A 57,671-nucleotide genomic window follows, 5' to 3' on the forward strand; every position below is an offset into this window, starting at 1 on the left:
TGTGCGAGCCCCCGGCGCTCGACAGCCTCAAGCGCTATCCGCTGGAGCTGCGTGGCGACGAGGTTTGGGTCGATGATCAGCCGTTGCCCGACCCGCATACGCCGCCGGCGGACGATTCGCGCACTTTCGTGATTGTCGGTGCCGGCGCGGCAGGTACAGCGTGCGCGGCGGCGTTGCGGGAAAAGGGTTTCGGTGGCCGGATTGTGATGATTGATCACGAGCCGGGGGCGGGGTACGACCGTACGGTGCTGAGCAAATTTGTCCTTGCCGGGGAGATGCCACCGCAAGAAATACCGCCGCTGCGTGAAGATGACTTCTATAAAGACCAGCGCATTGAACGCCAACAAGGCGAAATCAGCGCAATCGACGCACTGAACAAAATCCTTCACCTCAACAATGGCCAGACGCAGCGCTATGACGCGGCGGTGCTCGCCACTGGCGGCGAGCCCAATCCGCTGGATTTACCCGGCGCAGATCTTCCGCAGGTATTCGTGCTGCGCTCAAAAGCTCAGGCAGAACGGATCATGCACGCTGCCAGAGGGGAGCAACGTGCGGTGATCATCGGCGACAGCTTCATCGCCCTCGAATGCGCGTCGGCCCTGCGCCAGTATGGTCTCGATGTCACGGTGCTGGCTCGCCACGCGATTCCCTTCGCTGCGCAATTCGGTGAAGCCGTGGGCAAAGCGATTCGCGCGCTGCACGAACAGAACGGGGTGAAGTTCATCACCGAACACGCAGCCACCGAGATCATCGGCGAAGGCAAAGTCGAGGCCGTATTGCTGGACAATGGTCTGCGTCTTTCGGCAGATCTGGTGCTGGCCGGTGTCGGCGTGCACCCGGCTACCGAAGCCTTTGCGTCACTGCCGAGGGAAAAAGATCAGTCACTGCGCGTCGATGACGGCATGCGCGTTACGGACGGCCTGTGGGCGATCGGCGACATCGCCACCTTCCCGCTGAACGGCCAGTTGCAGCGTATCGAACACTGGCGCCTGGCCCAGCAACACGCACGCATCGCCGCGGCCAATATGCTCGGTGGCGAAGAACATTATCTCGATGTGCCGTTTTTCTGGACCTGGCACTTCGGCAAGAATTACGACTACCTCGGCCACGCCGAACACTGGGATGAAGTGGAGTTTCTCGGCGAACCCGAAAATCCGCCCTTTATCGGTCTGTTCGGCAGAAACGGTGTGCTGGTCGCTGCAGTCGCCTGCGAAAAAGAACGTGCAATGGCGCTGTTGGCCGAACGGATGAAGCAACCGCTGGCAATGGAAGAGGCCTGGACATTGATCCGCGATTACGCTTGATCGTTCCCACGCTCTGCGTGGGAATGCAGCCCGTGACGCTCCGCGTCACTGGACGCAGAGCGTCCCTAGAGGCATTTCCACGCGGAGCGTGGGAACGATTAATTAACGGGGAAGGGGTTCGCGATTATCGTCATCTTCAGCATGCAGAAAGATCACCCGCGGATGCTCCAGTGGTGCCAGCGGCGGTGGCAATTCCTGCGGATGAACCGGCCAGAAATGTGTCACCACATGGCTGATGTCACCCTCCTGATCGTTATGAATGGTCATCACCCCAGGCGTGCGCAGTTTCTGAAAGCGCTCATCGCAGAGTTTGAAACTCTTGCTCAGCCCTTCATCGTCAATCACCGGCGATGGCAAGCGGCGCTGGGCGAAGCTGCGGCTTTTGCGCTGCTGATAGCGCGCCCAGGAAATCAGAATCACCGCGTTGACCAAGGCAATCCACAGATAAATCTGCAAGGTGCCCAGCGCGTCGAACGCCGATTTATCAAGCAGCGGCCCGCCCGCGTGAGTTTCAATAAGCGGCCACAAGCCACGGATCAGCAGAAACAGCAGGCCAACCCAGGCAATGACCGTAAGGATCACGTCGATCACGACCAGAAAGGGCCGCTGGCGGGTCCGGATGATTTTCATTTGATGACCTCCTCTTCGTCGTCGCCGATCGGTTTGATGCCCCGATCAGGACTGACCCAACGCGCACGTTTCTGATGTTGACCGAACAGCACTTTGGGGAAGCTGACCAACGTGGTCAGCAGGCTGATAAGCCAGAACACCAACGGATACCAGACCACCCAGAACATCGTGCGGCCCAATCCCGGCTCATAGCGCCGATCGATGACGATGCTTACCGCGAACTGCACCAGACAGACGAACGCCAGCAACAAACCGGTAAATGCCGGTGGCATCAGGTGATCCACTGCGATCGCCTCGGGCATGACCACAAACTTGCCGACGCCCCAGAAGATTACCGACAACAAGAAGGTGAACGCCCAACCGGTCGACAGGCAGTATTCGAACAGCAGCGGCCACAGGTAACGGTGACGGTACTGCCAGATACCACGAATGTTTTTGAACAGCACTTCGGCACCGCCCTGCGCCCAGCGCAGTCGTTGCTTCCACAGACCGCCGAGGGTTTCCGGCATGAGGATCCAGCACAGCGCGCGCGGCTCGTAGAAGATGCTCCAGTGGTCGAGTTGCAGCTTCCAGCTGATATCGATGTCTTCGGTGATCATGTCCGGGCTCCAGTAACCGACGCGGTTCAACGCGGTACGGCGGAACGCGACGATCACCCCGGAGACGGTAAAAATCCGCCCGAATACCCGTTGCGTGCGCTTGATCAAGCCGATGATGGATGAGAACTCACCGACCTGCACCCGCCCGACCAGCGTCGAGCGCGTTCGGATCCGCGGGTTACCGGTCACCGCGCCAAGGCGTGCGTTATCCAGCATCGGTGCGACCAGATAGGCTGCGGTGTTCGGCGCCAGCAGCGCATCACCGTCGATGCATACCAGATACTCACTGCGCGCTGCGATAGCGCCCATGCGCAAGGCGACGGCTTTGCCCTGGTTTTCCGCCAGGTGCAGCACGCGCAGGCGCGGATCTTCCTTGGCCAGCGCATCCAGCACTTGCGCGGTGTTGTCCTTCGAGCCGTCGTTGATCGCGATAACTTCGATGTTCGGATAATGCTGGGCCAGCGCCGCGTGGATCGTATCGGCGGCATTGTCGCCTTCGTTGTAGCAAGGGATCAGGATCGAGATCAGCGGCTCGCCTTCCAGTGGCGGTGGCAGGGTGTCGTCCTGCCACGGCCAGTGGCGTTCCCAGTGCAGCCAGAAGTACAGGCCGCCGGCAATCCACAACCCGGACATGAACAGCGGGTAGAAGAACACGAAGTCCATCAGGAACTGCCCGGTGACCAGGAAGATCAGCCCCAGCGGCACGCCGAGGACGAGCGCCAGAACAAGCAGGGCTAACAGTCTATCCAGCATGTTATGGATTCCATTTGTTGGAGAGTGCAGGCCTTACGGTTTTCAGGTCCGGCAGGTTGTCGAGGAAGTTGTCCGGGTAGTAACCGAAACTGGTCGCGCCCTGACGCTTGAGACGGCCCATCCAGTCCGCCAGATGTGCGCCGTCGATGTCGGCCTGATCCTTTTTCGTCCAGTCGCGGGCCTGCAATTCGAACACCGTGCGGTTCAGGGCTCCGGGGCGCTCGCTGACGGTTTGCACCAGGGTTTCCAGCCACGGGCCGGACTCGGCCTGGGTCTGTTTTTCCATGAGCGGCATGGCCATCGGCGCGGTCCAGTCATAGGTCTGCAGGAAATCGTCGAGGTTCTGTGCGTACCAGGCTTCGCTGCCGGGATTGAGCATCGGCTCGGCGAAAATATTGCGTGCGGTCAGCACCTGCGGGCCCCGAATGGCGCGGACTTTAGCGGTCAGCTCGTTGGTGAAGTCGATCAGGTAGCGGCTCTTGAACCGCGTCCATCGCTGCAGGGCCGCCGGATCATCGCGCAGGGCGGCAATTGAACCTGGCAAACCGTGGGCGACGTAGGCTTTCAACGCTTCGGGGCCGGCGTCCTCGAAGTCCGACAGAATCGCATCGTCGTGATAGAGGATGCCGTCGACCGAGGTCAGCCGCGCCACGTCCTCGTAGATTTCGCCGATGATCCGCCGCACCTCCGGATCGAACGGCGACAGGCGTTGGTACTGATCCGGATCGATTGCGGTGGTGCCGGTTTTCGGATCCCAGCGCGTGACACGCGGCAGCTTCGCATCAAGGCCGAAACTCAGCACCGGCATCCACGCAAACACCTTCACATTGGCGCGAGTACGCAGTTGCCAGGCCACGCGGTCGAAAATATCCGCACGTACCGGCAAGTGACGGTTGGGAAAGTACAGCGAGTGCACCAGACCATCGCCCTGCGGATCGGCAAAGGCTTGCAGGAACACCGTGTTGGCGCCCATGTCGGCCATGCGCTGCACCAGTTTGCCGAGGTTGATGTCCTGTTGTGCCGGATCCGGGTCGTAGACGTTGTCCAGATCAACGTGCACCACACGCATGACGAAATCCGACTGCACGTCGACGATGCTATTGGAGAAAACCTCGCCGTCGGGATCGGAGGAAACCAGGAAGCGCGGACTACTCATCAGGTTGTCGAGGGCGTCGAGACCGTCGTCCAGCGTCAGGGCCATTTCGTAGCCCTCCTCACCGACCACGGTCAGCGACGTGCCATCCGCCGCACCATACGGCCAGACCCAGACGCGTGGTTTCTTGCCGGTGACCTTGCGGATTTTTTCCGAGATGTTGTTCACGTCGATGCGAATCCGTGCCTGGAAATCGGCCTCGGACTCATAACGTTTGGTCACCGGGTCATAGCGCCGGGTCGCAGCAGCAGGCTGCAGGTTGCCCTGCGGGTTGGCCAGGATCCCTTTGTGGTTGGCGTCGGTGTGCGCGGCAATTTCCACCAGGCCGGATTGCGAGATTTCGCGCACCTGTTCCCAGGTCAGGAAGTCGGAACGCGCACGCGGCGCACCGGCAAAATCCACCGGTTGATTGAGCGGCGTGTCGATCCAGACGCCGACCGGGGCCAGCAAGGCGTGCCAGTTGTAGGCACGCAGCACCGGCAGCACGCGGGTGTAGAAACTCGCATAACCGTCGTCGAAACTGAGCAGGATCGCTTTCGCCGGCAGCTCCGGGCCGCCCTTGCGCGCGGCCATGATCTGGTCGACCGTCACCGGTTTGTAGCCGTTCTCGCGCAGCCACGCGAGCTGCTCGATCATGCGCTCGGTGCGCACCGCCACCACAGCCTGATCGGGATCGCGGTCTTCAACATCGTGATAGGCAATGCCGAGCACGTGATTTTTCGGCCACGGTTTTTCGCTGGCCGCCAACGGACGCTCGGACGGCGGCGCAAAGGCCGGAGCTTGCTGGGCGCAGGCGCTGACCAGCAGCGCTCCCAGCAGAAGGATGAAACGCGAAATCAAAGGCATCTTCAAACTCTTCTAGAAGCGGAAAGTGAGGTCGACGAGCAGACGCAGATCGGTCTCCCGATCACCGTCGTAAGGCCGGTTGATCACACTGAACAAACCGCCCACCTCGAACACGTCGTTCCAGGCATAACGCTGGCCGTAACCGAGCAAGGCCATGCCGCCGGTGCCGTGCTCACGCTGGCTGTACGTGCCCGCGCCGGCCTGGAACTGCTGGCTCCAGGAGGTTTCGTAGCGGTGGTAGAGAACGTGATTGACGTTGACCAGCGGCATCACGCTGAAGTCGCTTTTGGGGTTGAAGTACGGCACGTCATCGGACTTGGAGTTATGGCTGGTGCCAACTTCCAGCCCCGCATCGACCTGCACGTTCGGCGCGCTGTAGACGCCCTCGCGGCCGGTGAGCAAGGCTTCAACGCGGTTGTTGCCGTCGCTGAAGTGCGACGGGCTTACCGACAGGCGCCACTCGCGGCTTTCGTTGGCGCGCCAGCGGATGAAACCGCTGCCGCCATTGGCCTTGATGTCACTGTTGAGCGCGCGCAATGGCGTCTCGGCCGACAGGTATTCGAGGCTGCCGCCGTACTGCCAGTGGTCATTGAAGTCGCGGGCGATCGCCAGACGCGCGCCCTGTTTGTCGCCGAAACCGTAATCGTGATTGGACACCTCGGCTTCAAGGGTCATGTCACGAGTGCGGCGCTCCAGGCCGACACGCTGAAAGCGGTGGTGCCCGGTGCCTTCGGCGAAGTCGCCGGTGGCATACCCGGCCCCGGCGAACACGCGCCAGTCTTCATCGATCGGCGGGCTGTACAGGGTGGTCTGGATACCAAAATCGCGGCTGCCACTGACGGCTCCGGCATCGCCACTGCCGCCGCCATTGGCCTTGCCGCCGTAGGCTTCAACGCGCAGTTCGGACATGTCATGCACTTCGCGCTCGCGCGCTGCACGCTGGACCTGACGGTTATCAGGGAAACGCGCGACCACGTCATCGGTCAGCGCATCCATCTGCCGCCATTCCTGCAGCGTCATCGCCGTGCGCGCCTGCGCGACTTCCAGGCCCATGCCGCGCGGCACCATGCTCTCGGTTTCCTTGAGCTGGATTTCCGCACGGCGCGGCCATTGCCGCGCCAGATACAGGTCAGCCTGGGCCAGACGCAGGCCGACATTGCCGGGGGCCTGATCGACCAGCGTCTGCAAGCGTTCTTCGCTGTGGGGCAAGTCGGAACCATAGGTCCCGGCCTGCGCGGCCAACTGCTGGGCGTCCATCCATTCATGGTTGGGATTGCCGATGGGCAAACCTTTGAGTTCGACACGCGGACGCTGGGACTTGGCAGCGTCCTCGGCGACTTTGCGCGCTTCATCGGCACGGTCGCTTTCCAGCAATGCGTAATACAGCGCGGTGGTGTCTTCGAGGCGATCACCGACATCAGCGTCCGGCGCCGACAGCACCTGGCGATACAAGTCCGCGGCGATTTCCGGTTCACGTTGATCCAGATACGACGCCGCTACCCAGCGCAAGGCGTAAGTCGGAATCTTCACACCTTCGGCTTGCAGCTTCTGGTACTCAGTGATGACGTCGGCCGTGCGTACCCTGGCCTTGAGTGCGCCCATGCGGTCGATGCGCCAGCGAATGACGTCGTCGTGAGCTGTGGCGTCAGGTGTCCAGGTGGCGAGCAGTTTGTCGTAATCGACCAGCGCACGGTCGGCGATGACGTAGCGTTCTTTTTCGCTGCGGGTGGCGAGTTCGGCGAGACGCACGCGCTCGGCGGCCAGATCACCTTCGAGGCGACGCAACGTGACCGGATCGATCAACCCCGGACGCTGATTGGCCAGACGCAGCGCCGGTTCCGGCAAACGCGCCTTTTGCAGAGCAACCACGTATTCGCGAGCGACTTCCGGCTTGCTGCCGGCGCGCTTGAAGGCCTGATCGTATTCGAACAGGGCATCGTAAGGTTTGTTGTCACGGGTCAGGGCATAGCCCAAGGCGAGACGGCGCGACGGATCATCGGGCTTGGCCGCCACCAGCGCTTTGGCGCGGGTCACCGCTTCGTCGGGTTTACCGGCGTCAGCCTGGGTCAGGGCCAGGCCCAGTTGCAGATCGGCGTTATCCGGCTCCAGCGCCAGGGCCTTGTTGTAGACCTGAGTCGCCTGGTCCCAGCGCTTGAGGTTGCGATAGGCACGGGCGGTGGCGGTCAGCGCCTGAACCGGCAGGACGCGGTCGCGGCCCTGGGTTTCATAAACCTGCACCACCTCGGCATCGAGGCCGGCCCAACTGGCGATTTGCAGGTGATCGCTGATCTGCCCGGTCGTCGACTGACCGGGTGGCACCTGACGCAAAACCGTCAGCGTCGGCGTGTACTGCCCGGCGCGAGCGTCGCGCACCATCTGATCGTAGGGTGTGTCGGCAAACGCCAGCGCCGGCCAGAGCAACTGGCTGCACAGCGCGACTCGGAACAAAGGGCGTAAACCACGATGTAATACAGGAACATCAATACGCGGCATTCGTCAGCATCCTTACATGGCCAGCCGGGTCGCAATGCCCTCCTTGCCCATTCGTAACGGTGGCCGCCAATGCACATGCAACGGCCAAGCTTAGTCAGGCAGTTTTGCACGCAAGCGTAGAGCAACATCCAGAACACAATAATTGTTCAGAATCGTGCTGGCGGTTCAGCCGAAACCCGAACGCCAGACAGCAAAACGCCCGGCGTCTGTGCGATACAGAGGCCGGGCGCTGCTATTAAGAACGCAGAATTACTGCACTTGCGTGACGCCTGCGAACTTGCTCATCAGGAAGCCGACGAACTGCTCAACGGTCATCTTCTGGCCGTTGAATTCGACCTGATTGGCGGCGTAGTGCAGCTTGGTCACGACGTTGGTGCCGTCGACGACGGCCAACTGCGAACCGACCGCCATGCCGGCGAACATGTCAGCCGCTTCCTTGGACTGATCAACGATGGCTTTGGCATCGGTCTGACCATCCAGTTGCGCCTGTACGCTAAGCAGATCGACCAGCATCGGCTTGGACACCTGGATATTCAGATCAAGCAACGCAATCAGTTGTTTGCCCAGTTGATCCGGCGGCAAATCCATCGATTGCGGCTTGGTCAGGTCGATCACCAGATTGGCCTTGCTCTCGCCGTTGGCGGTGTTGAACGAGAGGTTTTCCAGCGCAATCTGTGGGCCGGCGGCCAGCAATTTCTGCAGGTCGGCTTTGACCTGGGCGTTTTCAGCTTCGGTGAGGTTCAGCTCCGGCGCTGGCAAGCCCTGGGCTGCAGCCTCGGCCGCGGCTTTTTCATACGGCTGCAATTTGGTCTGGTAGATCTGCATCAGCGACATGGTCGACGGGATGTCGAGGTTTTTCAGGCTCATGGCCATGTTCGCCGAACCGACTTTCTTGTCGTTGATGCTGACTTCGCCAATCTTGTAATCAGCACGACCCGAGGCATTGCTGCCGTTTTCTTCGGTGAGGTTCTTCATTTCGAAGTTCTTCACACCGAGCACCGATTGCTTGGTGCCGAAGGTGGTTTTGCTGTTGGTCAGCTCCAGGGTGTTTTCCCCGGTGTAGTAGCCGTAGCTGCTTTTGGCGAGGTTGCTGGCCAGGGTCAGACCGTTGAGTTCGACCTGCACCGGCGCCTGATCTTCAGCCACGGTGACCAGCTTCAGGTTGTCCATGTAACCGTCTGCCTTGACCTTCTGCGCTTTGGCGTTAGCGGAGATGTTCATGGTCAGGCCGGAAAATTTCAGACTCGATTGCTCATCCAGCGCAGTTTCGAACGGCAGCAGGTCGAGAGTGCTGGTGGTGGACTCGTCGTAGCCGATGCTGGTTACGCCTTTGAGCGGCGCGGCGCCCTTGGTGGCGGCGAACCATTTCTCGGTGGCCGGATTCTTTTCCAGTTCGTAGTTGCTGGTGGCCATGACCGGCAGCCATTTCAGCGAAACCAGACGCGAGAACGGCAGCGGACCGTGTTCGATGTGGTCGACAAACAACAGTTCGACCGGCTTGTCGCCAAACATCTCGCCTTCACCCTTGAGGCGATAGTGCGCGGTACTGGTGAAAGTGTGGCGTTCCAGCGACACCAGCTCCAGCGATGCGGTGCCGTTGGAGCCGGCCATCGCGGTTTGCAGCTCTTTGTTGGCATTGCTGACGGCGTTGTTCAACACGCCTTCGATCTTGGTCCCGGTGTACCAGGCCCCGCCCGCGCTGATCGCGCCGATGGCAACAACAATTCCGAGAAGCACGCCTGCTGATTTATTCATGAATGACCTGATCGATTTCCGTGGCTGTGAGTGTGGTCGTCTTCCCTGAACCCGTGACCGGGTCGCGGCTCGACTGCGCTGAATTCAGCGGTGGAGATTAGCACCGGGCGCGCAAGACGGCCCAATGTTTAAAGGTTAAAGAGTGTCTTTGGGGAGAGTGGACAGTGGGCGGGCAGTGAGAGTTTCGCTGTTTTTCAGTCCGCCTTCGCGAGCAAGCTCGCTCCCACAGTGGATCTGTGCTCAACACAAATCCACTGTGGGAGCGAGCTTGCTCGCGAAGGGGCCAGATGATTCAGCAGAGAATCAGGAATACTGAACCTCAATCTCATCCAGTTGATGATCAAAGCTTTTCAGCCGCGCGGTCCACGTATACACCAGCACTTCGAAGTCCCGATCGATCACCGCCCCACCCGGCCCGTCGGCGCGCGGATCACAGAAATCCAGTTGATAGCGCTCGCGGGCCATGGCCGTGGCGACATCGGACAATTCGCGGGCGTTGTTCAACCAATGCCAGCCCTCGTCATCGATCTGCTTGTCTAGTTCAAGACACTGCTTTTTCAGCGCTTCGAGGCTCTTTTCCAACGGCGTGCCGGTGAGTTCGCCCATGACTTCGGCGAATGTCCGCCCCGGTTGCCAGTAACTGCCCCAGAAATACCGGTCGAACACGGTTTCGACCCGGCGCAGGGCGACTTTGGTGTCCCAGATCAGCACCAGGGTCTTGCCCTGTTCAAGCTGCCGCTTCTTCACGCGCTGCACCTGAACCGACGCCCAGGCGACCACGACGATGGCCATGACCGCAATCAGCGCGACGGCGCTGTCGAGGAAAACCATGGCCTTGTCGATCTGATGGGCCAGCATGATGCCGTAGAAATAGGTCGCCGAGAGCAGCACCAGCGCTGCGAGGGCGCACCAGAAGCCGAGAGCGTAAGGGTTTTTCATTATTGGTTTCCCCTAGACCAGCGCTAGCAATGTGCGCTGAAAGGGCGCCTTGCTCGGGGCGCCCTTCCAACACTTCAAAGCATAGCAACGGCCTCAGGGTTTGCTGGCGTCTGGAGCGTGCGTTCGTCCGCTTTCCCAACCGCCGCCCAAGGCGAGGAACAAATCGATCTGGCTCATCGCAACCTGGGTGTTGGCGGCGGCCAGTTGCGCGGTGACATCCGTGTAGGTACGGGTCGCTTGCAGGTCGGCGAGAAACGACTCACGGCCGGCCTGGAAGAAGCGGTGGGTCTGGTCGGCGGCCAGTTTCGCTGACTGCTCGGCATCGGCCAGCGCATCGCGGCGTTGCAGCAAGGCGCTGTACTGAGCCAGACCGGTCTGGGTTTCGCGAATGGCGTTGAGCACCACGCCGTCGAAGTGCGCCAGTGCGCCTTGGGTCGCCGCTTCTGCCTCGCGGATTCGCGCACGAGCGCCGTTGGTCGGCACTTTCCAGCTCAGCGACGGGCCGAAACCCCAGCGGTTGGTCGACGGATCACCCAAGTCATCGATGAGACCAACAGTGCCGATGGTCGCGCCGATACTGATGTCCGGATACAACTCGCCCGTGGCGACGCCGATGCCGGCGGTCGAAGCGGCCAGACGACGTTCGGCCTGACGTATGTCTGGGCGACGTTTGAGCAGCGCAGCGCCATCGCCAACCGGCACCAGTTGGGCGATTTTCGGCAGTTCGGCGCAGGTGGCGGTGCCGGCCGGCAATTGATCGACCGGTTTGGCCAGCAGCATCGACAGACGGTACAACCCAGCTTGACGGGCCGCTTCATAGCGCGGCAGTTCGGCGCGCAGGGATTTGAATTGGGTTTGCGAGCGAGTCACCTGAGTTTCGTCGCCACGGCCGGCATCGCGCAGACGTTGAATCAGCGTGGTGCCTTGCGATTGCAGGTCGAGGGAGTGCTGGGCAATTTCCCGTTCTTCGTTGGCCGCGCAGACTTGGGTGTAAGCACGCACGACGTCTGCCACCAAGGTGATCCGCGCCGTGTCTGCCGCTGCCTGGGTCGCGTCGGCATTGGCCTTTGCGCCTTCGATGCCGCGTTGCAAAGTGCCCCACAGATCGAACTGATAAGAAGCGCTGATGCCGATGTCGCCGACGTTATCGACCGGGACTTTTTCCGGCAGCAAGAATGCCTGACCAGACTCTTGCAAACGCTGCGCACCCATCTTCACACCTGCGCTCCAGCCGCCCGCTGCTTCGGCCTCATCGACCTGAGCGCGAGCCCGCTGCAGGTTCGCCGCCGCTACGCGCAGATCGGTATTGGAAGCCATGGCCTGCTGCACCAGTTGATCCAGCCGCGCATCCTTATAAAGACGCCACCAATCCGCCGGCACCGGCGCCGAAACTACCGGTTTGCCGGCCACCGCCAGTTCGCCCTGAAAATCCTTGCGCTGCACCGCTGCATCCTCAGGCACGTGATAATCCGGCCCGACCATCTGACAGGCCGAGAGCATCACGCCCAACCCGGCGATCATCAGCGCCCTGCTCATTGCGCAGGCTCCTGTTTCCGCTCGTCGCGTGGCTGATCGTCGATGATCGAAACGGTGGCAGTGCGTCCGGCGATCATGCGGAAATCTGCCGGCACGTCATCAAAGGCAATCCGCACCGGAATCCGCTGCGCCAGCCGCACCCAGCTGAACGCCGGGTTGACGTTCGGCAACAGATTGCTGCCGCTGGTACGGTCGCGGTCTTCGATACCGGCGACGATGCTTTCAACATGCCCGCGCAGTTTGGCGCGGTCGCCGATCACACGAATATCCACCGACTGGCCAACATGAATGCCGTCGAGTTTGGTCTCTTCGAAATAGCCGTCGATGTGAAACGAATTGCTGTCGACCACCGACAACACCGGACGCCCGGCGGTAACGAATTCCTGCGGACGCGGCGCACGGTCGTTGACGTAGCCGTCCACCGGGCTGCGGATCACTGAGCGGTCGAGGTTGAGCTGAGCGCTGTCCACGGTGACCATGGCTTCGGCCAGTGCCGATTGCGCGCGGGCGACCTTCGACTGGCTTTCTTCCAGTTGCTCGGCCGGCACCAGGTTACCGAGGCCACGGTTACGCTTGGCCTCGCGCTGGGCTTGAGCGAGGGTTTCTTCGCGATCAGCGACGGCCGCCTTGGCCTGACGCAGGGCCAGTTTGAAGCGATCCTGGTCGATGCTGAACAGCACCTGGCCACGCTTGATCAACTGGTTGTCTTTCACTTCAACCTGCTGGATCAACCCGGAAACGTCCGGGGCGATCTGGATGATGTCGGCGCGAATGTGGCCGTCACGGGTCCACGGCGCGAACATGTAATACATCACCATGCGCCAGACGAGGACAACGGCAAAAGTCACGATCAGCAGGGTCAGTACCACGCGACCGATGGTCAAAAACGGTTTTTTCATGTCATCAGGTATCGACTGAGTGAGTCCACGCCGTACAGCAGTACCGCGTAGAGAGCCACGTTGAACAATGCCCGGTGCCAGACCAGACGGTAAAAGTGCACGCGCTGAAGTACGCCATGCACCAACAAAAACAGCACATAAGTAATGCCCATCAACACCAGCAGGGTCGGCAGGAAAATGCCGCTGATGTCCAGATCACCGATCATAGGGGCGCTCCATCGGGCAGCGGTTCTTCGGAGTCGGCACTGGCGACGAATTCGACGCCGGGCAACAGCGCCAGACGCAAACCGCTCAAGGCGTGCAACAGGTTTAGCCGGGTTTCATCGTCGCCCTGGCCATTGAGTGCGCGACGAGTGCGATCGAGGGTCATCAACAACGGCGCTGGCGCCGGCAAGCGTTCGCCAGCCTTGAGACAAGCGCGGAAATACTCACCGACTTCACTGACCACTTGCTGCAACAGCGCGTTCGGCGCGCCCGTCACCCGTGGGGTATAGGCGAGTAAATCGAGCAGGTTCAGGCCGACGCGGACTTCGCGCATGGCGATGCCGGTGTCTTGGCCGGTGAGGGCCAGACGCGGCAGGTGCTGCATCAGTCGATCGAGCAACTGCACGCCCAATTTGCGGTGTTCGGCAAGGTTGGCCGGCTCGGTCATGTGGACGATGTCTTTCCAGCTGAAACGGGTCAGGCGTTTGGCTGCCAGTTCGGCGCCGAACGGGCGTGCGACCAGCGTCCAGATGAAAGCGAAAAGCAGGCCGATCGGTCCAGCGAGGTTGGAGTTCACGAAGGCGAAAAAATCCGCATCGTAAGCGCCCTGAATGCTGATGAACGACGAGGTGTTAACCAGCGTCAGCAGCATGCCGAGGAAGAACCGCGGCTGTACCGTCAACGTGCCGACGCAGATGAACGGGATGGAAAACGCCAGCACCAGCATCGGGAAGTCATGCAGGTTGGGCAGAATCAGAAACAGATAAAGGCTGGCGAACAGCACCGACATGCCGGTCCAGAAAAAGAACCGGTAAATCTGCGGTGCCGGGTCGTCCATCGAGGCGAAAAAGCTACAGGCCACCGCGGCGAGAATCACCGCGCTGCCGCCGTCCGGCCAGCCGAGCAGAATCCACAGCACCGAGGCGGTGATGATCGCCAGAACGGTCGAGGCCACCGAGTAGAGCATCAGTCCACGATCAATAAACGGTGTCAGTCGACCCAGTCGCCAGTGGCGATACACCGCGCGCCAGCTGTCCTGGCGTTCGCAAAGAATCGCGTCCTGCAGACTGCGGCAGTCTTGCCACAGATCGATGAATTCGCCGAGACGATAAATCGAATTTGAGAACAGCAATTGCCTACGATCCTCAAGCGCCTCGACGCTCGGCTGCAGGGCTTCGAGCTGATCTTTCAGCGTTTGCCAACGGTCGAGATCGGCGTCCGGGTGACCAAGCCATTCACGGGTCGCGGTAAGCAGCGGTGCGAATTTTTCCACCAGTTCCGGCGTGCGCCGTTCGAGGGCGTAGAGCGAATCTTCCAGCGCATCGATCACCGGTAATAGATGAATCATCCGCCCGCGCAATTCTTTGGTGTTGCGCACGGTTTGCGGTCGCGCACCTTCGTGAGGCAACTGGCCAATCATTAATTCGAGGCTGTTGAAGTTGGCAACCATGGCCATGCGCAGCGCAGTGACTTCTTCGGGCTGCACGTCGCGGCTGAGGAATTTCAGGCTGTAGGTCGTTGCGTCGGCGAACCACTTGCTCACGGCATCGTTGAACACCGGCGCCAGACGACGCGGCCAGAACATCGCGCCGACCACGGCGGCAACGGCGATGCCGAGGAAAATCTCTTCGGTGCGCGCCTCTGCTACGTCCCACACCGCCAGCGGGTTATCCACCACCGGCAAGGCAATCAGCGGCAGGGTGTAACCGGCGAGCATCAATGCATAGTTGTTGGCCGTGCGCAGTTGCAGGGACAGGAACAGCAAAATACCCGTCCACAGCGCGATGACCACCACCAGCACAAACGGACTCTGCACGAACATCGGCACGAAAAAAACCGCCGCCGCGGCACCGAGAAAAGTCCCGATGGCACGGTACAAGGCCTTGGAACTGGTCGGCCCGAGAAACGGGCTGGAGACGATATACACCGTGGCCATCGCCCAATACGGACGCGGCATTTGCATGAGCAAGGCGATGTACAGCGCGATCATCGACGCTGCAAACGTACGGACCCCGTAGAACCAGTCACGGGCCGGCGGAATGCCGGAGAAAAAACCGTTCAAGAATTGACCACCAAAGGCGGACTGGCCGCCTCAAAAGCTCTGAGTACCCGAAGCGTAGCTTCCAGATCGCTTTGCTCGATGCCTTCGAGCACCTCGTGACGCAAGCGCACCAGTTCGATCTCCACCGCTTGCACCAGTTCACGACCGGTGTCGGTCAGGCTCAGGCATTTGGCCCGGCGATCCTGGGCATCTTCGGTGCGGCAGACGTAGCCGGAATGGCACAACTGATCGAGCAGACGCACCAGCGACGGACTCTCCATCCCGGCGGCCTGCGCCACCCGCACCTGGCGCACGCCCTCGCCCAAGCGGCCGATCATCAACAGCGGCACGGCGCAGGCTTCGGAGATTCCGTAGTTGACCAGCGTGGTCTGGCAGATCTTCCGCCAATGCCTGGCGGCCACCACCATGGCACTGCTGATGTTCATCTGAAGAGCGTCGAGTTCGTTCGGCACGAGGAAATGCACACTGTTAGTTTGCTAACTATCAATATCGCATTGGAGGGGAATTTCAGTCAAGTTTTGAAACAAATTGCCTGTTCAGGGTTAGCCTACCGAATCGAAATCACCCGCTATCTGCTCAATGAAATCGAAAACCTCCTCCGGCACGCTGAACTGGAACTGCTTACGTCGATGCTTTGAAACTTTGTTACCGTTATCCAGACACATCATTACCAGTTTCGAGAGGTCGCTCCCCCGTACGTCAAAACGCCCATTCACCTCTTTGATGACGTAGTCGTATTTTTCAAGAAACTCGGTCTCCTCGCGCAGCTCCACTTCCAATGCTCGCAAGGCCATCTGCAAGGTAAATTCTGCACATTGAGTCCCGTCCCAGAATCGATAGATTGAGTCGTGCCCAATAAAATCGAAAGCCATCTGATCAGCGTCCAGCCAAGTGACATTCCAGAACTCTCTTGCTGGTTTCGAGAACTCCTTTAACGCTTCGAGATAGCCAGACTCTTCGTGTTTCATCGCTACGGAAACCGGTAACAACAAACCATTTTTTAGAGCGTCAGAGTGGCAAAGCGTCTGGTGAATCAGGAAACGTGAAAGTCGACCATTGCCATCCATGAACGGGTGAAGAAAGACAAACCCGAAAGCCACAACCGCTGCAGCTATCAACGGATCAACCTGCTTGGCTGAGTGATTGGCAAAACTCATCAACTCGTCCATCAACTCCCTGCACAATTGCGGCGGAGGCGGGACATAGCTGACGCCAGCTGCGCCTCTCAAGCCGTTGTGTAAATGGTTCTGTTCATGACGGAAAAGCACAGCTTTATCGAAAGGATTGGAAACCGTACTGTTCTGCAACTCGACCAAATAGTCTTCGCTCAACTCTGTTCGCTCATGGGCTTGGCGCAGAAGCCGAACAAAACGGCGCGACTTTTCTTCGTTGGGCTCTTCTTTCTCAATGGCGAAAGAATCGCGGGTCTCATGCAGATAGGCCCAATTGATTGCCCGATCCATCATTTCCGGCGGCAACGTCGCCATAAAAGCCTGGGCTCGACCAAGGATGTCCAGATCAAGCAGCGCCTGCAGCTCCGTCGTACGCTCGACTGTGGCGCAGTAACGCATTGACCCCAACCCGTTAAAATCTACCCGCCAACGACTATTTCGAATTGCAGGCCCGGTGACATAACGCTTGGGATCAAACAAAGCGACAACGTTGCCCCGAACCGGTACGGAATATTCCAGCTGTTTGCCCGTGAAACTTTCCCAAAGAAAACAGGCCTTGCGGATAAATACCCCGTTAGGTGATCGGCTCAACTCACCTAGCAACTCGTCCGCTTCAACGGTTTCAAGCGCCTGAGCAAGAATGCACAGGTTTATTCCCTCATGCTTCAGAGCAAACAAGATGTGCTCAAGTGTCGAACCCTGTGCCGGCGCGACACCGTTTGGAACCGCTAGACACTCACCGATCAAGGTAATCCGGGTAACCGGTTTGATCATCGCAATGCGCTTGGGGGCAAATGCATTAAGCTTCAGCGCATCACGCAGGTGGGCATATCCAACAGTTGGCATCGTCATCGTCCACGTAAAAAATTCACTGCGACGATTAAAGCCCAGTTTTTTTTACATCGCGCATGTTTTTTTTACATTTCAGCCTTTTCCTACAATTTTTTTTACACACTCCTGCCCTTACGCAACAACACATCCAACTGATCCACCACCTCCGCCCAGTCGGCGTCATCCAGAATCTCGTCCCGTAAAAACTGCGACTGACTCTTCGACCAGAAAAACGCGTCAGCCAAATGCAGCTCGGGTTTGAGCGGGGAATGGGTAGCAATGAATTGGTCAATGCTGGTCGGATCGTTGTCCAGGCCGAGTTGTTTGAACAGGGATGGGAGAGTGTGGGTTGGTTGCTCCATTGCTGAGTTCCTTCAAAAACGGGGTGTGTGGAAGATTATTCGCGAGCAGGCTCGCTCCCACAGGGGAATGCGATCAACCTGTGGGAGCGAGCCTGCTCGCGAAGGCGTCAGTGCCGGCGCCACAAATCCTAATCACTCAACTCCCGCACCTCGGCATGCGGTACCATTTTCAGAAATTCGGGCATGCTCATGTGCAGCAGGTAGTTGTGGTTGCCCGCCTCCAGATAAATATCCTTCTGCCGCGTCAGCAACGGGTCGATGACCATGTCCAGGCCATAGGAGTCACCCAGCGGCGGCACTGCCCCGCGTTCGCAGTCGTCGAAAATATGCGCCAGATTGCTTTCGCGGGTCAGTTGCCATTCGCCGCTGGTGCGTACCTTGCTCAGGTCCAGGTGACGACTGGCCGGCAATACGGCCATCAGGTAATGCCCGTGGTGGTCGTCAAGGATGATCGATTTGGCCACGCGCTCGGCGGGTACCCCGGCGACCCGTGCGGTTTCCAGGCTGCTGGACGAGTGTCGATGGGCGACGATGTCGTATTCGCAGTGCGCCCGGTTCAGGCTGCTCTGCACCTTTCTTGCCATACGCATGATGCACCTCGGTGTTGCGCTGAACGGTGATTGCCGTGTCTTTGAGTCTAGTTCGGCGGGTGTCTGGCGCAGGGAAATCCGCTCACCGGACATATCTGCACATTGATCAAAATTCATACAGGACAACCCTCAACTAGACTGTAAGAACCAGACATGACGCTCGCGGAGGGTCACGTGAACAGCCGATGTTGTGCATTTGCCTTGCTCCTGCTGATCAGCGGTTCAGCCCTGGCTGCCGACAGCCAGTTACCGGCCATGAGTCCGGCCGGTTTGTGGCTGATTACCTTGGGCATCGTGTTTCTGATCGCCGAAGCGGCGCTGCCCAATTACGGGGTGATCGGCTTGGCCGGAATCATCATGTTCGTCATCGGCGCGCTGATTCTGAGCAACGCCGAATTGCCGGCGCCGATGATGATCGGCCTCGGTCTGATCAGCGCGCTGCTGTTGCTCGCGCTGCTGATTCGCGCCCTGAAAACCCGCCCGCGCCATGCCGTCAGTGGCGACGCCGGCCTGCTCGGCAGTGTGACCGAGATCACCACGGTGCAACCGGGCGATGCCCGCAACGGCTGGGTGCAACTGCAAGGTGAACGCTGGCAAGTGCTCAGCGCCACACCACTGCACACCGGGCAACCGGTGCGCGTGGTGGCGCGCAAGGGATTGTTGCTGCAAGTGGCCGCGACTGACGCGGCACCGCTCGGAGAGTGATCATGGGTCTGCAAATCGGTTTTGTTGCGCTGCTGTTACTGGTCATTGCCCTGGCCGGCTCGACGTTTCGCATCCTGCGCGAATACGAACGCGGCGTGGTGTTTCAGCTCGGCCGTTTTTGGCAGGTCAAAGGCCCCGGTTTGATCCTGCTGATCCCGGTGGTCCAGCAAATGGTCAGGGTCGACCTGCGCACGGTCGTCCTCGACGTGCCGCCGCAGGACGTGATCACCCGCGACAACGTCTCGGTCAAGGTCAACGCCGTGCTGTATTTCCGCGTGCTCGATCCGCAGAAGGCGATTATTCAGGTTGAGGATTATCTTTCTGCCACCAGCCAACTGGCGCAAACCACCCTGCGCGCGGTGCTTGGCAAGCATGAACTGGATGAGCTGCTGGCCGAGCGCGAGCAGTTGAACATCGACATTCAGCAGGTGCTCGATGCGCAGACCGATGCCTGGGGGATCAAGGTCGCCAACGTCGAGATCAAGCATGTCGATCTCAACGAATCGATGGTCCGCGCCATCGCCAAACAGGCAGAAGCCGAACGCGAGCGGCGCGCGAAAGTGATTCACGCCGAAGGCCAATTGCAGGCCTCGGAAAAACTCATGCAAGCGGCGGAAATGCTCGGACGCCAGCCCGGGGCGATGCAGTTGCGCTATATGCAGACCTTGAGTTCGATTGCCGGAGACAAGAGTTCGACGATTGTCTTTCCGTTGCCGATCGAATTGCTCAAGGGCATGGCGGATTTGTCCGGCAAGTCCTGAAGAGCAAAAGATCGCAGCCTGCGGCATCTACAGGGGATCACATTTCAATGCAGGAGCTGCCGAAGGCTGCGATCTTTTGAATGCCGCGCAATTCTTCCAGGGCTTCAAATGGTGCTAGCGCAAAAGTGCGCACACGTTCCTGCAACAGCGCCGAAGCCTCGCGGCGCTTGTCTTCACCATCGGCAACAAACACTTGCGAAGGCTGTTTCGCATGCTGCGCGGCAGCGGCAAACACCTGCTGACGCTGCACATCATTCAATCGAAAGAACCGCGCCAAACGCCCTGCCATCGCATCAGGCAACTCACTGTAATTCACCGCCAAACCGCCGGAATCACGGCAATGCAGCCACCCGGCTTCAAGCAAGCGCCCCAAACGCCGCGCGATAAAATCTTCACGTCCTTCAAACGGCAAACCATCCTCCAATACGCAATCACCGAGCATCCCCGGCACCATGTGCATCCCCGGCCGGCGCAGATGAGAAACGGCAATTTCCAAAGGATCGCGATAGAGAAACAGCCACGGCGTATCTGCGAAACAGTCCTGCAGCAGCGGCCATTCACCGATGTTCCAAGCGTCGAGTTTGATCACTAAACGCTGTTCAATACCGCGCCGGCGCTGACCATAAGCCGAGAGCAATCCAGTGATCACCGCCCGGCGTTCGATGGCAGGCAATTCGTTGCGCAACAGTGCGTCCAGCGGTGGCGGTTCGGACACAACGATGTGATCGTCGAGTTGCGCGAGCATCTGACTGATCAACGTCGAGCCACAGCGCGAGGCGTGCAGAATAAAAGCGCTTGGTGCGAGGCCGGGGCTTTGCGCTTGCCATTCGGTCAGCGCCGACAGCGGCGTCTGCCGTCGAAACGCCTGATTGAAGGGCAGCCGCAGTGCATCGTCCACCGCCTCACGGAAAAACGGCTGATGCAGCGGTGTCTCACCGAACCAGCACCAATCGACCCGCCACTGCCCGTCGACCGGCCAGACACGAATGGGCAGCCAACCGTCGAAACTCAACAGCTCCATTGTTCGTTCCATTGCCGCCGACCATTGCGCATCGCGGTACGCAGTTCTTCGCGAGAAAATACCAAGCCGCGTTCCGTCGCGAGTTCCAGCGTTCGAGCGATAAATACCTCAGGGTCATGCAGCGTGCGCAAGACCAGTGACAGCGAGCCATCCTCAGTCACCAGCCTTTGAAAGCGCTGCAAGTCGGTATCGGCCAAACCCGGCGCTGGTGTGTCGGGCAATCCTTCGAAGATCATCTGTTCAAGCCAGGCATCGGGTTTGCAATCGATGACCAGATGAATACGCGCAGAGGTATCGCGGTTATCCACTCGGTGCGGACGGGCGAGATCGAGAAACCAGCATTCCCCAGCAGCCATCGGCACGCGTTGGCCGTCGAGCCAGAAGTCGACATTGGGCGGACTGAGCAACGGAATGTGCAAACGGCGATCGGCGTCCGGGCCATTCAGATCGTAATCGCGATGTTCGTGAATGCGCGCGCCAGGGCCCAGGCGCAGCAGTCGAGCGCTGACGATATTCAGCGACAGATTGCGCAAGCCGTGGCGCCAGCGCTCATCACGCAACCACGGTTCGCGTAGCAACGGCTCACCGCGACCGGGCGACAGTTCGGTCAACGCATCGGCTGCCGAAATCAGCGCGACGCCACTCCAGTCACCCGAGAAATACTCGGTGTTGAAGTGACTGCGCCAGGCGTCGTCGGCAATCGCCGCCAGCGCTTGCAGCAACAGCGGCAAATCCACCGTCACCGGCAAACGCGAGAACGCCGGCCGGCTCATGTCCTGGGCAACACCGCGCACTCGCCGAGCCAGGTCAGCAATCGATCAAGGCAGGCTTCGACCGTTTGCGCACCGGTGTCGAGCACCAGCGACGCCTGCGTTGGCGGCTCATACGGTGCCGACACTCCGGTAAATCCAGCGAGGTCACCGCGTCGCGCACGGGCGTAATGCCCTTTCGGATCACGCTGCTCGCACACCGCCAGCGAAGCGCTGCACCAGACTTCGCGATAGTCGTCCCCCAAGCGTTGCGCAAACACCTCACGCAGTTCGGCCAGTGGCGCAATCATCGCCAAAATCACGATTTGCCCGTTTTCCACCAGCAACGCGGCGAGCTCGCTGGCGCGACGAATATTTTCCTGGCGATCAGCGTCGGTGAATCGCAGATCCCGATTGAGCCCGGTGCGCAAACCGTCGCCATCCAGTACCACGCTTTGCAAACCTCGCCCGAACAACTCGGCGTGCAGCGCCTGGGCAAGTGTCGACTTGCCCGCCGCCGGCAAACCGGTCAACAGAATCGCTGCACCGCGATGCCCATTACGAACCTCGCGTTGCGTGCGGCTGACGCTGGCAACGGGCGCCAGCACATCACTGCGCTGGGGCATGCGCCACCACCGGCACCGAGATATCCCCCGACGCCCACGCCGACTCGCGGTTGGCCAGCGCGGTAGCGATCGACTGCACTTCGGTCGACTGCACCTGATCCGGCAGCGGATCGAGGCCGGCACTGGCGAAGATCTGGCCGTAGGCATTGCGCAAATCGGCGTACGACAAATCACGGCGCAAGTCGGCTTGCAGGTTGTTCAACTCGCCCTGAATCAACTCCAGCTCACCAATCCCGGCAGCCTGATGACGGTTGCGTAACTGGCCAACGATTTGCCCGTCGATGTCCGACAACTGTTGGTTGGTCTTGAACTGGCGCAAGGCTTCTTGATAGTTGGCATTCGCCACATACAGTTGCGCGAGCACCGCTATCGACATTGCTTGTCGCCGCGCAGTGGCCACTTCTTCGCCGGCCTTGGCGACGTTGATCGCCGCCGGAGCGGAGATCACGTTGAACAGGTTCCAGGTGACTTTCACGCCATAGTCGGCCCAGCCCTGCTCGACAAGGAAGGAGTTGCTGTCGTAATGCCCGCCAGCAGAAAACTCCAGGCCCGGCAGCAAGCGCAGCATGGCCTTGCGGGTTTCAGCGGCGCTGATGCGCGTCTGGTAATCCTGCTCGCGCAGTTCCGGGCGGCTGGTCAGGGCTTCCTGTTCGAGTTTGGCCAGATCGACCTTGAGTTCGGGAATCTGATAACCGTCATCGGTGGCCAAAGTTAAAGGGGTGCCCAGCGGCAAGTTGATCAGCGTCGCCAGTTCGGTTTTCGCCAGCGACAAGGCGCGGCGTTGTTCTTCCAGTTGCCGGGTCGCTTCGATCAGCGAGCGCTGGTAACCGAGCGACTGCACCGGATCACCAATGCGTTGATCGCTCAGGGTCTGACTGTTGTCGCGGGCGGTCTGCACTCGTGCCATCAGGCTGTCGATCTGCTTGAGCAGACGTTCAGCGGCCATCGCCCGCCAATAGGCCGAGCGCACGTCCTGAACGATGGTGTTGATCACCTTGCGGCGCCGTTCCTGGACGATCAGGCGCTGATCGCCCTGCTGCTTGGCGCTGATGTAGCTGACGCCGAAGTCGAGGACGTTCCAGACCATGGTCAGGTCGGCAACTTCGCGGTCACGATCCTGCGAGGTCGACGGTTCCAGAGACTGGGTGCCGGTGCGTACGCTCTGGCTGCTGGAGGCGTTGACGTTGTTGCGCCCGACGTAGCCGGCATCCAGCGCCATGCGCGGTAGCATGTCGAAACTGGCGAGGTCGAGCTGCCGCTTGGCCAGCGCTTCCTCCATGATCTTCAAGCGGCCTTCGAGGTTGTACTTCACGGCGCGGGCCATGGCCTGGTGCAGGGTCAACGGACCGCGCAGCGGTTCCTGATCCTTGTACATGCCTTGCAGATCGCTTTTGGCACGCTGTTCACTGACGCTGCGCTCAATCGGTTCACTGGTCACTGCACATCCGCTGATCGCCAGCGCCAGCAGGCTGGCGCCGAACAACTTCTGACTTCTCTTCATCCCTGGATCGCCCCTAGGTCCCGCACAGTGTTGAGTTATGGTTTTTTCAGGCCGATATTTCGCTGATGCCGACCTGTTGCAGTGCTGCCGCCAGGTTGTCGACCCGGTGCTGTTCGTTGTCTTTGAGTTGTTGCAGTTGCTGGCCCAGCGTCGGCGCGCCAAATACGCCGCGCAGGCCTTGAGAAACATCACCCGCCTTGAGTGACTGACTGCCGAACGCATTCAATGAATCGCGCTCGGCGGCACTGTCCTGATTGAACAGGCTCGCCAGTGTGCTGCTGCCGAACACGCCGCCGTCACCCCCGCCAAAACCGAGGAAGCCGTGACCGGATCCATCAGCGCCGCTGTCGCTGCTGCTGAACACTTGCGCGATGAAGCTCGGGCTGAGGGCTCCGTGATTCATGAAAATATCGCCCAGCGGACGGATGCCATTGCCGATCACCCGTTGCTCGAAAAGCGGCGCGAAGGTCAGCGGGGAGCCGAGGTCGCCGGTCGGCGCGGTGAAAATGATCGGTTGCAACGGCACGTTTGGCGGCGGTGGCGGCGCCACCGGATCGCTGCTGCGAATCAGTGGATCGGGAATCACCACACTGGTTGGCGTAGTGGGAGGAACGACCGCCGGCACGGTGTTGATCGCGTAATTGTTCGAGCTGCTGACACCGCTGCCGCTGTTGCCGGACAGATCACTGACCCCGGCGCTGTTGACGCTGATGGCATTGCTGGCGCTGTTGACGTTGGCATTCGGCGTCAGGGTCGCGGTCCAGGTTTTGCCGCCGTCGCTGCTGCTCAGGTTGGACAAGGTGCCATTGCCAACATTGATGTCCGCCAGATCAAAACCACTGACCGCCTCATTGAAAGTGATGGTTACCTGTGAGGTCTGGCCGAGACCGAGATTCGGATTGGCAATCACCACCGTCGCCGTGGGCCGTTCGCTGTCGAGTGCGTAGTTGTTCGACACCGCCACCGTGCTGCCGACGTTACCGGCCAGATCCGTGACGTTGCTGGTGTCCAGCGCGATGAAGTTGCTCGGATCGCTGACGTTGGCGGTCGGCGTGAAGGTCGCGGTCCAGGTCTTGCCGCCATCACTGCTGCTGAGGTTGCTCAGATCACCGTTGGTCACGCTCAGGTCGGATAAGTCGAAATTGCTCACCGCCTCGCTGAAAGTGAAGGTCACCGTGGTGGTCTGGCCGATGCCCAAGTGCGAATTGGCGACCACGATGTCCACCGTTGGCCGGGTCGCATCCAGCGCGTAATTGTTGGAAATGGCGATGCTGGCGCCAAGGTTGCCGGCCAGATCCTGCACGCCGGCGGTGTCGACGATGATCAGGTTGGTTGCATCGTTGACATTGGCGGTTGGCGTCAGCGTGGCGGTCCAGGTGACGCCGCCATCGCTGCTGGTCAGGTTCGCCAATGTGCCGTTGGCAACACTGATGTCCGACAGGTCAAAACCGCTGACTGCTTCACTGAACGTGATGGTCACTGTGGTGGTTTCACCGATGCCCAGGCGATTGTCGGCGACCACGATGGTTGCAGTCGGCAACGCCGTGTCGATGGCGAAATTGTTCGAATCGGTGGTGCCGACGCCACTGTTGCCAGAAGCGTTGGTCACCCCACTGTTGTCGAGGGTGATCAGGTTGCTGGTGTCGGTGATGTTGGCGGTCGGCGTCAGCGTAGCGGTCCAGGTAATGCCGCCGTCGCTGGAGGCCACATTGCTCAAGGTGCCGTTGGCGATGGTCAGGTCAGCGTTGCTGAAACCGCTGACCGCTTCACTGAAGGTGATGGTCACCGTCGAGCTTTCGCCGGCCTTGAGCGAGCTGTCCGCAACGACAATGGTCGCCGTCGGCACTTCGGTCTGTACCGCATAGTTCGCCGAGTTGGTGGTGCCGGTGCCGGCATTGCCCGCCAGATCGCTGATGCCAGCGTTATTCAGCACGATCAGGTTGGTAGCATCGCTGAGGCCAATGGTCGGGGTAAACGTGGCGGTCCAGGTGATGCCGCCGTCGCTCGAAGAGACGTTGCTCAGCGTGCCGTTGGCGACGCTCAGGTCGGAATTGTCGAAGCCCGTGACCGCCTCGCTGAAGGTAATTGTGACGAGCGCGGTTTCGCCCGGGCGCAAGTCGGTATCACTGATAACGATGGTGGCGGTAGGGCGCTGGCTGTCGATCACATAGTTGCCCGAGTCGGTGGTGCCGCTGCCGGTGTTGCCCGCCACGTCAGTAATGCCGGTGTTGTCCAGGGTGATGATGTTGCTGGTGTCCGTGATGCCCGCCGACGGCGTAAACGTCGCCGTGTAGGTGATGTTGTCCGACGTACTCAATCCGGAGAGCGTGCCGTTGGCCACGGTCAGATCGGCCAGAGTCAAACCGCTCACCGCCTCGCTGAAGGTGATGGTCACAGTGGTGGTCTGGCCGACGCCCAGTGCCGAGTCGGCGAGTGCAATGGTTGCCGTTGGGCGTTGGGTGTCGATGGCGTAGTTGTTGGAGTTGGTGGTGCCATTGCCCGCGTTGCCGGAGGCGTTTTGCACGCCGCTGTTGTCGAGGCTGATCAGGTTGGAGGCGTCGGTGATGTTGCTGGTTGGCGTGAACGTCGCCGTCCAGGTGATGCCGCCATCGCTGCTGCTCACCGCCGTCAGCGTACCGTTGGCAATCGTCAGGTCGGCATTGTTGAAACCGCTGACGGCTTCGCTGAAGGTGATGGTCACCGTCGTCGTCTCACCAATCGTCAGGCTGTTGTCAGCGACGACGATGGTCGCGGTCGGTGCCACGGTGTTGATGGTGAAGTTGCCCGAGTTGGTCGTGCCCGTGCCGGTGTTCCCGGCCAGGTCAGCGATCCCGGTGTTGGCCAGGGTGATGATATTGCTGGTGTCGTTGACCCCCACGGTCGGCGTGAACGTCGCTGTCCAGGTGATGCCGCCATCCGCGCTACTGACCGCCGTGAGCGTGCCGTTGGGCACGGCGAGGTCGGCGTTGCTGAAACCGCTGATCGCTTCGCTGAAGGTGATGGTCACCAGTGAGGTTTCGCCGGCGCTCAGGGCAGGATCGGCGATCACGATGGTCGCGGTCGGCCGCTGGGTGTCGATGCTGTAATTGTTCGAATCGGTGGTGCCGCTGCCAGCGTTACCGGCCAGGTCGGCAACACCGGTGTTGTCCAGCGTCACCAGGTTGGTGGCATCGGTGATGTTCGCACTCGGCGTAAACGTCGCCGTCCAGGTAATCCCGCCGTCCGCACTGCTGACCGCCGTCAGAGTGCCGTTGGCGATGGTCAGGTCGGCGTTGGTGAAACCGCTCACCGCTTCACTGAAGGTGATGGTCACCAGCGAGGTATCGCCGATTTTCAAAGTATTTTGCGCGAACACCACGGTGGCGGTCGGCCGCACGGTGTCGATCGCGTAATTGTTGGAATCGGTGGTGCCGACGCCGGTATTGCCCGCCAGATCGGTGACCCCGCTGTTATTCAGCGTGATGAGGTTGGTGGCGTCAGTGATGCTGCTGGTCGGCGTGAAAGTGGCCGTCCAGGTGATGCCGCCATCCGCGCTGCTGACTGCGCTCAACGTACCGTTGGCAATGCTCAGATCGGCGTTGGTGAAACCGCTGACCGCCTCACTGAAGGTGATGGTCACCAGAGAGGTTTCACCGATTTTCAGCGCGTTGTCGGCGACCACGATGGTCGCCGTCGGCCGCGCGGTGTCGATCGCGTAGTTGTTGGAGTTGGTGCTGCCAGTGCCGGCGTTGCCGGACAGGTCATTGACACCGGTATTGTCCAGAGTGATCAGGTTGGTGGTGTCGGTGACGCTCGTGGTTGGCGTCAGCGTGGCGGTCCAGGTGATGCCGCCGTCGCTGCTGCTCAGTCCGCTCAAGGTGCCGTTGGCCACCGTCAGGTCGGCGGCGGTGAAGCCGCTCACCGCTTCGCTGAAGGTGATGGTCACCACAGAGGTTTCGCCTGCCGCGAGATTGGTGTCGGCAACGACAATGGTCGCTGTCGGACGCACGGTGTCGATGGCGTAATTGGCTGAATCGGTGGTGCCGCTGCCGGCGTTGCCGGCCAGATCCGCCACCCCGGTGTTGTCCAGGGTAATCAGGTTGGTGGCATCGCTAATGCTCGCGTTCGGGGTGAACGTCGCTGTCCAGGTGATGCCGCCGTCGGCGCTGCTGACGTTGGTCAGCGTACCGTTGGCAATTGTCAGGTCGGCGTTGGTGAAACCGGATACCGCTTCGCTGAAGGTAATGGTCACCAGAGATGTATCGCCAATTTTCAGCGCGGTGTCGGCCATGACGATGGTCGCGGTCGGGCGCTGGGTATCGATCGCGTAATTGTTCGAGTTGGTGGTGCCAACACCGGCCACGCTGTCGGACACTGCCGCCACCCCGGTGTTGTCGAGGGTGATGAGGTTGGTGGTGTCGGTAATGTTGTTGGTCGGCGTGAAGGTCGCCGTCCAGGTAATTCCGCCGTCGGCGCTGGAAACACTGGTCAGCGTGCCGTTGGCAATGGTCAGGTCGGCGTTGGTGAAACCGCTGACCGCACGACTGAAGGTGATGGTCACCAGCGACGTTTCGCCGATTCTCAGCGCGGTATCGGCGACCACGACGGTGGCGGTGGGTGGTTCCACGTAAGCGGTGTTGAGCGTACCGCCGTTGTTGTAGATCCCCACCAGTGCGCTCGGCGTCGTGCCGGTCGAACCGCCGTTGGAAAGACCCCCGCCACCGCTGGCGGCGCCGTTGCCGCTGATCGCCGCGAAGTTACTCGCGGTGATCAGCACCACACCGCCGTTGTTCCAGATCGCTCCGACGCCGCGACCGCCGGCACCGCCATCGGCACCGTTGCTGCCGACCCCACCGCCACCACCACCGCCGCCGCCGGCAGCAATGTTGTTGCTGATGACCGAGGTGCCGATGACTTTCAGGGTGCCGCTCGAAGCGTTGTAGATACCGCCCGCCGCATTGCCGCCGACGCCGCCGACTTTGTCCCAGCCGGAACCACCGCCGCCGCCGCCAATCGACAGGCTGCCGTTGCTCGCCGAACCGCCATTGCCGCCATGACTGTAACCGGCACCGGCGCTGCCGCCATTGCCGCCCACGCCACCGGTGCTGGTGCCGCCTCGGCCGCCCATGTCGGTCGGGCTGTAACCACCGCCATAACCGCCGGCATTGGCACTGCCTGCGCCGCCGGCATAAGTGCCAGTGGCTGGGCCGGACGAACCACCATGGCCACCGGTCTGGCCACCGATACCCGCGCCACCGCCACCGCCACCGCCGACATAACCGCCGGTCACCCCCCCGCCGCCGCCACCGCCGGAAGCGGCGTTCGCGGTCACGGTGACGTTGTTCAGGGTAAGAGTGCCGGCGTTGAAAATGCCGCCGCCCATGGCGCCCGCCGCCGCCGAGCCGCCATTACCGCCGTTGCCCGCCACCAGACCTTTGGTGATCACCAGGCCGTCGAGAGTCACGGTGCTGCCGGAGGTGACTTCCACCACGCGGGTTTTGTACTGACCATCGAGGGTCACGTCGGCGACGCCGTCGTTGTTCAGGTCGCCATCGACGGTGATGTTCTTGTTGATCAGCAATTCCGACGTGAGCTGAACGGTCATGCCGGAACTGAACGTGACAATGTCGCCGTTCTGCGCCGAAGCCAGCGCCGCGCGCAGGGAGCCGACACCCGAGTTGAGGTTGTTGGTCGCCGTCCAGGTGGCCAGGCCCCACTGGTACTCGCTCATGGCTTTGCTCGACAGCACGTTGGCGCTTTCGATGGTGCCGGTGGCGATCTCCAGATCCCAGTCGCCGCCGACACCGGTGCGATTGTTCGAAGCGGCCACATCACGTCCGGTCAACTGCGCCAGCGAATCGACGAAACTCAAGCCACGATCACCTTCGGCGGTGTAGCAGCCGTAAATCAGGATGTCGCCGCCAGCATTCATGTCCTTGCCGATTTCCGCGAGGACCGCGCTGCGCTGGGCGACGTTGTCTGCCGAGAGATAACTGTTGCCCAGCCACAAGTCACCGGCGTTACCGTGGGCAATGATCTGCACCGAGCTGACGCCGTGATGTTGATCGAGAAAATCGGCGATCTGCTGCAAACCGTCCTTGGTCGCGTCGAGTTTTACTACCTGCGTGCCGGGAGCAATCCCTTGCAGCAGGCTGTCGGCATCCTTCACCCGCGAATCGACGAACACCACACTCTGACCGGGCACCGCGACCGGGCTGGCCGCCGGCGTGGCATCAGCCTGGCCGTGGGTGTCTTTACTCGCTACGGGATGATCGGCTGCCGGCGCCTTGGCCGCATCGGCAGCGGTGGGTGCATGGTTGTCGGCTTGCGCAGCGGTATCGGCCACGGTGGCGGCCACCGCGCCGTCGAACAGCATGCGCGGCTCCAGCGACATGATCATCGGCGAGGCCAGCGAACGCTGACCTGCGGTTGCCCGAGACCTGACTTTTGCACCGCCAAAAATGCTCCACCACATGTTGCTCACCCGAACTCGAACGAAGATACGTAAGGCATCAATGAAAAACGCCGCGATCAACTGATCGCGGCGTCGGATTTCATACGAATGACATTGGCGGCGCTGGCTGAGCCATCGAGCCAAAAGGACAAATCTGCGTATTGCTTGAACAGGTCGGGCGGCAGAATGGTGCGCCGTGACTGCAAGGCCACTTTCGGTTTGACCTTGTGCAGGCCAGCCAGGCCAAGGCCTTGGTCGAACGCCGGCGCGTCATAGGCCAGATGTTCGAAATCGTGCTCGAACCAGGGCTCACCGATAAATTCATAGACCAGCCGCAGCACGCGCTCCGGTGCCTGGGTCAACAAGTCGTAATCGATGATCAGCAGTGAGTCAGCGTGTTCGCCGTAATAGGCTTCCTTGAGCGCAGCCCAGGCAAAACCTACCAGGCGATTGCGCTGAGCCAGGGTTTCGCAGCGGCTGTACACCGTGTTGCGCTCGACGGCATCGCCAAACAGCTTGGTGTTTTCAAAGGGATTGGCGCGGTACAAGCGTTCAAGACTGTCCATGACCCAAGCGACGTTGCGTACGCAGGCGATGACTTTGGCTTGCGGAAACAGATCGTTGAGTGCCGGCAGACGCGAGCTCCACTGCCGATTGGTGTCGAACACCACCGGTTTGTCGGCCTTGTCGGCATAGTAGGAGTCGAACAGACCACGCAACAGGCGACGGCGCATGTCGGTGTCAATTACCGCGCCGTATTCACTGCCGGCGCTGCATTGCTCGAGGACACTGGCGAACAGCGATCCGACCGGGCTGGTCATGCCGGCGTGAAAGCGCGGGTTCTGCAAAAGAATCGCAGAAAGCAGGGTGGAGCCTGAGCGCGGCAAGCCGGAGATAAAGTGGAACTGCTGCAATCCCTTCACCCTGATCTAAAGTCCTTTTGTCCGACAAAGCGTAGTCCAACAACCCCCCTGCGACTAGTAGTGTTTTGATATCAATTCAGAGCAAAAAGAACTAACCAGTTAATTTTTTATCGCGGATTTAAAGGTGAAACGTTTTAGTCTGAACAGTCGCTATTCGGCTGCGGATTTCGGCGTGATCAAGCGCACTTGTGCCCCGCCCGCATGGACTTGCGCGCTGATCTGCCAAGTGGCGGGCAGCGCTGCAAACTCTGTCGGGTCATCCTGGGTGCCGACCAGCCATATCCGCGCGTTGCCAGAAACCTCGGCAAGGCTGTCGAGGTAGACATCGTCGCTGACCAGCGTACCGAAACCATATTGATTCGGCCGCGTCGAGCGGCCGTCTGCAGCCGGCGGCGTGTACAGCCGCACCTGTGCGTCGGTGCGATCGTAGTAGACGTAACTCAAGTACCAGAGCATGTCGCTGGTGATGATGCGATCTCCGGGCTGGAAATGCTGATTGACGTAGTTCACCACGCGATCGAACTGATCACTGCTGTCGACCGCGGCGTTGTTGTTCAGACCAACCATTTCCACCCCGAGCAATACCACCAGCACCGCCAACGCGAGGACCCGCACGCGGCTGTACAAACGGTCGATGGCCAGCGCCGCCAGCAGCGGCAAACCCAAGGCGTAGGCGGTCAGATAGCGCTCGATGAATACCGGCGTGATGAACGACACCGCAAACACCAGCAACAGCGGTAAGCCGGTGTACAACGCCAGCAGGACACTGCCGCGCGACACGCTGCGATCACGAATGACCGCCACCGCCGTCAGCAGCAGCAATGCCAGCGGCAACGCGCCGAACACCAGCAACGGCAGATGTTCGCCGTCATCCTGGATCAGCCATGTCCAGATCATCGACGGCAACGACGCCAGCGTCACCGGGTCTTCCCAGCCGACATCGCCACCGACCTTGAGTTGTTCCATGTGCTGCGTCAGATCGAGCAGGTTGGGCAGCCACGGCAGGTACAACGCCGCGATGGCCAGATTCGCCAGCCACCAGCCCGGGCGCTGGATATGCCGCAAGCGATAGCCGCGCTGGAACCGGATCACTCCCAGATAAACCCAGTGACACAGCGCCGCCAGCACCGCGAAGTAATGGGTATAGAACGCCGCCGTCATCAACAGCGCATAAACCACCAGATAGCGATGACGCTGCGGCCGGCGGATCCAGTAGACCAACGCCAGCGTCGCGGCGATCAACAACAGGCCGAGCAGCGAATACATGCGCACTTCCTGGCTGTAGCGCACCGCCGTCGGCAACAGCGCCAGCAGCAGGCCGGCGAGGATCGCAGCGCGGCGCGTGGCCAAGCGATCCACCAGCCAGACGCCCATTCCGACTGCGGCGAGGCCGGCCAGAGCGCTAAGACAGCGAATGGCAAAAATCCCGTCGCCGAACAGTTCGATCCAGCCATGCAGCAGCATGAAGTACAGCGGCGGATGCACATCGAACGCCGCGTGGCGCCAGATATCGCCCAGCGAGTAGCGCGCCAGTAGCAGGCTGGAACCTTCGTCGCCCCAGATCGCCGCCGCAGTCAGGTCGTAAAAACGCACAGCGGCGGCCAAGAGCAGGATCGGCAGCAGCCAGTGCTCCCTCGCCCAACGGATCAAGGGCAAGCGGACAAACCACGAACCCGGCGTCGCATGCGGATCCTGTGTGTCGCCCACCGGTGTCACTCTGTTGACCTCCATCGCTTCCTCTTGCCGTGCCACGACACCACGCCTGTATGAGCCCGAACCTGCCAGTCACTCTAGGTCAGGCGCAGGAGACCCGTCGATGCCGATTTGCGACTTCACGACACCCGGCAACCTTGCCAATCCGCGTCTACGCTCTGGCGTGGCGTGACCTGGCCACGGAGTGCCAAGGCAATAGCACCAGCCTGATCCCACTAGCGGCCCGCCGACAACCAATCAGAAGGATAAGGACTTTATGGACGTTTACATGGGCACTGTTCTGACGTTTGCCTTCAACTACGCGCCCAGCGGCTGGGCCTTGTGCAACGGTCAGATCATCGGCATCAACCAGAACCAGGCGTTGTTTGCATTGCTGGGCACCACCTACGGCGGCAACGGTACCGTCAACTTCGGCCTGCCCAACCTGCAGAGCCGCATGCCGATCTGCCAAGGCAATGGCGGGGGCCTGACGCCGAGAGTCATGGGCGAAATCTCCGGCGCCGAACAAGTCACCGCCACCCTCAACAACCTGCCGAACCACACTCACACCCTCGCCGGCCTCACCGCCACCACCACCGTGCAACTGGCCAACCCGGCCAGCAACCCGGTGGGCGCTCCGACGGCGACCAATGCCTACATCGGCGCTTCGGGGACCGGGCCGGGTCTGGCGAATATCTTTTCCGATGCCCAGGGCACCTCAGCCATTCCTCTCAAAGGTGCTGCGACCACTATCAGCGGCACAATCTCGCCAACTGGCAACGGCTTACCGCTGCCCATCATGAACCCGTATCTGGTGATGAACTTCAGCATCGCGCTGAACGGTATTTTCCCTTCGCGTAACTGATCGACCACCGGGGGATCACCCTCCCCCGGCTCCCCTCTTTGCCGGAGCGAGACCATGCTGCAATCGGTTAAAAGCCAACATTTCCAGGCCCTTCTCGGGCGGATCGGCACCCTGTATCTGCCCGATGGCAGCGCATTGCAAATCCATATCGGCGAACTCGCAGAGAAACCGCTGGCGCAAATGCGTTACAGCGAGCGCATGCCATTCAGCGTCGAACTGAGCAGCCTGGAAGCGACTGAATTCGTCGATGGTTTATGTACACTGGAGTTGCCTGAACTGGGGCGAGTGGACGGCATCTTCGTGTCGCGCGTACCACCGATGGGGCGGCCGCCAGAGCTGGCTTACTTCCACATCACCTTCAACTGACCCGAACCCAAGGAGCAGCCTTCGGCGGCTCCTGCACGGAGATTACTGGGGATACCAGACCAGTCGCTCCGCCGCCGGGTTGCTTTCTTCAACCGCAAACCCGAGCGCGAGGTAATGCCGTCGCGCATGGGGATTGCTGGTCCAGACCACCGTCGCCACCGGGCAGCGAATCTGCTGCGCGGCTTTCTGCACGCCTTGCAGCACCGCCCGCCCAAAACCCTGGCCACGCGCCTGCGGAATGAACGCCAGGTACAACACGCGAATCTCGTTGGCGCCGAAATCAGTACTCAACGCGCCAATCGCCGTGCCGAGTTTTTCTACCACGTAGTGCATGGCGTTGGGGTAGTTGTCGGCCATGCCCTGCTCCTGCACCTGAAACTGCTGCGCGACCAGTTGCTGCACCTGTTCCTGCTCGCCGTCGACCCATTGCAGGTCCGGCCGCGCCGTCTGATACAGGCCCTGCAAAAATGGCGCGTCGGTTGCCCGCGAAGGTCGCACCACCAATCCGTCTGCCGCCACTGCTGCGTTGTCCGCCATCGTGCTCTCCGTTAGAAACCGCTTTCCCTGACCCCCAGCGCCGCCATTCGGCGCCAGGCTACGCCGAGCAACGATTCACCGCTACCCTGCAAAATCACAACACCGCGCAACGGTTGCGGCGGTGTCGGCGCGGTATCGAGCACGCTGAGCCGTGCGCCGTATTGCGCCTGCACCGGTTCGGCCCGCTGCTGTTGATCGCGGCGCACGGCAATCGGCCCGTGGTGATCGGAGGTCAGCGCCTCCTGATCGACGTAGGCCACGCCATTGGTGTCGATTTCATTCAATTGCACGGCGAGCGCCGGGTGCATCGGGTCATCGGCGATGAAGCGGCCACTGGCCCCGGGCTTGACTCGCCACAATTCGGCTTCGGCGAGATAACCGCGCAGGCGCGCGCCGTCTTCGACGACCCGTGCCAGTGCATCCTTGCTCGACAACCAGCGCCCGACCGTCATGTTCGGCAGCAGATCACGCACGCTGCCGGCCTGCGGTGCGCGCAGCAGCAAGCGTTCGCGTTGCGCCGTCAGCCCGCGGTATTCGGCGACCGCTTCGGCCAATCGCTGCTCGACAATGCCAGCGTCGGCGGCGGTTTCGCTGCGACTGGCCTGACGACGCATCAACAGCTGCTGGATCTGGATTTCCCGGCGCACGATCGCCAGCCGCGATTCTAGATCCGGTGACTCCAGTTCGATCAGCACATCGCCCTGCGCGACTTTCTGCCCGTCCGTCACCTTCACCGCTTTGACCCGCGCCGCCGTCGGCGCGTGCAGGGCACTGGCGCGCCCGGCCTCGAGCATGGTCGGCAACTCCACCGAACTGCGCCACGGCACGATCAGCACCAGCAACAATCCGAGCAGCGCCAACCCACTGAGCAGCACGCGCGGGCCGTGCGCCTGTTCGCGGCGGCTCCACCACTGGCGCCACTCACGCATGATCGGCAGAAAAATGAACCACACCAGTTCCACCAGCATCAGGAAGATCCCCAACACCTTGAAAAACAGGTGATAGACCGCCAGTGCGATCCCGAAAAACAACGCCGCACGCCACAACCATGAGCCATACCCCCAGATCAGCAAACGCCGTTGCATCTTCGGCGACCAAGGCTCCGGCGCCGGGGCGCCATAACCGAACAAAAACTCGCGCAGACGCCAACGGCACAGGGCAAATGCGCGCCCCTGCAAGTTGTCGACTTCCCAGAAATCACTGATCAGAAAATAACCATCAAAACGCATGAACGGATTGAGGTTGACCACCAGCGTGGTGATCCACGTGGCGCTGGCGAGCATGAACGCCGCTGTGCGCCCCGGTCCATCCGGCAGCAACGACCATGCGAGTAGCGCAATACACGCCAACAGCAATTCCGCGAGCACACCGCCGGCACCGATCAGCAATCGCGCACGGCGATCATTGACCCGCCAGGCGTCGCTGACATCGGTGTAGAACATCGGCAGCAAGACCATGAACGCCACGCCCATGCTCTGCACTCGACACCCGGCGCGCTTGGCCATGAACGCATGGCCGAATTCGTGACAGAGCTTGGCAAAGAACAACGCCACGCCAAACGCCAATGCGCCGCCGAGGCTGAACAGGTGTGGAAACGTGCCGATAAAACGCTGCCAGTCGCGCGCCACCAGAAACACACCCAACGCCAGCGTCGCCGGTAAACCGTAACGCAGCAGGCGCGGGCCGAAGCGCGCAAGCCACGGCCACGCGCGATTGAGAAACGCGTCCGGGCGCCACAGCGGAATACGGAAAAACAGATATTGATGCAGGAGGATTTGCCACAGGCTTTGCTTCTGCGCCAAGGCCTTGAGGCGGTAGCTGGCGCGCTGTTGATCGTCGAGCGCACTGATCAAATCGTGTCCGCGCAAGAACTCCAGCAACTGCTCAAGCTCGGTGCCGGCCAACGGTAAACCCGGCTCGCGATTGGCCGCGCGCAAGACTTGCTCGGCGTCGCCCAACGACCAATGGCGCAACAAGCGCATCGCCGCCGTGCCCAGTTTGAAATAACGCCCGCGCACCGGATCGGCGAGGGTCCAGCGCGGCGAACCGTCCAAGGCCGGCGCCGCGGGCGACAGTTGCAGGTCGGCACGCAGGCTCGGCAGATTCATCTACAGACCCACACTCTGGCGCAAACCGGCCAGTGGCCGGCGCAGCAAGTACAGCGCCAGCGGCGCGCGGTCGCCGAAGATTTTCGCCGTGCCGCGCAGGCCGATGCGTGGCGGTGCCTCGGTAAAATTGGCGTCGAGCCGATAGGCCAGTTGCCCGCCCGCCGTCGGCTGCGCCTCGTACGCCGAGCGTTCCAGTGTGGCGAGATGGCGCTTCAGCGGATCGCTGTCGAGAAACAACGCCACTTCGGCACCAGGCTCCAACGAGATCGCGTCGCCCACCGCCAGTTCGATACGTAGTTCGGCCTGATTGGGGTCGGCAATTTCCATCAGGCGTTCGCCAGTCTGCACCGGTTTGCCGGTCAAGCGCTCGGCGTCGGCGAACACCGCGATGCCATCACGTTCGGCACGCACTTCGCTGCGCTTGAGCAGCTCACGGGCGTAGTCACGTTCGGCGCGCTTCTGCTCAACCCGAGCGGCGAGCAAGTCGACTTTTGCGCTCGACTCGGCATCAGCAAACGAGCGCTGGGAATTGGATTTCAGTTCAGCTTCGGCCACACCCAGCGCACGCTCAGCGACGTCGGCCTGCGCCTTGAGCGTGGTGCTTTCGAAACGCACCAGCACATCGCCGTTTTTTACAGTTTGATTGGGTTTGACCAGAAACTCGGCGATTACTCCGTCCAGCGGCGCCGCCACCACGCGGCCACCCAGCGGTACCACTTCGGCCGGGGCCAGCACCGATTGACGCACCGGAAGCAACAGCCCGAGCAACAGCACCGCGAGCAACGCCACCTGACGCTTGCGGGTCCAGCGCAGCCGCCACGGTTTGCGCGGTTGCAGCGCCAGCCAGGCGTGGCTGTAGGTGTCACCGAGTTGCGACAGCAAGACTTGTTCGGAAGGATTCCACGGCACATCGCGCGCCAGCCACAAGCCGCCGAACACCTGCGCGTCGCGATCCACCAGCGGTAACCAGAACACCTGCGCAGCGGACAGACTGCGCCAGTCGGCCTGGATCGATTCGCTGAGCAGTTCCGGCGCGATCACCCGCGCTTGCTTCAGCACATCCTGCTTGAACAACTGCGCCACGGCCTGCTCGACGAACGCCACGAACGGCGCATTCGGCTCAACCGCACTGACGCCCGTCACGGCTTGTACCTTGCCGGCGATCAATAACGCGGCATGGCGAAAGCCAAACAACGACTGGCCGTCATTGACCAGGCTGTAGGCCAGTTGCGCGGCATCACGGGCAGCGCGAGTCTGCCGTTCAAGGTCGAGAAACCGTGCGAACACCTGTTCAGCGCCGCCGCTCACCGGGGCGTTCACTTAAGCTCCGGGAAACGCGCGGTGCCGCTCATGCCGGCGAGCAAACCTTTGGCTTCGGGAAGTGTTGCGACCAGCAACAGGGTCTGACTGCCCTCATCGATTCGCGCGCCGAGGCGTTTGACCGTGGCGTCGATGGCCTGGCCGGTTTCATCGGGAACGAAGCTGAAGGTCTGGCCGGGCTTGAGTCTGGCCATCCAGCGCGACGGCACCAGCAAATGAATCTCGAGGGTACGGTTATCGACGACATCGAGCAGCGGTGCACCGGCCGGCACGCTTTCATAGCGCTGCACCTTGCGCTCAACCACTTGCCCGTCGAACGGCGCGACGACGCTGCAGCGCTTGACCTGCACTTGATACACCTGGGATTGCGCCTGGGTTTCGCTGACCTTGGCCTCGGCCCGCGCCACTTCGAAACGCCCGACAGAGTTGAGTGCAGCCAACTGTTTGTTGTGCGCCAGCTCTTCACCGGCACCCCGGCTGGCCGCTTGTGCGGCATTGAGCTGTGCTTGATAAGCAGAGCAATCGAACTTCGCCAGCGTATCGCCCTTCTTGAACGACTCGCCCTCACTGAACGGCAGTTCGACAATCCGCCCGGAAAGCTCACTGGCCAGCGTCGCCTGATCGCGCGCCCGCAACACCCCCCGCGCCTCACTGCTCGCGGTGGCCGCCGCCGTCCCCGGATTATCCAGCAGCGGATCGTCTGGCCCGGGCGTTTGCGCCTGAACTGCACACGTAACTAAGGTCAATCCGATAACCCAACCGCGAAAACGCTGCATAACCGCTACTCCCTGACGGATGTGCGGAGTCTACGACAGCGGGGGTTAGCGTCAAGCGAAAGGCCATCACTCTTCGGAAATGTAATGTTTCAAAAGAGAAAGCCGCTCAATGACCGTTTAAGAGATGTAGGCAAATTCCGGCGTCCTACACGAGTTGGGGATACTGCTGATTGCTCACTGCGAAAACGGCGATAGACAGGCTACCTATGCAAATAGGCGCGGAGCGAATTTACCTCTCTCTGCAACAACCTCTAATACACAAGCCCTTAAATGGCTTGACCATGGCGGATACCAGCAACCAAAACTGACAAGCCGGTGCTGGAGCTAAACCAGCGAAGTGAGCGTGCAATTATTTGGTGGTTGACCTGCATGACGCGCTCAATCTAGGATTGCCTTACTCAACCCCGTACGTAGCGATTCAGTTCGCTGGCAGTTGGGGTGAAGAAACCGGCCTAGGCCGGTTTTTTCGTTTCTGAGGAATAATTTGTGCGTACTGCTTTCTTTGTTGATGGCTACAACTTGTTCTATGGGCTGCTCGCGGGCCCCCCCTATAAATGGCTCAATCTCGAAGGTTTGCTGATTCATGTCGCACACATCGAAAACCCGCAGAACGCCGTTGTCTCGATTGACTATTTCACCTCATCAATAAAACCAGAACTCGCGACGCTGGGCCGAATTTCAAAAGAGGCCCAAGACACTTACATAAGGGCACTGCGCACGACCAATGTCAGAGTGCATTTTGGTCGGCATCATCTTGAGCAGGCTAAAGCGCCTCGATTCATCGACAAAAACACCAAGGCCTCACGTCAGGACAAGGTCGACATCTGGAAGCTTGAAGAAAAGGAAACCGACGTTCATATCGCGATCAGCATGTATCGCACTGCCTGCCAGCAGGCAATGTTCGCAACGCAAGATCGCGTCGAACAACTCGTACTGGTTTCGAGTGACACTGATATCACCCCCGCATTGAGAGCAATACGTGCGGACTTTCCTCACCTAACCATCGGCGTCATTCTTCCTCACAGGGCAGGTTTGAATCGGCCCACCCCGGGTTCTCTGAAAGATCACTCTCACTGGCTGCGCCGCGTGATCACAGAGGAAGAATTGCTCATTAATCAGTTTCCAGGCCGAGTAGCCACGCACAAAAAACCAGCGTTCAAACCGGATTATTGGTAGGTACTTCTGCCGGATACACCGACTCCCATCCCCCACCCAACGCCTTGTACAAACCCACCATCGCCAACGAAACACCGGTCGAACTCTCAACCCACTGCTCCTGCGTCGCCAGCAGCGCGCTTTGCACGGTGAGGACGTTGACGAAATCGACCACGCCTTCGACGTATTGCTGTTGCGCGGTGCGCAGGGCGATCTGGTTCTGGCGGACGGCTTCGGCGAGGCTGTCACGGCGGCGTTGACTGGCGTTGTAGGCGGTCAGTTGATCATCGATTTCGTGCCATGCGCGCAGTACGGTTTGCTGGTAGGCGACGGCCGCTTCCTGCTGCTGGGCTTCGCGCAGTTGCAGCATGCCGCGCAGGCGTCCGCCGTCGAACAGCGGCAGGCTGAATTGCGGGCCGATGCCGAACGCGCGTGAGCCCCACGAGCCAAAGTCGCTGAGTTGCATGGCTTGCGAGCCGAGGTTGCCGGACAAGGTGATACGCGGATAGAAATCACCCTTGGCCACGCCGATATTGGCAGTGGCGGCGTGCAGACGCGCTTCGGCCTGGCGGATGTCCGGGCGGCGTTCGGCCAGTTGTGACGGCAGGCCGATGGCGACTTGCAGCGGCGACTGCGGTACGGCGGCGTCTGTAGATAACTCCTTGGCCAATGCCTGTGGCGGTTCGCCCATCAACAGGCTGATCGCATTGATCAGTTGCGATTGGCGCTGTTCCAGCGCGGGCAGGCGCGACTCGATCGCGGCGACTTGCGCGGCGGCTTCGGCAACGTCGAGGTCAGTCGCCACGCCGTCGGCCAGGCGCAGTTGCGAGAGTTTCAGGCTGTGCCGGGCGACGTCGAGGTTCCGCTCGGTGACGGCGCGGGTGTTTTGCACGCCGCGCAGTTGAATGTAGTTTTGTGCGGTGTCGGCAAGCACCGCCAGCAACACCCCACGACGGTCGTTTTCGGCGACTTCGAGGTTGGCGTCGGCGGCTTCGGTTTCGCGGCGCACGCGACCCCAGAAATCCAGTTCCCACGATGCGGAAAAACCGGCGTCCCACAGGTTGAAAGCGGAATCGCCGTTGTGTCCGGACGGATCGTTCAGGCCTTTGCCGCTGTTGCGTTCGCGCGCGTAACTGCCACTGGCGGCGGTGTTCGGATAACGATCAGCGGTGATCACCTGGCGAGCGGCGCGGCTTTGTTGCAGACGGCTGCTGGCCAGTTGCAGGTCGAGGTTGCTCTGCACCGCACGTTGAGTGAGCGCGGAGAGTTGCGGGTCGTGGAAGACTTCCCACCAGCGTTCGTTCAGGGGTTCGCTGATGGCTTGGCTGGGGGCGGAATTGGCAGGTTTGGCCCAGTCGGCGATTTGTGTGGCTTCGGGTTTCTGGAAATCAGGGCCTACGGTGCAGGCGCTGAGGCTTACTGCAAGCAAGATACTTAAAGTGAGTGGCTGCCACTGGCCTCTTCGCGAGCAAGCTCGCTCCCACAGGGGGGCTGCGGTGTTGCCGAGGTCCAATGTGGGAGCGAGCCTGCTCGCGAAGGCGTCGGTTCGATCAACACGGCTCATCGCTGAGTCACCTCACGCACCGACGTCGCCGAGCTTCTGGTATCAATGCTCGCCTCCACCGACATGCCCACCCGCAACCGTTCGGCCAACGGCTGCCCCGGTTCCAGCATGATCTTCACCGGAATCCGCTGCACCACCTTGGTAAAGTTGCCGGTGGCGTTGTCCGGTTTCACCGCCGCAAAGGTCACGCCCGTCGCCGGGGCGATACTCTCGACACGACCGGTCAGCGCTTCACCACCCAGGCTGTCGACGCGTACTTGCACCTCTTGCCCTGGCTGCACGTCAGTCAGTTGCGTCTCCTGAAAGTTCGCCACGACATATGCCTGCTTCAAAGGAACCACCGCCAGCAGCTTGCTGCCCGGCGTCACATAGGCACCAACACGCACCGCACGCTCGCCGATCATGCCGTCCTGCGGTGCAGTGATACGCGTGTAAGAGAGTTCAAAACTGGCGATTTCCAGCGCCGCTTGTGCGTGCTTCAAACTGCCTTCGGCGGCATCCCGCTGAGCCGTGAGAATGTCGACCTGCTTGCGCTCTGCCGCCAGTTTCGCCGTGGCGGTGTCGAGATGCGCCGTGGCTTGATCGATGCGAGTACGCGCCTGTTGCGCGTTCTGCACCGTACCGGCACCAACGCCGGCCAAATGGTTGTAGCGATTCAACTCCTGCTGGGCGAAAGCCATTTCAGCTTTGGCCGACACCACCGAGGCCTGCGCCTGGGCGATCACCGAAGTCTGGCGTTCCAGCGTCGCTTTGGCGTTCTGCAATTGCGCCCGCGCGACCAGGGTCTGCGCGTCCGCCGCTTCGGCTGACGCGCGCAAATCGCGATCATCAATCAGCGCCAGCAATTGCCCGGCCTTCACTTGCTGGTTGTCTTCCACCAGCACTTCCTTGATGAAACCGGCCACACGCGGCACCACCAGGGTGTAGTCGGCAGAGACAAAGGCGTCGTTGGTGTTTTGCTGGGTGCGTTTGCCAAACACGCCGGGCAGCGCCAGATACACCAGCACGCCGACGGCCAGCGCGGCCGCGATGGCCACCGCGAGTTTTTGCTTTGCTTGAGTCGTCATAAAAACCTTCATTGTTCAGTGCAGCAATCAGGTCGACGCGCGGGGCGGAAAGATCCGCGTCGGCAGCCAGAAAATCAGCAGGATCAACGCCACCGCGACGCCGGCCATGCACACATAGAGATCGGAAGAAGTCAGCACCACGGCTTGTTCGTGCAGGCGATGGGCAAGGCCCGGATCGCTGCGATCGGCAAGCGGCGAATTGCCGAGGCTGTCGACCAACATGGTCGAGTGGAAATGCAGACGCGCCGTAGTCAGCGCCTCAAGCACCCCGGTGGCGACCACCGCCGCCAGACCTTTCACGGTGTTGAACCACGCCGAGGCAAACGGACCGTCCGTTGGCTGGATGCTGCCGGTCGAGAGCATCAACAGCGGCAGCACCGACATCGGCTGGCCGAAGATCTGCAGCCATTGCAGAACGTAGAAGTTGTCGCGAATCCATTCTGAAGTCAGCAGCGATCCGCCCAGGCAGGACAGCGTCAACATGCTCAAACCCATGCCAAGCACCCAGCGGCAATCGACCCAGCGCAGGTTGCACAACGCTGCCACCAACGGCAGCGCAATCAGTTGCGGCAATGCGGCGATCAGCATGATCGGTGCGGTCTGCGCCGGGCGATAACCCTGCACCTGCGCCAGATAACTCGACGGAATCAACACCACCGCCTGCAGAACTATCAGCACACCGGCCAAGGTCATCAAGGCGAACGACAGGTTACGAATACCGAGCATCTGCAATTTGAAAAACGGGATCGGCTGCGACCACTCGTTGATCAGGAACGCCACCAGCAGCAGCGAGCCGGCGCCGAGCAATCCACAGATCAGGCTCGACTCGAACCAGTCCAGCCGATTGCCCTGCAGCAAACCGATCACCAACATGCAGATCGCCGGAAAGCCCAGCAGCAGGCCTTTCCAGTTGAACGATTTGAGGCGCTCCAGGCGTAGCGGGTCCTGCGGAATACCCCACGCGACCATCGCCATGGCGATCAGACAAGGCACGATGATTTGCCAGAACGTCCACTGCCAGCCGACGTATTCCGTCCACAAACCGGCCAGCGGCGTGCCGAGGCCGGGGCCGAATGTCGCCGTCAGTGCGTATCCGGCCAGACCGTAAAGCTTGATGTTCGCCGGCAAAAAGCGCAGGGCGACGGTCATCAGCATCGGTGGCAGCGCACCGCCTGCCAGCCCTTGCAGGATGCGCATCAGCAGCAGACTTTCGTAGTTCGGCGCGAATGGACACAACACGCCGAGCAACGTGAACAGACCGATCGCGCAAAGGGTGAAGCGGCGCAACGAGAAGGTCACCGAACACCACGGCGCGAAGGCCATGGCCGCGACCGAAGTGGCGGTGTAACTGGCGACCAGCCAGGTGCCTTCGTCGTAACCGATGCTCAGCGCGCCACGGATGTCGGCCAGGGCCACCTTGGTGACCATCTCGTTGAGACCCGACACCAGCACCGCCAGCAGCACGCCGACCAGGCCAATGATGATCCGCGCCCCGAACACCGGTGGCGTCGCCGCCTTCGCCGGGCTGGCCGCAGCGATGGGCATCGCGGCCGTCAGGGATGTCATGAGTACACACTCCGGAGGGAAAAATACCGGAGCATCTTAGTCGGGCTTGGCAATGACCAAAATTGACTTATTGGCAGGTTATAAGTGCGCCAGACGCAACAATTAACCCCTCCTGTGGGAGCGAGCTTGCTCGCGAATGCGTCAGGTCAGCCAACATCATGGGGGAATGACCCACCGCTTTCGCGAGCAAGCTCGCTCCCACAGGGTTTTGTGTTGATTCGAAGGTCAGGGCTGGGCCGCCAGCCACGTTTCGTCGCAGCAAGTCTTGAGGGTTTCACGCAGCCAGCGATGTGCCGGATCCTTGTCGAAACGCGGGTGCCAGGCCTGGGTCAGCATCAGCGTCGGCAACGGGATAGGCAGGTCGAATGAGCGCAGTTTCAAACCCAGCCGGCGCACGCTGAGCAGCGCTTCTTTGGGCACCGGCAAGATCAGATCGGAATCCGGCAAGGCAAACATCGCCGCATGGAAACTCGGCGCGATCACCGCCACGCGCCGCTCCAGGCCTAGCGCATTCAGCGCCGTATCGATCGGGCCGCGCGCGATGCCACGGCGCGACATGCTGATATGGGAAAACCCGGCGTAGCGCTCGGCGGTGATTTCACCGTCGAGCAGTGGATGATCTTCGCGCACCAGTCCCACGAAGTGCGTGGAAAACAGGTTCTGCACTTTGACTTCAGGGGTGACGGGGCGGGTGTTGCTGACGCTCAGATCGATGCGGCCCTCGCGCAGTGCCTCATCGTCGCCATCGCCTTCCGGGACGAAACGCAATTCGCAGTGCGGCGCCAGTTGATCTAGGGTGTCGAACAGCTTGCCGCCGTAAACACCGATGAAAAAGTCATTCGCGCGGATGCTGAAACGACGGCGTAACGTGCCCAGTTCCACGGTGTCGGCGGAACGGAACAACAGCGCCGCCTGCTCGACCACATCGCGCACCTGTTCGCGTAATTCCAGGGCTTTGGGCGTTGGCACCAGACCCCGACCGGCTCGCACCAGAATCGGGTCGCCGATGGCTTCGCGGATTCGCGTCAGGGTTCGGCTCATGGCGGCCGGACTGAGGTTCATCCGCCGCGCGGCGCCGACCACACTGCCCTCGTCGAGCAAGGCGTCGAGGGCTACCAGAAGGTTCATGTCCGGAAGTTGCATGCTGAGCACTCTTGGCCGATCGGGATTGATCTGGGCGCAATGCTAGCAAACATCTTTCAGAGTAGGCGTTGATCTTACTGCCGCCTTCGCGAGCAAGCTCGCTCCCACATTTGGAATGCATTCTCCTGTGGGAGCGAGCTTGCTCGCGAAGGGGCCAGACGCAACGCCACAGAGTTACCGCTGCATCCCCCACCGCTTAACGGTCACCCGCTCCAGCGTATCGAACACCAGATTCTCCACCAGCAACCCGATCAGGATCACCACCGCCAGCCCGGCAAACACCTTGTCGGTGTACAGCTCATTACGATTCTGAAAAATGTACCAACCCAGACCGCCCTTGCCACTGGTCGCGCCAAACACCAATTCCGCCGCGATCAACGTGCGCCAGGCAAACGCCCAGCCAATCTTCAACCCGGCCAGAATCGACGGCAGCGCTGCCGGAATCAAAATGAACAGCACCAGCCGCAAGCCCTTCAAACCATAATTGCGCCCAGCCATGCGCAAGGTTTCCGAGACACCGAGAAACCCGGCATAGGTATTCAGCGCCAGCGCCCACAACACCGAATGCACCAGGACGAAAATCAGGCTGTTCTGCCCCAGGCCAAACCACAGCAGCGCCAACGGCAACAGGGCAATCGCTGGCAGTGGATTGAACATCGAGGTCATCGTGCTCAGCAGATCGCGGCCCAACTGCGTCGATACGGCCAACGTGGTCAGAGCGAATGCCAAAACGATGCCGATCAGATAACCCTTGATCAGCACCACCAGCGATATCCACACTTTGGCCAATAACTCACCACTGAGCAGCCCGTCGAACAACGCATGGCTGGTCTGCAGGAAACTCGGCAGCATCAGGTCGTTGTTCTGAATCCGCGCGACCACTTCCCACAGCACCGCCAGCACAATCAGGATCAGGCTTTTACGCAGCCAGCCCTGTTGCCACAGTCGCGTGCCGAGCGACAGCTCTCGCTCAACCGGCACCTGCGTCAACGGTTCCAGCACAATTTCGAACTCTTCACGCACAGATGATGAATGGCTCATCGGGTAGTCCTCCTGGCCGCTCAATAAGCGATGCGAATGTCGTTGAAGTCGTGGTCACGCTCGGTTTCCGGCGGCTGACCTTCGTCGAACAGCAGCCGATGAATGCGCCGCGCCGACTCCTGAAACGCCACGCCGCCGAGGCTGTGCAGATCGTATTGATGGCTGTGCACTTCGGCGCGCACTCGACCCGGATGCGGCGACAGCAGCAGGATGCGATTGCCGACCACCAATGCTTCTTCAATCGAGTGGGTGACGAACAGCAGGGTGAAGCGCACCTCTTCCCAGAGCAGCAGCAATTCTTCCTGCATCTTGCGTCTAGTCAGCGCATCGAGTGCGGCGAATGGTTCGTCCATCAGCAGGATTTTCGGCTGCATCGCCAGCGCCCGGGCAATCGCCACGCGCGCCTTCATGCCGCCGGACAACGTGTGCGGATAGGCATCGGCAAACGCCGCCAGACCGACCTTTTCCAGATAGTGCAGCGCACGTTCTTCGGCTTCTTTTTTCTTCAGCGTGCGCGATGCGAGCAGCGGAAACATCACGTTCTGTTTGACAGTTTTCCACGGTGGCAGTTGGTCGAACTCCTGAAACACCACGATCCGGTCCGGCCCCGGCGCGTCGATGCGCTGGCCTTGCAGACGGATCTCGCCTTCGCACGGTTGAATAAACCCGGCGACCGCTTTGAGCAACGTCGATTTGCCGCAACCGGACGGACCGAGCAGCACGTAACGATCGGCCGGGTCGATTTCAAAACTGACCTGATGGGTGGCGCGCACTACGCGTTGCGGCGTGCGGTATTCGAGACTGACGTGATCGACCGCCAGCAACGCGTCGCTGCGGGCGATCAGGTTGCTGGCCGCGTGGCCTGGCAAGGGAGCGTTCATGGTTTGATCAATCTCCGGCGAATCAGAAAGGCGCGTCGCCCTGAATGGTCGTGCGATACAGCTTGCGGCGCAGGTGCGCGGGGCAGCCGGCGGCGAGATGGATCAGCGAACGGTTGTCCCAGAACACCAGATCGTGGGGCTGCCACTGATGGCGGTAGATGTTTTGCGGCAGCACGCTGTGGGCGTAGAGCTCGGTCAGCAGCTGCTGGCTCTCGTCTTCGGGCAGGCCGACGATGCGCGTGGTGAACCCTTCGCTGACGAACAGCGCCTTGCGACCGTTCTCCGGATGCGTGCGCACCACCGGGTGCACCACTTCCGCGACCTGAACCAGTTGCTCCGGGGTCAGGGTCGGGCGCCAGTTGCCTTCGAATTTGGTTTCGCTATAGCGGGCGGTGTAGGAATGCGCGGCCGAACGACCTTCAACAGCTTTGCGCAAGGCCTCGGGCAAGCTGTCCCAGGCTTTGTGCATGTCGGCGAACAACGTATCGCCGCCCTCGGAAGGCAGCTCTTGCGCATGCAGCATCGAGCCGAGACTTGGCAGCTCTTTATAGGAAAGGTCGGAGTGCCAGAACTTGCCAGCATCACCGAGGCCGATGTTCTGGCCGTTTTCGATGATGTTGGAAACGATGAGGATTTCCGGGTGGTTGGCCAGCAGGAACTGCTTGAGCACGTGGATCTGCAACACGCCGAAGCGGCGGCTGAAGTCGATCTGTTGCTGTGGGGTGATTTGCTGGTCGCGAAATACCACGACGTGGTGATCCAGGTGCGCGCGATGAATGCGCGCAAAGTCCTGATCATTGATCGGCCGGGTGAGGTCGAGGCCAATGATCTCTGCGCCGACGGCACCGCTGAAAGGGCGGATTTCGAAGGCTTGCGGCGCGGCGGTCGCGGCGCTTGGGGAAGCAGTAGCTGCGGACATCTTTCCATCTCCCACGCACGGCACGCTCACGGGCGCGCTCGTCGATCAGACACTCACGCTGGATTGCGTGTTGGTTCAGGTCGTGCGGCGCGCCGATTGGTCGGCAGGTACGCAGGGGGATGACTTTATAGCTATAAGAATTGGAAATTAAATACCGTTAATGAATAACGATATGGCGGAATGGACTGGATGGTGAGTGACGGTTTTTGTCACTTCCTGACAGATGCAGCGATCCGACTGACGCCTTCGCGAGCAAGCTCGCTCCCACAGTTGATCTTCAGTGGACACAAATTCTGTGTTCAAAAGAAATCCAAATGTGGGAGCGAGCCTGCTCCGGGCGGCGAACCGACGAAGAGGCCGGCAGCCGCGCTGAAGATCTAACGCTCGTGCAACGCCTCTGCCCGCGCACGAATGATCGGCTTGAGCAGATAACTCAACACCGACTTCTTGCCGGTAATGATGTCCACCGACGCCACCATCCCCGGAATGATCAGCAACGGCTTTTCATCGGTACCCAAGTGGCTGCGCTCGGTGCGCACCTTGATGATGTAGTAAGTGGTTTTCTTGTCTTCGTCGGTGATGGTGTCAGCGCCGATCTGCTCAAGCTTGGCTTTCAGCCCGCCGTAAATGGTGTAGTCGTACGCGGTGAATTTCACGATCGCTTCCTGCCCCGGGTGCAAGAACGCGATGTCTTGCGGACGAATCTTGGCTTCGACCAGCAAGGTATCGTCCAGCGGGACGATTTCGACCATGTCGCTGCCCGGTTGGATCACGCCGCCGATGGTGTTGACCAGCAATTTGTTGACGATGCCGCGCACTGGCGATGTCACCAGCGTACGGCTGACGCGGTCTTCCAGGGCCTTGCCGGTCGCGCTGGCCTTGTTCAGGTCGGTGCGCGCCTCATTGAGTTGGGTCAGCGCTTCGCTGCGGAATTTGCCGCGCGTCTCGTCGATCTTGCGCTGCACTTCCTTGATCGCCGATTCGGCACGCGGGATGGCCAGCGTCGTTGCATCCAGCTGACCACGGGTTTCCACCTCGGCACGCTTCAGACGTAGCACTTCCACCGGGGACACCGCGCCCTGCGCCACCAGCGGCTCGGACATGTTGATTTCCTGACGCTGCAAGCCGAGTTGCTGACGATACTGCGCTTGCTTGGAGGCGAATTCGCGCAGCTCTTGCTGACGCTGGATCAACTGCTCCTGCAAACCACCGATCTCGTCGTGCAGTTGCTGACGACGGCTGATGTACAGCGACTCTTCGCTTTTCGCCTGTCCCGGCACAGCCTTGAGCACGTCCTCGGGGAAATTCAGCGGACGATCATCAACTTCAGCGCTAAGACGCTCTACGCGCAGCAACATCGACAGGCGATCGGCTTCGGTTTCGCCGACGTTGGAAGCAAATCGTGTGTCGTCGAGGCGAATCAGTGGTGCACCGGCTTCGACGATCTGGCCTTCCTTGACGAACAGCTCGGAGATGATCCCGCCTTCGAGGTTCTGGATTTTCTGGATCTTCGACGACGGAATCGCCTTGCCGTCGCCCTTGGTCACTTCGTCGATCACGGCGAAGTTGGCCCACAGCAGCAGGAAGATAAAGAAGCCGATGATCGCCCAGATGGTCAGACGCACGACGCGCGGGGCGTCTTCGATCAGCGCTTTGTTGACCTCTGGGAGGGGCTGGCCCTGCAGTGATGCCGAGCCTTTGAAGTAGCGACGGATCGAATCCTTGAAACCCGACTTAAGCAACACTGATCTGCCCCTTCTTCAACGCTTCCATCACGGCGGCTTTCGGGCCATCGGCGAGAATCTGCCCACGGTCGACCACCAGCAGGCGATCCACCAGCGACAGCAGCGACGCCCGGTGCGTCACCAGCACCACGGTCTTGTTTTCTATCACTGCCGCGAGGCGTTGCTTGAGGCGTTCTTCACCGGTGTTGTCCATGGCGCTGGTCGGCTCATCCATCAGCAGGATCGGCGGATTGAGCAACAAGGCCCGGGCCAACGCAACGTTCTGCCGTTGACCGCCGGAGAGGTTCTGCCCGCGCTCGCCGACTTGCAGCTCGTAACCTTGCGGGTGCAGACGGGCGAATTCGTGTACGCCAGCCAGTTCGGCAGCCTGCAGGACCAGCTCGTCTTCGACATAACGCGCGCCGGAGACGAGGTTGTCACGCAGGGTGCCGGCCAGCAGTTGGATGTCTTGCGGCACGTAACCGATGTTGTAGCGCAGTTCGCTAACATCGATCTGGCGGATATCCACACCGTCGACCAACAAGGCGCCGTCATCCGGTTGATAGAGGCCGACCAGCAGTTTCGCCAAGGAGCTTTTGCCCGAGCCGCTGCGGCCGATGATGCCAATTTTCTCGCCGGGGCGAATTACCAGGTTGATGTTTTTCAGCGCCGGGTTCTGTTGTTCCGGGTAGGTGAAGCTGAGCTGGCGGCACTCGATCGCGCCTTGCAGCACCTTGCGGCTCAGCGGGCGCTCTTCGAAATTGCGCTCTTGCGGCAGCTCCATCATCTGGTCGACCGAGGTCATGGTCACTCGCGCCTGCTGGTAACGCGTCAACAGACCGGACAGCGAGGCCAACGGGCTGAGGGCGCGACCGCTAAGCATGTAGCAGGCAATCAGACCGCCCATGCTCAGGTTGCCGGCGATGATCTGGTAGACGCCGAAGACGATCATGATCACCCCGGCCAGTTGCTGGATCAGCAGGGTGATGTTCATCGCCAGACCGGAGAGCATTTTCACTCGCAGCTCGAGGCGGCTGAGGGTGCCGATGGTCTGTTCCCACTGGTATTGGCGTTCGCTCTCGGCGTTGTTGACCTTCACCGCGTCGAGGCCGGCGAGGGTTTCGATCAGGCTCGACTGGCGCTCGGCACCGAGGGCCATGGTGCGCTCCATGGTCGCCACCAGCGGTTTCTGCAACGCGTAGCCGATCAGCAAGGCAATCGGGAAGGCCAACACCGGAATCCACACCAGGTGCCCGCCGAGAATGGCGATGACAATAAAGATGAGGATGGTGAACGGCAGGTCGATCAGGCTGGTCAGGGTCAGCGAGGCGAGGAAGTCGCGCAGGCTCTGAAACTCATGGATGTTCTGCGCAAAACTGCCGACCCGCGCCGGACGGTATTTCATCGCCATGCCAACAATGCGCTCGAACAGCGTCGCGGAGATGATCAGGTCGGTTTTCTTCCCGGCCAGGTCCAGGCACAGGCTGCGCAGGCTTTTGAGGACCAGGTCGAAGATATAGGCGCCGGTGATACCCAGCGCCAGCACCCACAGGGTCGCTTCGGCCTGGTTCGGCACCACGCGGTCGTAGACGTTCATCACGAACAGCGGCGCGGCCATGGCGATGATGTTGATCAGGAAGCTCGCGGCGATGGCATCGGCGTACAGCCAGCGCGAGCGCTTGAGGGTGTCGCGGAACCACGAGCGGGCACGTGGAATCAGCGTGCCGTGGTTGACGTCGAATTTGTGTTGCGGCTGAGCGAAGAAGACTTTACCGGTGTAATCGTCGGCGAGCAGTTCGCGACTGACGATGGACTCGCCGCCGTCGGTTTCGCTGAGCAGGACTCGTGCTTCATTGTCACCTTGCCAACCGAGCAGGACGGCGCTGCGGCCATCCTTGAGCAGCAACAAGGCCGGCATGGCGATCGCCGGAATTTCTTCCAGTTTGCGCTGCAGCACCCGACCTTGCAGGCCGGCGCGAGCCGCCGCGCGGGGCAGCAACTCGACACTCAGGCGTTGTTTGGGCAGCGGCAGGCCGGTGGTCAGCATCGCCGCGCTGGCGGGCTTCTGGTGCAGCATGCAAAGGGCGAGCAGACCGTCCAGTAAAGGATCGTCGTGCAACGCGCGTGGATCATGACTGAGTTGAACTCGACTGACTTCTGATTCCACGCTCGACACTCTTTGACAGTTGAAAAGGGATAACTCAATTCATCCCAGGCAGCTGGACCTTGGGCTTCACGTCGTTCTGCACAACGGATGCCAACGGTGCGACCACTCCCTGGCTTCTGAGCAACTCGCCCATGGTCGCCTTGATTCGGTACTGAGTAAATAACTGAATGTTTTTGATTTCCGCCAGACGCCGCGAAGCGGTGAACAACTCGTTTTCGCTGTCGAGCAAATCGAGCAGGGTCCGTTCGCCGAGGCTGAACTGACGCTGGTAGGCGGTGCGCACCGAGGTGCTGTGGTCGACATATTGCTGGGCGATCGGCACCTGCGCGTTGGCGTTGTTCAAGGCGTTCCAGGCCAGACCGAGTTCTTCGTTCAACTGGCGCAGGGCGTTGTTGCGAATGTCCAGCGCTTGGTTCGACAGGTACGACTTGGATTCCAGATCAGCCTTGTTGCTGCCACCGGAATACAGGTTGAAGCGCATGCGCAGCATCGCTTGCCATTCGTTGTTGTGACCGTTCTGACCATCGAGATCGTTGTCGGCGGTACGGCCCAGTTCGGCGTCGAAACGCGGGTAGAAGGTCGACTTGGCGGTTTCGTACTGTTTCTCGGCAGCGGCGATATCGGACTCGGCCGAACGCAGGATCGGGCTATTTTCCAGCATCTGCTGGCGCGCTTCATTGAGGTTGGCCGGCATCATCGCCATGAACGGTGCCGGCCGCTCCAGTTGATCAGGCATCTGGCCGACGGCGCTGAGGAAGTTGGTTTCCGAGTCGGCCAGATTGGTTTGCTCGGTGATCAGGTTGTTGCGAGCCTGGGCCATCCGCGCTTCGGCTTGATCGAGGTCGGCACCGCTGCCGACGCCGCGCTGGGTGCGCAACTGGATCTGGTCGTAGATGCGCTGATGGCTCTTGAGGTTGTCCTCGGCCAAGCGCACGAATTCGCGGCGGGTCAGCACATCCAGGTAGACCTGGGCGACGGTCAGCGCGGTGCGCTCGGAAGTGCCGAGCAACGAGTAGGCGCGGGAGTTGACGGTGGCTTGTTGACGCCCGACTTCGCTGGACGTCGCAAAACCGTCAAAGACCATTTGCGAGAGACGTAAACTTGACTCGCTGCGGTTCAGGGTTTCCCAGTGGTTGCCGCCGCCATTGGCGCGGGTGGTGACGCTGTCGGTGCCTTCACGGCCATAACCGCCGAGCAGATCGACCTTCGGCAGGTATCCCCCTTTCGCCGCTCTTAATTGATAATCCGCAGCCAAACGACTGTTGACCCCTGCCTGGATTTCCGGATGGACATCCAGTGCCTGCTGCATGGCTTCTGGTAAGGATTGTGCTTGTACAAAAGAGGCGGCGAGGGCGAAGGGTACGGCGAAAAGCAGGGGCGAACGCATGATAGGAATTTCCCAGAACTTCTTGTCTTGAATCACAGCAAAACGTGGCGCTGCGTCGGATGATGGCAACCAGATTGACCGTATGTCGGAAAGTTCAAAACAGGAACTGGATCACACGCTAAAGGACAGGTCGCCGCGGAAATATCAATGTGACATTAGTGGGGCGATTGTTTAGGATGGCACCCAGAAGGTCAATAGTTTGGCATAAAGTTAATAGCGAAAGAATATAGCCAAATTATTGACGATTAGATGCGTCAAACTTGATTCGCAAATTTTAAAAGTACGTCCAGACTGAGTCGGCGCCAAAAGCCATCAGGTCTATGGAAGTCAACTGAACGTGACACCCCGGAGAGTCTTCAATGAGCAGTGTTGTTGCCATCGTCAAAAGCATTGTCGGTCAGGTATTTGTAGTCTCCCCTGAGGGTGTACGTCGCGTACTCGTTGAAGGCGATCGCCTGTTCGTGGGTGACCAGATCGACACCGGCCTCTCCGGCGCCGTGTCGCTTGAGTTGGCTGATGGCCGCACCCTCGATCTGGGCCGTGAGACTCAGTGGAGCGCAAACGCGCCTGACTCCAGCACTGACCTGGCCGAGGCCACTGCGCAGGCAGCGCCGTCGGTAGCCGAACTGCAGCAAGCCATCGCCGCCGGTGTCGACCCGACCACCGCGCTGGACGCCACTGCTGCCGGCCCGAGTGCCGCAGGCACGGGCGGTGCCGCCGGTGGTGGTCACAGCTTCGTCATGCTCGACGCCACCGCTGGCCGCGTTGACCCGACCATTGGTTTCCCGACTGCAGGCATCAACGCTGGCGGACAAGCCGCGCAAAACATCACCGGCGGCCAGACCACAGACACCACCACCAACGCCTTGCGTGATTCGACCCTGAGCCTCAGCGCCACGCCATCCATCACCGAAGCCGGCGGCGTGCTGGTGTACACCGCGACCCTGACCCAGGCGCCGCTGACCGACCTGACCATCACCCTGTCCAACGGCGCGGTGATTGTGATTCCGGCAGGCGCAACCACTGGCACCGTCAATGTGCCGCTGGCGCCGAACGATACCGTTTACAACGACCCGACCCAGATCGACGTGACCGTCACCGGCACCACCGGCGGCAATGGCATCACCGTGACCCCGCCGACCACTCCGGCCACAACCCAGGTCACTGACACCATCGACACCACCACCGTCACCCTGACGGCTGGGCCGAGTGTCACCGAAGGCGGGCAGATCACTTACACCGCGACCCTGACCAACCCGGCGCAAACCCCGGTGACCGTCACCCTGTCGAACGGCTCGACCATCACCATCGGCGCCGGCCAGACCAGCGGCACCGTCAACGTGCCGACCCCGGCCAACGACGTCTATAACAACGGCAGCACTGTCACCACGACGATTACCGGTGCGACTGGCGGCAACTTCGAAAACCTGGTGCCGAACCCGACGCCAGCGGTGACCACCATCACCGATTCGATCGACACCACTAATCTGACCCTGACCGCCACCGGCACAGTGGTCGAAGGCGGCCAGATCACCTACACCGCGACTCTGACCAACCCGGCGCAAACCCCGGTAACGGTCACCCTGTCGAACGGTTCGACCATCACCATTGAGGCTGGGCAGACCACCGGCACCGTCAACGTGCCGACGGCGGCCAATGACGTCTACAACAATGGCGGCACCGTCAGCACCACCATTACCGGCGCCACTGGCGGCAATTTTGAAAGCCTGGTGCCGAACACTACGCCTGCGACCACCACCGTTACCGATTCGATCGACACCACCAGCGTGAGCCTTACCGCCACCGGTACGGTCGTCGAAGGCGGCCAGATCACCTACACCGCGACGCTGACCAATGCTGCGCAGACTCCGGTAACGATCACCCTGTCGAACGGCTCGACCATCACCATTGACGCCGGCCAGACCACCGGCACCGTCAACGTGCCGACTGCGGCCAACGACGTTTACAACAATGGCAGCACCGTCAGCACCACCATCACCGGTACTACCGGCGGCAACTTCGAAAATCTGGTGCCGAACACGACGCCAGCGACCACCACCATTACCGACTCGATCGACGACACCAACCTGTCGCTGACGGCAACCGGGACCGTGGCCGAAGGTGGTTCGATTGTTTACACCGCGACCCTGACCAATCCTGCCGGCACCCCAGTCACCGTGACCCTGAGCAATGGCTCGGTGATCACCATCGAGGCAGGCAAAACCACTGGCACCGTGACCGTTCCGGCGCCMGYCGATGACGTCTAYAAAGACGCCGGCAAAGTTGAAGTGACCATCAAGGACGCTTCCGGCGGCAACTTCGAGAACCTGGTGCCAAGCACCGCTCCAGCCGTGACCGAAGTGACCGACACCATCGACACGTCGACCGTGAAACTGACGGCTGACACCTCGGTGGCTGAAGGCGGCACCGTCACTTACACCGCCACCGTCGGTGCGCCGGTGACTGGCTCGCCAGTGATCGTGACCCTGGCCAACGGTCAGAACATCACCATCGAAGTCGGCAAAACCAGCGGCACCGTGACCACCACTGCCCCTAACGATGCGTTGACCGGCAATGCGCCGCTGACCAACTCGATCACCGGTGTTTCCGGTGGTAATTACGAAGATCTGGTTGCCGACAAGACCCCGGTATCGACCACTGTTACCGATGTCGCCGACACCACCGACCTGTCGCTGAGCGCCACCGGTTCCGTGGCCGAGGGTGGTTCGATCGTTTACACCGCGACGCTGACCAATCCGGCCGGCACGCCCGTTACCGTGACCCTGAGCAACGGTTCGGTGATCACCATCGACGCGGGTAAAACCACTGGCACCGTGACTGTTCCGGCGCCAGCTGATGACGTTTACAAAGACGCCGGCAAAGTCGAAGTCACCATCAAGGATGTGTCTGGCGGTAATTTCGAGAACCTGGTCCCGAGCACCACGCCAGCCGTTACCGAAGTGACTGATACCATCGACACGTCGACCGTAAAGCTGACGGCTGACACCTCGGTCGCTGAAGGCGGCACCGTCACTTACACCGCCACTGTCGGCGCGCCGGTGACCGGCTCGCCCGTGGTCGTGACCCTGGCCAACGGCCAGAACATCACCATTGAAGTCGGCAAAACCAGCGGCACCGTGACCACCACTGCGCCAAACGATGCACTGACTGGCCAGGCTCCGCTGACCAACGCGATCACCGACGTTTCCGGCGGCAATTACGAAAACCTCGTGGCCGACAAAACCCCCGTCAGCACCACCGTCACCGACACCACTGACACCACCGACCTGACGCTGAGTGCGACGGGCACCGTGGCTGAAGGCGGCCAGATCACTTACACCGCGATCCTGACCAATGCCGCAGGTTCGCCTGTTACCGTGACCCTGTCGAACGGCTCGGTGATCACCATCGAGGCCGGCAAAACCACTGGCACCGTGACCGTTCCAGCGCCAGCCGATGACGTCTACAAAGACGCCGGCAAAGTCGAAGTCACGATCAAGGACGCGACTGGCGGCAACTTCGAGAACCTAGTGCCAAGCACCGTTCCTGCCGTCACCGACGTGACCGATACCGTTGATACCTCGACGGTGAAACTGACCGCCACCGAGACGGCCGCTGAAGGTGGCACCGTCACCTATACCGCCACTGTCGGCGCGCCAGTGACCGGTTCGCCTGTGGTCGTGACTCTGGCCAATGGTCAGAACATCATCATTGAAGTCGGCAAAACCACCGGCACCGTGACCACCACTGCACCAAACGATGCGCTGACTGGCCACGCGCCGATCACCAACGCGATCACAGGCGTGAGCGGCGGCAACTACGAAGATCTCGTTGCCGACAAAACGCCGGTCAGCACCACGGTCACCGACACCACTGACACCACCAACCTGACCCTGAGCGCGACGGGCACCGTGACTGAAGGCGGCCAGATCACTTACACCGCGACCCTGACCAATGCCGCAGGTTCGCCTGTTACCGTGACCCTGTCGAACGGCTCGGTGATCACCATCGAGACTGGCAAAACCACTGGCACCGTGACCGTTCCGGCGCCCGTCGATGACGTCTACAAAGACGCCGGCAAAGTCGAAGTCACCATCAAGGACGCGACTGGCGGCAACTTCGAGAACCTGGTGCCAAGCACCGTTCCGGCTGTCACTGACGTAACCGATACCATCGACACCTCGACGGTCAAACTGACCGCCACCGAGACTGCCGCTGAAGGTGGCACCGTCACTTACACCGCCACTGTTGGCGCACCGGTGACCGGTTCGCCGGTGGTCGTGACTCTGGCCAATGGTCAGAACATCACTATTGAAGTCGGCAAAACCACCGGCACCGTGACTACCACTGCACCAAACGATGCGCTGACTGGCCACACGCCGCTGACCAACGCGATTACTGATGTGAGCGGTGGTAACTACGAGAACCTCGTTGCCGACAAGACCCCGGTTTCGACCACTGTTACTGACACTGTCGACACCACCAACCTGTCGCTGACTGCGACCGACACCGTGGCTGAAGGCGGTTCGATCGTTTACACCGCAAC

Annotated in this window: 42 protein-coding genes (2 of these 42 running past the window's edge); 7 read left to right on the forward strand and 35 right to left on the reverse strand. The window is 60.8% G+C overall.

Annotated elements, in window-relative coordinates; genetic code table 11:
* A protein-coding gene (locus tag AC1DVF_RS08925) for an FAD-dependent oxidoreductase (RefSeq protein ID WP_116256404.1) crosses the window boundary here: on the forward strand, positions 1 to 1,304 show its 3' portion. Its footprint begins 226 nt before the window's first position; only the last 1,304 of its 1,530 coding nucleotides appear in the window; its start codon lies beyond the left edge, outside the window; it ends in the stop codon at positions 1,302 to 1,304.
* A 102-nt stretch (positions 1,305 to 1,406) separates the two neighbouring features.
* Here AC1DVF_RS08925 and pgaD read toward each other — a convergent pair whose 3' ends face one another.
* The 14 genes from pgaD to AC1DVF_RS08995 form a co-directional block, all read right to left on the reverse strand.
* The gene (pgaD, locus tag AC1DVF_RS08930) at positions 1,407 to 1,934 is read right to left on the reverse strand and encodes a poly-beta-1,6-N-acetyl-D-glucosamine biosynthesis protein PgaD (protein WP_460130499.1); all 528 of its coding nucleotides are present in this window, start codon (positions 1,932 to 1,934) and stop codon (positions 1,407 to 1,409) included.
* Positions 1,931 to 3,286: a poly-beta-1,6-N-acetyl-D-glucosamine synthase gene (pgaC, locus tag AC1DVF_RS08935; protein WP_093440350.1), complete on the reverse strand. Its 1,356-nt coding sequence runs from the start codon at positions 3,284 to 3,286 to the stop codon at positions 1,931 to 1,933. Before pgaC ends, pgaD begins: the two co-directional genes overlap by 4 nt.
* Position 3,287: 1 nt before the next feature.
* The gene (pgaB, locus tag AC1DVF_RS08940) at positions 3,288 to 5,285 is read right to left on the reverse strand and encodes a poly-beta-1,6-N-acetyl-D-glucosamine N-deacetylase PgaB (protein ID WP_477782340.1); all 1,998 of its coding nucleotides are present in this window, start codon (positions 5,283 to 5,285) and stop codon (positions 3,288 to 3,290) included.
* A gap of 12 nt (positions 5,286 to 5,297) precedes the next feature.
* Positions 5,298 to 7,778, reverse strand: a complete 2,481-nt coding sequence (gene pgaA / locus AC1DVF_RS08945) for a poly-beta-1,6 N-acetyl-D-glucosamine export porin PgaA (protein ID WP_460130497.1) — start codon at positions 7,776 to 7,778, stop codon at positions 5,298 to 5,300.
* A 249-nt stretch (positions 7,779 to 8,027) separates the two neighbouring features.
* The gene (locus AC1DVF_RS08950) at positions 8,028 to 9,533 is read right to left on the reverse strand and encodes a YdgA family protein (protein ID WP_320336035.1); all 1,506 of its coding nucleotides are present in this window, start codon (positions 9,531 to 9,533) and stop codon (positions 8,028 to 8,030) included.
* Positions 9,534 to 9,836: 303 nt separating this feature from the next.
* Entirely contained in the window at positions 9,837 to 10,472 is a 636-nt protein-coding gene (locus AC1DVF_RS08955) for an NADH:ubiquinone oxidoreductase subunit N (protein WP_320336036.1), read from the reverse strand.
* A gap of 93 nt (positions 10,473 to 10,565) precedes the next feature.
* Entirely contained in the window at positions 10,566 to 12,008 is a 1,443-nt protein-coding gene (locus tag AC1DVF_RS08960) for an efflux transporter outer membrane subunit (RefSeq protein ID WP_477782341.1), read from the reverse strand.
* A complete protein-coding gene (locus tag AC1DVF_RS08965; RefSeq protein WP_099757674.1) occupies positions 12,005 to 12,907 on the reverse strand; it encodes an efflux RND transporter periplasmic adaptor subunit in 903 nt (300 codons plus the stop codon). The genes AC1DVF_RS08960 and AC1DVF_RS08965 overlap by 4 nt, the downstream gene beginning before the upstream one ends.
* The gene (locus AC1DVF_RS08970) at positions 12,904 to 13,113 is read right to left on the reverse strand and encodes a DUF1656 domain-containing protein (RefSeq protein WP_034151805.1); all 210 of its coding nucleotides are present in this window, start codon (positions 13,111 to 13,113) and stop codon (positions 12,904 to 12,906) included. The genes AC1DVF_RS08965 and AC1DVF_RS08970 overlap by 4 nt, the downstream gene beginning before the upstream one ends.
* On the reverse strand, positions 13,110 to 15,173 hold the full coding sequence (locus AC1DVF_RS08975) for an FUSC family protein (RefSeq protein ID WP_093440313.1): 2,064 nt from the start codon (positions 15,171 to 15,173) through the stop codon (positions 13,110 to 13,112). Before AC1DVF_RS08975 ends, AC1DVF_RS08970 begins: the two co-directional genes overlap by 4 nt.
* Complete coding sequence (locus AC1DVF_RS08980; RefSeq protein WP_093440308.1) at positions 15,170 to 15,598, reverse strand: MarR family winged helix-turn-helix transcriptional regulator; 429 nt, start codon at positions 15,596 to 15,598, stop codon at positions 15,170 to 15,172. Before AC1DVF_RS08980 ends, AC1DVF_RS08975 begins: the two co-directional genes overlap by 4 nt.
* Positions 15,599 to 15,715: 117 nt before the next feature.
* A complete protein-coding gene (locus AC1DVF_RS08985; protein WP_175559669.1) occupies positions 15,716 to 17,191 on the reverse strand; it encodes a Fic family protein in 1,476 nt (491 codons plus the stop codon).
* Between the two features lie 101 nt (positions 17,192 to 17,292).
* Positions 17,293 to 17,538, reverse strand: coding sequence for a DUF2789 domain-containing protein (locus AC1DVF_RS08990; RefSeq protein WP_186620834.1), 246 nt, complete (start codon positions 17,536 to 17,538; stop codon positions 17,293 to 17,295).
* Positions 17,539 to 17,666: 128 nt separating this feature from the next.
* The gene (locus AC1DVF_RS08995) at positions 17,667 to 18,128 is read right to left on the reverse strand and encodes an aminoacyl-tRNA deacylase (protein WP_093440296.1); all 462 of its coding nucleotides are present in this window, start codon (positions 18,126 to 18,128) and stop codon (positions 17,667 to 17,669) included.
* A 153-nt stretch (positions 18,129 to 18,281) separates the two neighbouring features.
* Here AC1DVF_RS08995 and AC1DVF_RS09000 point away from each other — a divergent pair, with 153 nt between their 5' ends.
* Together AC1DVF_RS09000 and AC1DVF_RS09005 are read left to right on the forward strand one after the other, a co-directional pair.
* A complete protein-coding gene (locus AC1DVF_RS09000) occupies positions 18,282 to 18,833 on the forward strand; it encodes an NfeD family protein (RefSeq protein ID WP_477782342.1) in 552 nt (183 codons plus the stop codon).
* Between the two features lie 2 nt (positions 18,834 to 18,835).
* On the forward strand, positions 18,836 to 19,594 hold the full coding sequence (locus tag AC1DVF_RS09005) for a slipin family protein (RefSeq protein ID WP_477782343.1): 759 nt from the start codon (positions 18,836 to 18,838) through the stop codon (positions 19,592 to 19,594).
* Between the two features lie 37 nt (positions 19,595 to 19,631).
* On the opposite strand, the gene AC1DVF_RS09010 is transcribed toward AC1DVF_RS09005, so the two are convergent.
* From AC1DVF_RS09010 to AC1DVF_RS09040, 7 genes are all read right to left on the reverse strand, one after another.
* Complete coding sequence (locus AC1DVF_RS09010; protein WP_099757669.1) at positions 19,632 to 20,615, reverse strand: sulfotransferase family protein; 984 nt, start codon at positions 20,613 to 20,615, stop codon at positions 19,632 to 19,634.
* On the reverse strand, positions 20,603 to 21,388 hold the full coding sequence (locus AC1DVF_RS09015) for an aspartyl/asparaginyl beta-hydroxylase domain-containing protein (protein ID WP_477782354.1): 786 nt from the start codon (positions 21,386 to 21,388) through the stop codon (positions 20,603 to 20,605). Before AC1DVF_RS09015 ends, AC1DVF_RS09010 begins: the two co-directional genes overlap by 13 nt.
* The gene (gene cysC, locus AC1DVF_RS09020) at positions 21,385 to 21,990 is read right to left on the reverse strand and encodes an adenylyl-sulfate kinase (protein WP_477782344.1); all 606 of its coding nucleotides are present in this window, start codon (positions 21,988 to 21,990) and stop codon (positions 21,385 to 21,387) included. The genes AC1DVF_RS09015 and cysC overlap by 4 nt, the downstream gene beginning before the upstream one ends.
* Entirely contained in the window at positions 21,974 to 23,491 is a 1,518-nt protein-coding gene (locus AC1DVF_RS09025; RefSeq protein WP_093440267.1) for a TolC family protein, read from the reverse strand. Before AC1DVF_RS09025 ends, cysC begins: the two co-directional genes overlap by 17 nt.
* A gap of 46 nt (positions 23,492 to 23,537) precedes the next feature.
* Positions 23,538 to 29,945 carry an Ig-like domain-containing protein gene (locus tag AC1DVF_RS09030; protein ID WP_477782345.1) on the reverse strand — a complete coding sequence of 2,136 codons (6,408 nt, stop codon included), beginning with the start codon at positions 29,943 to 29,945 and terminating at the stop codon, positions 23,538 to 23,540.
* Between the two features lie 56 nt (positions 29,946 to 30,001).
* The gene (locus AC1DVF_RS09035) at positions 30,002 to 30,847 is read right to left on the reverse strand and encodes a sulfotransferase family protein (protein WP_093440257.1); all 846 of its coding nucleotides are present in this window, start codon (positions 30,845 to 30,847) and stop codon (positions 30,002 to 30,004) included.
* Between the two features lie 150 nt (positions 30,848 to 30,997).
* Positions 30,998 to 32,578 carry a glycosyltransferase family 39 protein gene (locus tag AC1DVF_RS09040; RefSeq protein ID WP_477782346.1) on the reverse strand — a complete coding sequence of 527 codons (1,581 nt, stop codon included), beginning with the start codon at positions 32,576 to 32,578 and terminating at the stop codon, positions 30,998 to 31,000.
* 238 nt (positions 32,579 to 32,816) lie between these two features.
* Between AC1DVF_RS09040 and AC1DVF_RS09045 the strand changes: the two genes are divergently transcribed.
* A complete protein-coding gene (locus AC1DVF_RS09045; RefSeq protein WP_460089428.1) occupies positions 32,817 to 33,404 on the forward strand; it encodes a phage tail protein in 588 nt (195 codons plus the stop codon).
* Between the two features lie 54 nt (positions 33,405 to 33,458).
* Positions 33,459 to 33,770: a DUF6916 family protein gene (locus AC1DVF_RS09050; protein ID WP_093440242.1), complete on the forward strand. Its 312-nt coding sequence runs from the start codon at positions 33,459 to 33,461 to the stop codon at positions 33,768 to 33,770.
* A gap of 42 nt (positions 33,771 to 33,812) precedes the next feature.
* Here the strand turns inward: AC1DVF_RS09050 and AC1DVF_RS09055 are convergent, their stop codons facing one another.
* From AC1DVF_RS09055 to AC1DVF_RS09070, 4 genes are read right to left on the reverse strand one after another with little or no spacing between them, the layout of a single operon-like run.
* Positions 33,813 to 34,307, reverse strand: a complete 495-nt coding sequence (locus tag AC1DVF_RS09055; RefSeq protein WP_186620848.1) for a GNAT family N-acetyltransferase — start codon at positions 34,305 to 34,307, stop codon at positions 33,813 to 33,815.
* 11 nt (positions 34,308 to 34,318) lie between these two features.
* Positions 34,319 to 36,415 carry an efflux RND transporter periplasmic adaptor subunit gene (locus AC1DVF_RS09060; protein WP_477782347.1) on the reverse strand — a complete coding sequence of 699 codons (2,097 nt, stop codon included), beginning with the start codon at positions 36,413 to 36,415 and terminating at the stop codon, positions 34,319 to 34,321.
* Positions 36,416 to 37,735 (reverse strand): efflux RND transporter periplasmic adaptor subunit, encoded by a 1,320-nt coding sequence (locus AC1DVF_RS09065; RefSeq protein WP_186620852.1) that lies wholly within the window; start codon positions 37,733 to 37,735, stop codon positions 36,416 to 36,418.
* Positions 37,732 to 38,511: an efflux RND transporter periplasmic adaptor subunit gene (locus AC1DVF_RS09070; protein ID WP_099757661.1), complete on the reverse strand. Its 780-nt coding sequence runs from the start codon at positions 38,509 to 38,511 to the stop codon at positions 37,732 to 37,734. The genes AC1DVF_RS09065 and AC1DVF_RS09070 overlap by 4 nt, the downstream gene beginning before the upstream one ends.
* Positions 38,512 to 38,997: 486 nt before the next feature.
* Between AC1DVF_RS09070 and AC1DVF_RS09075 the strand changes: the two genes are divergently transcribed.
* Complete coding sequence (locus AC1DVF_RS09075) at positions 38,998 to 39,687, forward strand: NYN domain-containing protein (RefSeq protein WP_257356716.1); 690 nt, start codon at positions 38,998 to 39,000, stop codon at positions 39,685 to 39,687.
* Here the strand turns inward: AC1DVF_RS09075 and AC1DVF_RS09080 are convergent.
* The 10 genes from AC1DVF_RS09080 to AC1DVF_RS09125 all read right to left on the reverse strand — a co-directional run bounded on the left by AC1DVF_RS09080 (position 39,668) and on the right by AC1DVF_RS09125 (position 53,125).
* Positions 39,668 to 41,230 (reverse strand): efflux transporter outer membrane subunit, encoded by a 1,563-nt coding sequence (locus AC1DVF_RS09080; protein WP_460089422.1) that lies wholly within the window; start codon positions 41,228 to 41,230, stop codon positions 39,668 to 39,670. The genes AC1DVF_RS09075 and AC1DVF_RS09080 overlap by 20 nt on opposite strands.
* A complete protein-coding gene (locus AC1DVF_RS09085) occupies positions 41,227 to 42,297 on the reverse strand; it encodes an HlyD family secretion protein (RefSeq protein ID WP_093440215.1) in 1,071 nt (356 codons plus the stop codon). The genes AC1DVF_RS09080 and AC1DVF_RS09085 overlap by 4 nt, the downstream gene beginning before the upstream one ends.
* Before the next feature lie 27 nt (positions 42,298 to 42,324).
* Positions 42,325 to 43,863, reverse strand: a complete 1,539-nt coding sequence (locus AC1DVF_RS09090; RefSeq protein ID WP_460089421.1) for an MFS transporter — start codon at positions 43,861 to 43,863, stop codon at positions 42,325 to 42,327.
* A gap of 225 nt (positions 43,864 to 44,088) precedes the next feature.
* Entirely contained in the window at positions 44,089 to 45,006 is a 918-nt protein-coding gene (locus AC1DVF_RS09095) for a LysR family transcriptional regulator (RefSeq protein ID WP_257356710.1), read from the reverse strand.
* 174 nt (positions 45,007 to 45,180) lie between these two features.
* Entirely contained in the window at positions 45,181 to 46,047 is an 867-nt protein-coding gene (locus AC1DVF_RS09100; protein ID WP_099757659.1) for an ABC transporter permease, read from the reverse strand.
* Between the two features lie 20 nt (positions 46,048 to 46,067).
* Complete coding sequence (locus AC1DVF_RS09105) at positions 46,068 to 46,928, reverse strand: ABC transporter ATP-binding protein (protein ID WP_414927288.1); 861 nt, start codon at positions 46,926 to 46,928, stop codon at positions 46,068 to 46,070.
* Positions 46,929 to 46,950: 22 nt separating this feature from the next.
* A complete protein-coding gene (locus AC1DVF_RS09110; RefSeq protein ID WP_460130487.1) occupies positions 46,951 to 47,847 on the reverse strand; it encodes a TauD/TfdA dioxygenase family protein in 897 nt (298 codons plus the stop codon).
* 377 nt (positions 47,848 to 48,224) lie between these two features.
* Positions 48,225 to 49,592: an HlyD family type I secretion periplasmic adaptor subunit gene (locus AC1DVF_RS09115; protein WP_007918311.1), complete on the reverse strand. Its 1,368-nt coding sequence runs from the start codon at positions 49,590 to 49,592 to the stop codon at positions 48,225 to 48,227.
* Positions 49,582 to 51,738, reverse strand: a complete 2,157-nt coding sequence (locus AC1DVF_RS09120) for a type I secretion system permease/ATPase (RefSeq protein WP_099757656.1) — start codon at positions 51,736 to 51,738, stop codon at positions 49,582 to 49,584. The genes AC1DVF_RS09115 and AC1DVF_RS09120 overlap by 11 nt, the downstream gene beginning before the upstream one ends.
* Positions 51,739 to 51,772: 34 nt before the next feature.
* On the reverse strand, positions 51,773 to 53,125 hold the full coding sequence (locus tag AC1DVF_RS09125) for a TolC family outer membrane protein (RefSeq protein WP_093440182.1): 1,353 nt from the start codon (positions 53,123 to 53,125) through the stop codon (positions 51,773 to 51,775).
* Positions 53,126 to 53,484: 359 nt separating this feature from the next.
* Between AC1DVF_RS09125 and AC1DVF_RS09130 the strand changes: the two genes are divergently transcribed.
* On the forward strand, positions 53,485 to 57,671 hold the beginning of the coding sequence (locus tag AC1DVF_RS09130) for a retention module-containing protein (RefSeq protein WP_477782348.1). Its footprint extends 8,749 nt past the window's final position; the window shows 4,187 of its 12,936 coding nt (coding positions 1-4,187); the start codon lies at positions 53,485 to 53,487; the stop codon falls past the right edge of the window.

The organism is Pseudomonas sp. P4_D7 (assembly GCF_056401755.1).

Excerpts from the sequence above, each read along its gene's own strand:
- pgaD (WP_460130499.1), bottom strand. The coding sequence starts at position 1,934 with ATGAAAATCATCCGGACCCGCCAGCGGCCCTTTCTGGTCGTGATCGAC.
- pgaC (WP_093440350.1), bottom strand. The coding sequence starts at position 3,286 with ATGCTGGATAGACTGTTAGCCCTGCTTGTTCTGGCGCTCGTCCTCGGC.
- pgaB (WP_477782340.1), bottom strand. The coding sequence starts at position 5,285 with ATGCCTTTGATTTCGCGTTTCATCCTTCTGCTGGGAGCGCTGCTGGTC.
- pgaA (WP_460130497.1), bottom strand. The coding sequence starts at position 7,778 with ATGCCGCGTATTGATGTTCCTGTATTACATCGTGGTTTACGCCCTTTG.
- AC1DVF_RS08950 (WP_320336035.1), bottom strand. The coding sequence starts at position 9,533 with ATGAATAAATCAGCAGGCGTGCTTCTCGGAATTGTTGTTGCCATCGGC.
- AC1DVF_RS08955 (WP_320336036.1), bottom strand. The coding sequence starts at position 10,472 with ATGAAAAACCCTTACGCTCTCGGCTTCTGGTGCGCCCTCGCAGCGCTG.
- AC1DVF_RS08960 (WP_477782341.1), bottom strand. The coding sequence starts at position 12,008 with ATGAGCAGGGCGCTGATGATCGCCGGGTTGGGCGTGATGCTCTCGGCC.
- AC1DVF_RS08965 (WP_099757674.1), bottom strand. The coding sequence starts at position 12,907 with ATGAAAAAACCGTTTTTGACCATCGGTCGCGTGGTACTGACCCTGCTG.
- AC1DVF_RS08970 (WP_034151805.1), bottom strand. The coding sequence starts at position 13,113 with ATGATCGGTGATCTGGACATCAGCGGCATTTTCCTGCCGACCCTGCTG.
- AC1DVF_RS08980 (WP_093440308.1), bottom strand. The coding sequence starts at position 15,598 with ATGAACATCAGCAGTGCCATGGTGGTGGCCGCCAGGCATTGGCGGAAG.
- AC1DVF_RS08985 (WP_175559669.1), bottom strand. The coding sequence starts at position 17,191 with ATGCCAACTGTTGGATATGCCCACCTGCGTGATGCGCTGAAGCTTAAT.
- AC1DVF_RS08990 (WP_186620834.1), bottom strand. The coding sequence starts at position 17,538 with ATGGAGCAACCAACCCACACTCTCCCATCCCTGTTCAAACAACTCGGC.
- AC1DVF_RS08995 (WP_093440296.1), bottom strand. The coding sequence starts at position 18,128 with ATGCGTATGGCAAGAAAGGTGCAGAGCAGCCTGAACCGGGCGCACTGC.
- AC1DVF_RS09000 (WP_477782342.1), top strand. The coding sequence starts at position 18,282 with ATGACGCTCGCGGAGGGTCACGTGAACAGCCGATGTTGTGCATTTGCC.
- AC1DVF_RS09005 (WP_477782343.1), top strand. The coding sequence starts at position 18,836 with ATGGGTCTGCAAATCGGTTTTGTTGCGCTGCTGTTACTGGTCATTGCC.
- AC1DVF_RS09010 (WP_099757669.1), bottom strand. The coding sequence starts at position 20,615 with ATGGAGCTGTTGAGTTTCGACGGTTGGCTGCCCATTCGTGTCTGGCCG.
- AC1DVF_RS09015 (WP_477782354.1), bottom strand. The coding sequence starts at position 21,388 with ATGAGCCGGCCGGCGTTCTCGCGTTTGCCGGTGACGGTGGATTTGCCG.
- cysC (WP_477782344.1), bottom strand. The coding sequence starts at position 21,990 with ATGCCCCAGCGCAGTGATGTGCTGGCGCCCGTTGCCAGCGTCAGCCGC.
- AC1DVF_RS09025 (WP_093440267.1), bottom strand. The coding sequence starts at position 23,491 with ATGAAGAGAAGTCAGAAGTTGTTCGGCGCCAGCCTGCTGGCGCTGGCG.
- AC1DVF_RS09030 (WP_477782345.1), bottom strand. The coding sequence starts at position 29,945 with ATGTGGTGGAGCATTTTTGGCGGTGCAAAAGTCAGGTCTCGGGCAACC.
- AC1DVF_RS09040 (WP_477782346.1), bottom strand. The coding sequence starts at position 32,578 with ATGGAGGTCAACAGAGTGACACCGGTGGGCGACACACAGGATCCGCAT.
- AC1DVF_RS09045 (WP_460089428.1), top strand. The coding sequence starts at position 32,817 with ATGGACGTTTACATGGGCACTGTTCTGACGTTTGCCTTCAACTACGCG.
- AC1DVF_RS09050 (WP_093440242.1), top strand. The coding sequence starts at position 33,459 with ATGCTGCAATCGGTTAAAAGCCAACATTTCCAGGCCCTTCTCGGGCGG.
- AC1DVF_RS09055 (WP_186620848.1), bottom strand. The coding sequence starts at position 34,307 with ATGGCGGACAACGCAGCAGTGGCGGCAGACGGATTGGTGGTGCGACCT.
- AC1DVF_RS09060 (WP_477782347.1), bottom strand. The coding sequence starts at position 36,415 with ATGAATCTGCCGAGCCTGCGTGCCGACCTGCAACTGTCGCCCGCGGCG.
- AC1DVF_RS09070 (WP_099757661.1), bottom strand. The coding sequence starts at position 38,511 with ATGCAGCGTTTTCGCGGTTGGGTTATCGGATTGACCTTAGTTACGTGT.
- AC1DVF_RS09080 (WP_460089422.1), bottom strand. The coding sequence starts at position 41,230 with ATGAGCCGTGTTGATCGAACCGACGCCTTCGCGAGCAGGCTCGCTCCC.
- AC1DVF_RS09085 (WP_093440215.1), bottom strand. The coding sequence starts at position 42,297 with ATGACGACTCAAGCAAAGCAAAAACTCGCGGTGGCCATCGCGGCCGCG.
- AC1DVF_RS09090 (WP_460089421.1), bottom strand. The coding sequence starts at position 43,863 with ATGACATCCCTGACGGCCGCGATGCCCATCGCTGCGGCCAGCCCGGCG.
- AC1DVF_RS09095 (WP_257356710.1), bottom strand. The coding sequence starts at position 45,006 with ATGCAACTTCCGGACATGAACCTTCTGGTAGCCCTCGACGCCTTGCTC.
- AC1DVF_RS09100 (WP_099757659.1), bottom strand. The coding sequence starts at position 46,047 with ATGAGCCATTCATCATCTGTGCGTGAAGAGTTCGAAATTGTGCTGGAA.
- AC1DVF_RS09105 (WP_414927288.1), bottom strand. The coding sequence starts at position 46,928 with ATGAACGCTCCCTTGCCAGGCCACGCGGCCAGCAACCTGATCGCCCGC.
- AC1DVF_RS09110 (WP_460130487.1), bottom strand. The coding sequence starts at position 47,847 with ATGTCCGCAGCTACTGCTTCCCCAAGCGCCGCGACCGCCGCGCCGCAA.
- AC1DVF_RS09125 (WP_093440182.1), bottom strand. The coding sequence starts at position 53,125 with ATGCGTTCGCCCCTGCTTTTCGCCGTACCCTTCGCCCTCGCCGCCTCT.